We start from the raw sequence: 57,671 nt of genomic DNA on the forward strand, positions 1-57,671 counted from the left end.
GCTGGATTCAGCAGGGCCTGCCCCCGTCCGTCGGGCCCTCGCCAGCTCACATCAAGCAGCGGGTCTCGTGATCCCGGCAGTGTTATGGTCCAGAAACTCGCCTCCGGTGCCGCCTGTTGCAGGTATAGATGGGCCTGTTCAAGCGCAATACTTGAAGGAATCGGCTCGACGATGAAAGGTCGCTCGGGCTGCATCCACAGGGTTAGCTCCTGACGAAAAAAACTCAGTGTCCCGGTCAGGAAAATAACAAACAGCAACCAGCCCAACAGCAAACCGGTCCACCGATGCAGCTGAGCCATACGTTGGCGTACACGTGCTCCCAAAGGCGCAATCACAGACCCACTCCATTGTTCAAGTAAATCAGTATCAGCGCAGGCGGCACCAACCCCAGGCAGGCATTACGCAAACTGGCGGCAACAAACACCCAGATCACCGTCGCGGAAAAAACAGCAAAGCCGAGCAGCATGCCGGTTACAACCGCTTGCTCCGGGGACCAGGCCAGCGCCAGAACCGCTGTACTGAACCAGCGCGTCAAAAGAAATCCGCCCAGCAATGCAACCTGTGTTCTGAGCAAGGGTTCAAGGTAAAAACGAGATATGGCTGGCATGTATCTGTCCTTGTGCGGCTATTGCCTTACATCCATTAAAAAACCGCTTGAGTCTAATAACGGGTTTGAACGGATGCAGCAGCCAGCTAAAGGCTTTGGCAAAGAGAATAGGCGTTACGTCAGATCGGATAACTGGAGTGTCATTTACGCAACTCTCTCCTGTGTTCGAGACAACCAATGGCTATTTTCGGTCAAGCGCCCGGCTACGACTTTCTGATAATATGCCGTGCTGATTGCCTGGCCCTGGGGCCAGCTTGTTTAGCCGATTCACGCCACCCGACAACGCAAAGGACGCTCATCTTGTCTACCCATCACAAAGCCGATTTGCTGTTACTGCTGACAACGCTGCTGGCCGCAGCTGGCTGGATCTTCTCGCGCGAGGCGGTTCAGGGATTCGCCCCGCTGTTATTTATGGCGTTGCGTTTTACCTGTGCGGGACTGATTATTGGTGCCCTAGGCTGGACAGCGCTGCGTGCACTTACACGCCCCGAGTGGAAGAGCGCCTGTCTGGTTGGCAGCTTCTTCGGTGCCGCCCTCACCTTCTGGATACTGGCGTTGGAGATGACAACTCACGTAGGGGTAGGTGCTTTCCTGACCGGGTTGGGGGTCGTACTCGTGCCGCTTATCAGCTTACTCTTTGGTGAACGCTCCGGCCCGTATGTGTTTTATTCCATTCCGGTTGTGATTGCGGGACTTGCCTGCCTGTCATTGGATAGCGAATTCCATATGGGGTTGGCGGAGGTATTCTTTCTCCTCTCAGCGCTATTGTTTTCGCTGACGTTTATTCTGAATAGTCGTGCAGCGGCACGCTTGCCCATACTGCCGCTGACTGCCATTCAGTTGCTGATTACAGGCCTCATAACCGGCGTGATTTCGTTGCTCCTGGAAGAATGGAGCTTCGACCAGACCCCCGAGATTTGGGGCTGGCTTATTGCCAGTGCGTTGATAGCGACCAGCCTGCGTTTCGCGGTACAGACCAAGGGACAAAGTCTTGCACCGGCAAGCCACACAGCCATCATCATGACACTTGAGCCAGTCTGGACCGCACTGCTGGCGGCACTCTGGCTGGGTGAATCCATGAGCTTGCTACAATTCAGTGGCTGCGCATTGATCTTCTTTGCCATGCTGGTGAACCGCTGGCCCGCCGTACGTGCCTGGTTGCGCCCTTCACACAAAGAGCAACCGGCCAACACACATTAATCCACAGGCGCTACGCCGGTCCTCTGTGCTAGTCTGAAAGCATTGGGAGCAAGTGCTCCCTTTCCCTCCGACAGCACGCGAGACAGGGATAATGGATTACGACCAGCTGCTGATCATCTTCATTCTGCTTGCCACTATGGCGATGTTTATCTGGGGTCGCTGGCGCCATGATATGGTCGCTGGTGCAGCCCTCCTGGCCTGTGTAATGACCGGGCTGATTGATGCTTCAGACGCGTTCCTCGGCTTTGCCCACCCCGCCGTGGTAACCGTCGCTTGCGTGCTGGTGCTCAGTCGGGCTCTGCAGGTATCGGGGGCTGTGGATATTCTGGCGCGCCATGTACTGCCCAAACAGGCAGGGACCACGCTCAGCCTGGCCGCCCTGACCGGGCTGGGGGCCTTTCTGTCCGGCTTTATGAACAACGTGGGTGCCATGGCACTGTTGATGCCGGTGGCAGTGCAACTATCTAGCCGGCTGAGCCTCACACCCGGCCAGGTGCTGATGCCACTGTCATTCGGCACCATCCTGGGGGGCATGACCACGTTGATTGGCACGCCCCCCAACCTGATTGTCGCCGGCTTTCGCAGCGAAAGTATCGGCCAGCACTACGGCATGTTCGACTTCACGGCGGTCGGTCTTTCCGTCGCACTCATATGTGTACTGTTTATCGCCCTGCCCGGCTGGCGTCTGGTGCCGGCGCGCAAACAACCCGGCAGTGAAAGCTTTGATACCGGTGCCTATATCACTGAGGTCCGCGTTCCAGAAGACAGCAAAGCCTCGGGCATGCATCTGCGCGAAGTGGAACGGGAACTGGGCGAGGCCGAAGCACTGATCATCGGGCTGATTCGTAACAACGTCCGTATGCACGCCCCTGCTTCCAACCGACGCATCAAAAGCGGCGATATTCTGGTGATCGAAGCTGAAGTTGAAGCACTGACCGCAATGCTTAGCGCGCTCGGACTGGAGCTTGAAGAAGCGGCTTCGGCAGCCGAAATGGAAGAGAAGAGAAGTGCCGATAACGAAGAGGAAACTGACACCCACGATAGCGAGGATGAAGCCGAGGAAGAGACCACCGAAGCAAACAGTAACGGCGACGGCATGGGTCTTATGGAGCTGGTAGTGCGCACAGAATCCTCGCTGCAGGGTCGCTCGGCACGGGATATCCAATTGCGCGAACGGTACGGGCTCAACCTGCTGGCAGTATCCCGTGAAGGCTCTCGTTTCCGGGCACGACTGCAGACATTGAAAATCAAGCCGGGCGACCTCTTGCTGGTACAAGGCCCTGAAGAATCGCTAACGGAGTTTGCCGCAGATACCAGCTGTATCCCGCTGGCCGAACGTGAGTTACGCCTTCCTGAGCCCGGCCAGGCTCTGAAAGCCAGCTTGATCATGGTTGCTTCAGTAGCTGCTGCGGCTTTTGCGCTGTTGCCCACAGCCATCGCCTTTGCAGCCGGTGTTCTTGCCTCCATGGCACTGCGCACTCTGCCCCTGCGTTCCGTTTACACTGCCATCGACTGGCCCGTGATTGTATTGCTGGGAGCACTCATGCCGGTCGCCGCCGTAATGGAAAGCACCGGCACGGCTACACTGATATCAGAATACTTGATGAACTATGTAGCCCAGGGCAATGAGCTGGTTGCACTTGGCCTCATTCTGGTACTGACCATGGTGATTTCCAGCGTGGTCAACAATGCAGCGACGGCTGCGGCCATGTGCCCCATTGCGCTGGGAACAGCCGCAACACTGGGCGTTAGTGCGGATGCATTTCTGATGGCCGTCGCCATCGGCGCTTCCTGCGCCTTTTTAACGCCCATTGGCCACCAGAACAACACGCTGATTCTGGGACCGGGTGGTTTCCGGTTCGGTGACTACTGGCGTATGGGGCTGCCGGTCTCGATTCTGGTGGTGATTGTCAGTCTACCGTTGTTGTTGCTGGTCTGGCCGTTGTAATCTGTGCGCTTCCCCCGAACTCTGTATGAGGTCTGCCATGAAAACACCTATCCGTTTCGCCATTACCGGTCTTGCCTTGTCTTTGGCAATGACCCAGCCGGCCCAGGCAGGCCTGGATGACCTAATCAAGCAGGGCGAAGAGATCCTCAAAGAACAAACCGGAACCGGCAGTAGCGGTACCCCCGTCCCGGCGGGTGTGGACACTGATACATTGGCCAAGGGGCTCAAGGAAGCCCTGCGTGTAGGCGGTGAACGCGCCATCGACGCCCTGGCCGCCAACGGTGGCTACGCTAACCATGCCGATGTTCGTATTCCCATGCCGGGCATGCTGGATACCGTTGCCGGTCTGATGCGTGACTATGGTCTGGGTTCACAGGTGGATGCCTTTGAAGCCAGCATGAACAGTGCTGCAGAAGAAGCCATCAGCGTGGCCACGCCCGTGTTTGTCGATACTCTGGAGCAGATGACGCTGGATGATGCCAAACGTATCTACTCCGGCGGCGACAGTGCGGCCACCGAATACTTTGACGACAAGACCCGTGAAGAACTGACCACCCGCATCAAACCTCTGGTCGAGCAGGCCATGGATAAGGCGGGAGTGACTCAGGCCTATAACCTGCTGGTCAGCGCAGCCGAAGATCAGGTGCCGATGGTGAAAGGTTTCAGCCCCAACCTGGGCGAGCATGTCACTGAATCGGCACTGGATGGACTCTTCCTGCGCCTGGCAGAAGAAGAAAAGAAAATTCGCGAGAACCCGGTCGCCCGTACCACCGACCTGCTGGAGACGGTATTCGGACAGTAATCACAAACCTGACCGAGGCCGGTGTTTAACCGGCTTCGGTCTGTTCAACCGGTAGTGTTTACCACCACCCGGTCACGGCCCTCATCCTTGGCCTGATACACCGCATCATCCACCCGCTGAATAACCTGTTCCAGGCTAGTGTCAGTCTCCAGTAATTCACTCACACCCAGGCTGATGGTCACATTGAGTGCCTGGTCCAACTCGGCGACTACACCCGTGGATATATGTGTGCGAATACGCTCGGCCGTCTGTGCCGCTCGCTCGGCTGTCGTACTGGGCAAGACAATCATAAACTCTTCGCCACCAAAGCGCGCCAACAGGTCATTTTCGCGCAGATCCTGACGGCACAAATCACATAAACAGCGCAGCACGCGGTCACCGGTCAGATGGCCAAAGCGGTCATTGAGCTGCTTGAAATGATCCAGGTCGAACATGATCAATGCCATGGGGTGGCGATAACGGCGATAGGCACCAAAGTGAAACTCCAGCACTTCCATCAGCCGGCGACGGTTGGCCACGTGGGTCAGCAGGTCGGTCTGGCTGGCCTCAAGCAGTTCGTCTTCCAGTTGTTTGCGTCGGGTAATATTGCGCGCCACCCAAATAACTGCTCGCTCACCATCCACCAGACCGGGAAAGGGCTGCACATGCCCTTCAAACCAGAGCGTGCCACCGGGACCAGCACTGTTCTCCAGCCCTTTGACCTGCTGGGATGACAGCGGATATTCCACCTTGAGCAGGCCGTTCCGGTGCAGGGCTTCCTGGATATGCTCCATAATCGATTCAGCCACCTCTGCAGGCATGACATCCCGAACAGAAGCCCCCAAAAGGTCCTTGGCATCATGGTAATACTTGGGATCAGCATGGCCGTAAAGGCCAGCATAGAGGCCGGTTTCCGTCAGCACGAACACCGGATCGGGCAGTGCATTCAGCACCACCAGCATCTGGTCGCGGTCCAGGTACACGTTTGGGTACTCCGCAGGCAATTCCTTTGCCTTGATAATAGCAGGCACTTACTCCGGCAACGTACCACCGTAGACAATAAAATGGGGATTGAGTGTTTCGGAGGTGTCGGCATAGCTGAGCTCCCCACCTTCCGGCGTCAACAGCTGCCCACCGGCCGCGTTGATAATGGCGTGTGAAGCGGCCGTATCCCACAGACAGGTTGGCCCCAACCGCGGATAGAGATCGCCCTTGCCCTCAGCAACCAGACACAGCTTGATCGAACTTCCCATACGGATAAGTTCGTATTCACCCAAGGCTTCCATCCAGGCCAGGGTATGCGGCCCCAGGTGTGAGCGGCTGGCAAAAACTTTCCAGGGTGTGCCCGGTTGGTGAGTACTGACCTGCATATTTTCAGAGCGGCCCTCGGCATCGACACACAACGCGCCCACACCTTCAGCTCCCTTCCACAGGGTTGCCAGTACCGGTGCAAACACGATGCCCAGCACCGGACGCCCCTGTTCTATCAGCGCGATATTCACGGTGAACTCGCCATTGCGCTTGATGAACTCCTTGGTGCCGTCCAGCGGATCCACCAGCCAGTAACGCCCCTGCGCATCCGGTCCTGCAAAATCATCCACTGCTTCTTCAGACAGAACCGGCAACTGAGGCTGCAACTGGCTCAACCCATCAAGAATGACATCGTTCGCCGCCAGATCCGCTCGGGTCAGGGGCGAGTCATCCGCCTTGTGCTCAACGCCGAAATCCTCCTCACCGTAGACCTGCATAATGGCATCACCGGCGCGGCGGGCGATATCGTCAACCTTTTGCAGCAGTTCTTTCAGCGCCAAGGATGTAGTGGGCATTGGGACTCCTTAAGGATGGATGGATCTTCAGTACCAACCTTATCACGAAGTACTCAGGAGCTCAGGCCACTGACGCCTCCTGCGACCGCAACGCCAGCAGGTGTCTGGCCATTTCAACAAACCCAAGGCCACCTTCCGCCTCGGTTTTAAACGTTGGCAGTGTTTTAAGCCAGTGCCGGCTGTGTTCAATATTGGCTACCCCGACACTCAATGGCAGTGCGCGAAACATGGGCTCGTCATTGGCGGAGTCACCGATACAGAGTACCTGCTCACTAATGTGCTCTGCCTGCAGACCCCTGACATCGGTAAAGTAACGCTCGGCAGCACGCCATTTGTTATGATCACCGGCCCAAACGTTGAGGTGGATTGAGCTGGTTGAATAATTCACCTCAAAAGCATCCAGCACTTCACAAAGCTGATCAATCTCTTCGAGACTTAGCTCAACTGCCTGCCCAATATCGATGGCAAAATCGGTCAATCGTAACGGCTGATCAGCAGCCAGCCTGGCACGTGGAACCTGGGTTAATGCCGCCTTCACGGCCGCTTCAAGCTGCAAGCGCCGCTCCTGCCTTTCGGCATCAGGTAGCCAGAACTCTGTGCTGAGCTTCATGCCTTCCAGCTGAAAGCGAAAAGCACCACCTTCACCAATCAGGGTTTGCACAGGCAGCAAGCGAACAAGAGCATCACACCAACCCGCGCAGGCTCCGGTAATAGGCACTACCGTAATGCCGGCATCACGCAAGGCATAGAGAGTATCCAGGGTACCCGGCAACAACTGCCCCTTATAGCTCAGGGTGTCGTCCACATCAGTCAAAATGTAACGCACCCCTATCGCCTGGCGTCGAGATAACTGCTGTATGGCTTTCATCAGTCAATCAGCCTGCCTTGCTCATCAAAGAATGGGTGAGGGCCATCGCAATCCCCCACATGGCTTTGGTGGCTCAAAATCATGCCGCTTTGCGGGTGCAGATAGATCAACCGAATCATGGCGGGCTCCAGCGTAAAGGAGGACGGTGCCTCCGGCGTCAGATCCAGAGTGACTGCATGGTTGTGCGCCGAACCCACGTAGACCGGCCGGCCGCACCAGATGAACTCCACCGGACGATGCAGATGCCCGCACAGAATCAATTCCACCTGCGGATGACGCTGAAGCGCGACCGCCAGTTCATCACTTCCATGCAAACGCTGCACATCCATATGGTCCAGCCCCACCGCGACTGGCGGGTGGTGCATAAACAGTAAAGTGCGTCTCTCCGGTGCCTGACTCAACGCGGTTTCCAGCCAATCCCGGCGCACGCCATTCAGTTCTCCATGAGGCTTGCCCGGTACACTGGTATCCAAACCGACAAGACGCAGCGGCAAGCCCTCGATGACATAACTCAGGTGCGTATCGGCCTGAAAAAGATAGCTGTGATCGGCAAAGCCATCACGCAATGCCTGACGCTCATCATGGTTGCCCGGCACGAGATAGAACGGCATTTGCAGGCGATCCAGCGCCTGCCGCGCCTGTCGGTATTCCTCGGCCCGGCCGAAATCCCCCAGATCACCGGTGATCAAAACCAGGTCCGGTTGCGGGCGCATGGCATTCAGGTGCTCGACAGCCCGTTGCAGCTTGGCAAAGGTGTCCACCTTGCCGGCGTAAGCGGTTTTACCGCCGGCCTTGATATGCAGGTCGGTCAGTTGTGCGATGATCATTCAAATACTCTCCGCCCTACGATCGAGTACGATCATCTGTTCCGGGCGAATCTGTAACCCCACCTCCTGACCGATTTTGAACTCAGAACGACCATCGGTATCGATAACGACCCGTTCGTGGTTGGCACCTTTTACCCAAATTCGATTGCGATCACCGATAAACTGGGTCTGATGTACCTGCCCCCGAAGCCCGGCATTAGCGCTATTGATGACTTCGATATCTTCAGGCCGGCAATAGACTTTTCCTTGCCCGTCCGCCAGCGAAACGCCTGAAAGCACACCGCCAGGCAGACGCATGTCTGAACAGCTGACCTGCCCTTCAAAGGTGTTGATCTGACCGATAAAGTCGGCCACGAAGTCATTCTGGGGTGCAAAGTAGATCTCTTTAGGCGAACCGATCTGGGATACACGGCCATGATCCATCACTACGATACGGTCACCCAGCGCCATTGCCTCATCCTGGTCGTGGGTCACGTAGATTGCGGTAATTCCCAGGCGGCGCAGCAAACTATTGATATCCGCTCGCAAGCGGTCACGCAGGATGGCATCCAGCGCCGTCAAAGGCTCGTCCAGCAGCAGCACACGAGGGCTGGTGATGAGGGCACGTGCCAGTGCCACACGCTGACGCTGTCCACCGGATAACTGATCGACACGGCGATGTGCCAGCGTGCCCAGCTCCATCATCTCCAGCATTTCACTGACGCGTTGTTTGACCTCAGCCGCTTTCACTTTCTGCACTTTCAGGCCGTAACCCACGTTTTCAGCCACGGTCATGTTGGGAAAAAGTGCATAGGACTGGAACACCATGCCGACATTTCGTTTCTCGATAGGCGTGTGGGTAACGTCCTCATCATCAAAGAGAATACGGCCGCCGTCGTCCGGAAACTCCAGCCCGGCAATCAATCGAAGAGTGGTGGTTTTGCCGCAACCGGATGGCCCAAGCAGCACCAGAGTCTCTCCGGCCTGTACCGATAGATCGAGCGGGTGAAGCGCGAGAGTGCCGTCAGCAAAGGTTTTGGTACAGCCTTCCAGACGGATGGAGGCGCCATGTTCATTGATGTTCATGATTGAGTCCTGCAAACGCGTAAATATTTAAAACAAAACGGGTAACCGCATCAGGCGTGGGGCTTGCGTAATCGCGAGCCGCTCCACTGAACACCGATCATCAACGGCAGCAACATGACCAGAAAAATCAGTGTGTAGGCACTGCTGATCTCCAGTCGCATGGACGCATAGGCATCTGCCAAACCCACCGGCAAGGTCTTGGTAAGCGGGGTGTGCAGCATCCAGGTCAGATTGAACTCGCCCACCGACAGGGTCAGGGTCATCAAGGCACCACTGATAATGCCGCCCTTACAGTTGGGTACCACCACATCGATAAAGCGGCGGAAGAACCCGGCGCCCAGACTGGCCGCGCCCTCTTCCAGTGTTCTGAAGTTAATGCTGTGCAACACCGCCAGCACCGCGCGTACCATGAAAGGCAGGGTATAAAGCACATGCCCGATCAGGATGAACAGCCAGCTGGTACGAAGACCATGAACACCGCCATAAGCGATGATCAGCGCCAGCGCGATGGCCAGGCCAGGAATTGCCACGGGCAGCACGATGAGCTCTTCAAACACCCGAGCCCAGCGGCTGTTGGACGACGCCAGATAATACGCCGCAGGTACGCCCACAATCAGGTTGATCAGCAGCGTCGCCAGTGCCAGCTGTAAAGTCAGCCAAATCGTATCGCTGTACAGCGCCAGCACTTCCTCGACCCAACGCAAGGTAAGGCCGCTGGAAAGGCCCTGGAAATAGTTATTGGTCAGCCCGGCAGCGACAGACATCAGCACAGGCACCAGCATGAAAGCACAGATCAGCAGAGTAAAAGCCAGCTGCAGATAAGAGGACAGGGATCGTTTCATAAGGGGCTCCTCAAGCCGCAGGTGTTGTGTTGGCACCGGAAACCGAGCGCGCCAGCAACAGTACCAGCCAGGTAATCAGCCCCAGCAGAATGCTCAATGTTGCTGCCATGGCCACATTGGCGCCCAGAGTGAATTCTGTGTAGATGGTCATGGGCATCACGTTGATACCACTGGCCAATGCGAAGGCGGTGCCGAAAGCCCCCATGGAGGTGGCAAAACAGATGGCACCACTGGCGATAAGCGCCGGTTTCAATGCCGGAATAATAACGTCCAGCAACACTCGCAACCGCGATGCCCCCATGGAGCGCGCCGCCTCTTCCAGCATCACATCCATCTTTTCCACGGCTGACATCACCGTCATCAAAACGCGAGGAATCGAAAAATAAATGTAGCCAACAAAGAGCCCCACTATGGTGTAGGCAAACGTCCAGCGCGAACCGTCCAATATCAGCCCCAATTCAGCACTTAACCCCTGACGACCGCCCAGCATAATCACCAGAAAACCAACCACTACGCCGGGAAAGGCCAGCGGAAAGGTCAGTAGTGACACCAGCGTTGACCGGCCGGGAAAGCGATTTCGCGCCAGGAACATGCCTACCACCAAGGCGATAGCCAGCGTCGTCAGCGTCGTTGCAATCGACAGCATCAGCGTCTGCAGCAGGCTGTTCAGATAACGGCTATCGGTCAGGGCATACCAATAGGTCATGCTTCCCTCTTCACCGCTTATCGAAATAAGGATTAGCCTGCCCATGGGAATCAGGAAGAAGGCACAGGTAATGATGATCACGGGCAGCATCATCAGATACAGAGGTTGGTTCAATCGCGGGGACATGGGTGTTCTCAACAACAGGAATCAAGAGGAGACCGGACACAGCTCCGGCCTCCACAGGTCAATCAGTTCACCTGATCAAGGTAGCGTTTCTGGAAATCCCCCTGTACCTCGGCCATCTTCTTGTAATCGACGGGCTTGGCACGGGCATACTCAGACGCAGGCAGGAACTTGGCTTTCACAGCTTCAGGCATGGCATCAGGACGAACCGGTCGCAAGAAAGCGTTGGCCCAGACTGACTGCCCCTTGTCGGACAGTACGAAGTCCAGAATCTTGCGACCCTTGTCCGGGTTGGGTGAATTTTTCACCAGGCTCATCACATACGGAACGACAACACTGCCCTCTTCAGGGATGACAAACTGGATGTTGGCACCATCCTTGTATTTGGCGCGGTATGCGTTGAAATCGTAATCCAGCATGATCGGAATCTCGCCAGAGAGCACACGTGAGTAGGCTGTCTGCTTGGGCACGATGGGGTTGTTCTGCTTCAGCTTGGCAAAGTAATCAAGGCCAGGCTCAAAGTTATCCAGATCACCACCCAGTGCGCCATTAATTGCCACGGCACCGGCATAGCCGACAAAAGCGCTGGACGGGTCCAGGTAACCGATCATGCCCTTGTAGGTTGGATCAAGCAGGTCCTGCCAGCTCGTTGGTACCGGCTTGCCGTCCAGCGCATCCACATTCACGAACAGGCCAATGGTGCCGGAGTGAATGGTGAACCACTCGCCATCAGGGTCCTTCAGACCTTCCGGAATCTGGTCCCAATTTGCCGGCTTGTAGGCTTCAGTCACACCTTTCTCGGCAGCCGTAATACCAAAAGAGACGCCGTAGTAGGCCACGTCTGCCACCGGGTTATTCTGCTCAGCCAGCAGCTGGGACAACGTCTGGCCCGAGTTTTTGTTGTCGAACGGGATGCTGTAGCCCAGCTCTTCTTTGATCACTTTGAGCTGAGTACCCCAGTCCGCCCACTGCGGCGGACAGTTGTAACAGATGGCATCGGCAGCCTGGGCCGTACCGTTCAGGGTGCCCGCCGTGACGGCCAGGGCGGAGGCCAACTTGAACACGCGTTGTTTAAGCATCGTCTTTACTCTCATCAAGCGATTGAAGGTGTGGATCAGGGATGTTGCCGGAATCGGGGTCAGGCATTTCAGATACAGCAGCCAGCGTACCGCCCTCCATCAAGTGGTAATCTAGCTTGCGGCCGGAATTGGAGGAGGTGTCATGTATCTGGGCCATGAGCAAATCAACAGAAGCGCTGCCGATTTCAAGATTGGGCGTTCGCACACTGGTAAGCATCGGCTGGCGCAAGGCACCCGCCTGGATGCCATCAAAGCCGACAATGGAGACATCACCAGGAACCGAGCGCCCCATGGCTTCCAGTTGGGCGATAGTCGCCAGAGCAAGCAGGTCGTTGGAGCAAAACCAGGCTGTCGGATGGCTTTCCTTCTGGCTGTAAATACGGGACAGGGACTCTTGCAACCCTGTGGCGTTGACTGGGTCCACTTGAACAAGGTGCGCCAGCTCCACTCCCGCGTATTTGAGCCCTGCAAGAAAACCCGCATAACGGTCACGCGCACGGTCTGTACGCATGAAGTCACCTGACACCATGCCTATACGGGTATGACCCAAAGCCTGAATGCGGGTCGCCACTTCAGCAGCTGCACGAAAGTTGTCCACGCCAATAAAGCCGGCGACACGCTGACGTGGCACGTTATGCATCAAACAATAAGGCACGCCAGCCTCATCCAGGCGCTCCAAAGCGGCGCTTGATGTTGCATCGTTAACCGTCAGCAGAACACCATCTACCTGATAGGCCAGCAGGTTTTCAACAGCACTTGATTCAAGCGCATCATCGTAATCAGACGACAGAATCAGCGGTGTGTAACCAAGTAACCGCGCCTGTTGCTGCAGGCCCGCGGCCGTTTCGGCAAATACCGGGTTAGTAAGACTGGGAATGATTACTCCCAGAGTTCTGTTACTGGCCGACTTGAGTGCCCGCGCTGCCATACTTGGGCGATACCCCAGGGCCTGAACAGCCGCCTCAACCCGCTCAACGGTTTCTGCACGTATTGCCCCCTTGTTGTTGATGACACGGGACACAGTCGCAACGGACAAACCGCAGTGCTGAGCAATATCCTTGATTGTGACGGCCTTGGCCATGGGCTACCTCCTTAAGTTCTGAAGGCACTATAGATTCCGTTTTTTACACCCCTGTTAACGTTTAACTACAATATGTAAACGTTTACATCACCATCACAAGACACCTCACCTATAAAGACCTGCCACAGAGGCGCACCTGCCTGTCTCAACAGTGCATGCTTATATCGAATCCGTTTTTGCCGTATAAAAGCTAATGAGATATCCCGGGAGTACCTCCGAGCAGGAACAGCGAAGGGTCGGCCCCACGAACCTAGTCCCTTCAGACCTTGTGGCGTCATACCGGAGGATCGAGTATCTGTTACTTCTAATCCGCTAACTGATGGAGATCCACATGTCCACGACGAACGAAGTTGTTGTACTCAGCGCAGCCCGCTCCGCAATCGGCTCATTCGGGGGCGGCCTGAGCCAGCTGGAGCCGGCCGAACTGGCTGGCCAGGTAATGAAGGCATCCATCGAACGCTCCGGTGTTGATCCTCAGACGATCAACTATGTCGCTTCCGGTCACTGCATCCCCACCGACTCCCGCTTTGCCTATGTCGCCCGCGTTGCTTCCATCCAGGCCGGTTTGCCGATGGACTCTGTCGCCATGGCGGTGAACCGTTTGTGCAGCTCCGGCCTGCAGGCTGTGGTATCTACCGCTCAAACCATCATGCTGGGCGACTATGAATACGGTATTGGCGGCGGTGTGGAAGTGATGTCCCGCTCCGGCTACCTGTCCACCGCCATGCGCAGCGGCGCCCGTATGGGCGATACCAGCATGATCGATATGATGGTCGCGACCCTCAGCGATCCTTTCGGTGCCGGTCACATGGGTATCACGGCGGAAAACCTGGCCGAGAAATGGGGCATCAGCCGTGAAGAGCAGGACGCCTTTGCTGCCGAATCCCATCGCCGTGCCGCAGCGGCCATTGAAGCCGGTCGCTTCAAGGACCAGATCGCTCCTGTCAGCATCAAGACGCGCAAGGGCGAAACCATCATCGACACCGATGAGCACGTAAAACCTGGCACCACGGCTGAATCCCTGTCCGGCATGCGCCCTGCGTTCAAGAAGGATGGCACCGTCACCGCCGGTAACGCCTCCGGCATCAACGATGGTGCTGCCTACCTGGTACTGGCATCAGCCGATGCTGCCAAACGTGATGGCCACAAGCCAATCGCGCGCATGGTGTCTTATGCACTGGCCGGCGTTTCCAACGAAATCATGGGGGAAGGCCCAATCCCGGCCTCGCGTCTGGCACTGCAGAAAGCAGGCCTGAGCCTGGCACAAATGGATGTAATCGAATCCAACGAAGCCTTTGCCGCTCAGGCACTGGCCGTGGCCAAAGGTCTGGAGCTGGATCTCGACAAAACCAACCCCAACGGCGGCGCCATCGCATTGGGTCACCCTGTAGGCTGCTCGGGTGCCTACATCGCAACCAAAGCCCTGTTCGAGCTGCAACGCATTGAAGGCCGCTACGCGCTTGTCACCATGTGTATTGGTGGTGGTCAGGGTATCGCGGTTGTGTTTGAGCGGATGTAAGCTGAAGCGAAAAGAGGACTCCCGACACCGGGAGCCCTCTTTATAACGAGCCTTAAGCCATTAACTTGCCAGCTGCGCCCTCAATACATGCTTCTGCAGCTTACCCGTCGATGTTTTAGGCAACGCGGGTGTAAAGATCACCTTCTTCGGAATCTTGAACCCTGCCAGATGCTCACGGCAATGTGCCAGCACATCATCTTCTGACAACTCATCAGCCCCCTGCTTGACCGTAATGAAGGCACAGGGAATTTCACCCCAGTGTTCATCCGGTGCAGCTACCACGGCGGCTTCCAGCACCGAAGGATGGTTGTAGAGGGCGCTTTCGACCTCCAGGGTCGAAATATTTTCACCTCCGGAAATGATGATGTCCTTGGAGCGGTCCTTGATCTCGATATAGCCATCAGCATGCCAGACGCCCAGATCGCCAGTGTGGAACCAGCCGCCGGAAAACGCTTTTCGGGTTTCATCGGGGTTGTTCAAATAGCCCTTCATTACCGAATTGCCACGCAAGAAAACCTCACCGATGGTCTGGCCATCCTGTCGCACCGGCTGCAGCGTGTTCGGATCGGCGACCATCATGTCCGACATGGTCAACGACGGAATGCCCTGACGGGACATCTTCTGTGCCTTTTCCTTCGGGTTCAGCTGGTGCCACTCATCCTGGAAATCGCAGACCACACTGGGACCATAGGTCTCGGTCAGACCATAAAGATGAACAACCTTGATGCCCATTTCTTCCATCGCTTCGATGGTCGCCGCTGGTGGCGCGGCACCACCCGTAGCGGCGGTCACCTGCTGCTCAAACGGTAGCTTCTGCTCTTCGGGGGCATTGATCAGCATGTTCAGCACGATGGGCGCGGCACAGAAGTGGGTCACGCCATGCCGGGCCAAGGCTTCGAAGATCGGTTTTGGATGCGGCTGACGCAGGCACACATGGGTACCTGCCACCGCCGTGACCGCCCAGGGATAGCACCAGCCATTGCAGTGGAACATCGGCAGCGTCCACAGGTAGACAGCGCCATCCGGAAGGCCGAAGCCGACCACGTTGCTCAACGCACTGAGGAAAGCACCACGGTGGTGATAGACCACGCCCTTGGGATTGCCGGTGGTACCGGAGGTATAGTTCAGCGCGATTGACTGCCATTCCTGCCCTGGTAACTCCCACTCGAAGTCGTCATCCCCGGTTGCCAACAGCGCATCGAAAGCCATGTCACCGATCAGCTCGCCCCCCTCAAATTGGGGGTCGTCCACATCGATCACCCTGGGCTTAGCATCACAGCCCGCCAGCGCCTCCCTGGCACGGTCGCTGTATTCACGGTCAGTGAAGAAGACTTTGGCCTTGCCGTGGTTGAGCATGAAGGTCATCGTCTTGGCATCGAGGCGGGTGTTCTGAGCATTGAGCACCGCACCCAACATGGGTACGGCGAAGTGCAGCTCCAGCATCTCGGGGATGTTGGGTAGCAGCGCCGCGACCGTATCGCCCTTCTTCACGCCCAGCTTGCGCAGCGCCGAAGCCAATTTCAGACAGCGCTGATAGGTCTCCTGCCAGGTGCGCTTGATATCCCCGTGGATCACAGCGGTCCGATTGGGATGCGCCAGCGCAGCCCGCTTAACGAATGTGGTTGGGGTCAGTGCCGAGAAGTTCGCCTCGACAGGGTCAAGGTCCTGCTCAAACATGTTTTCCATTTTCTTATCCTTATTATCAAGAGCACGGTGTTTGCTAATGTGGTGACGCGCCGGGTATCAGAGGGCGAAGCCTCCCAGCTTGGTTTCCAGATACTCCTCAATGCCCTCTTGCGCACCTTCACGCCCCAGCCCACTGTTCTTCATGCCGCCAAAGGGCGCCGCTGCGCTGGTGGGGTTGATATCGTTAATACCGATGATGCCGAACTCCAAGGCTTCGAATGCCTTGAACGCATTGGACAGGTCGTTGCTGTAGACATAGGCCGCCAGCCCGTATTCGGTGTCATTGGCCATGGCCAACACATCGTCGTCATCCTTGTAGATAATCACCGGGGCCACCGGGCCGAAGGTTTCCTCGCGGTAGATTTTCATCTCCGGCGTCACGCCCGCCAGCACTGTGGGTGCGTAGAAGGAGCCGTCAGCCAGGCCAGCGTCCGTCAGCCGCTGGCCACCGGTGTACAGGGTCGCGCCCTTGGCAATGGCGTCCTGCACCTGGCTATCTACCTTGTGCAGCGCCGCTTCGTTGATCAGCGGCCCGATGCTGTTGCCTGCCTCAAAGCCACTGCCGGCTTTCAGTCGAGCGGCCCTTGCCGTCAGTTCGGCGAGAAACGCCTCGGCATGTTTCTCATGAACGAAGATGCGGTTCGGGCTGATACAGGCCTGCCCGGTATTGAGGAACTTGACCAGTGACAGCCCCTTGGCCGCATGCACGGGGTCCGCATCGGGGAAGACGATGGCCGGCGCATGACCGCCCAGCTCCATCGATACCCGCTTCATGTTGGCCGCCGCTTGGGCATTGAGCTTTTTGCCCACCGCGGTGGAGCCGGTGAAGGTCAGCTTTTTAATGCGCGAGTCGGTACAGAAAGCATCGCCTACCGGTGCCGGGTCGCGGCAGGTGATCACATTGATCACGCCCGCCGGGAAACCGGCTTCCTCGAACACCTCCGCCATTGCCTTGGCACAGAGCGGCGTATGCTCCGCCGGCTTGAGCACCAGTGTGCAACCGGCCGCCAGTGCCGGCGCCAGCTTGCGGGTGATCATCGAGATCGGGTAGTTCCAGGGGGTGATCGCGCCGACTACACCAACCGGTACCTTCTGGGTGATGAAACGCTGGTTAGCGCGAGCAGACGGAATGGCCTGGCCGTTGATGCGCTTGGCCTCTTCAGCGAACCAGAGCAGGAAATCGGCGCCGTACTGCACCTCGTTCAGTGACGCCTTGAGCGACTTGCCCTGCTCCCGCGTCATCAGCTCGGCCAGCTCCTGCTTGCGGCTGAGCATGATCTCCCAGGCACGGTACAGCAGGCCTGAGCGTTCATAGGCGGTGGTCTGTTTCCAGCTTTTCAGCGCTTCGCTGGCGGCCGCGATGGCCGCATCGATATCTTCCGGCGTGCAATCGGGCACTTCGCCGATCACTTCACCGTTGGCGGGGTTGGTGACCGGGAAATGGCTTCGTTCAGTCAGCCAGTGTCCATTAATGTACATACTCTCTCCGTTAACTGCTGGACCCTGTTAGAGCGCCGTTTCCGGCAGGGCCATGATGGAGTCTTCACCCGCCTTTACCGAAGCCAGGTAACCGGCACAACGCGACAAAATGTGGTCGATAAAATACTGGGCGGTGACCTGCCTGGTCTGCAGAAATTCACCGCCCTCTTCACTGGAGGCCAGCAGGGCCGACTTCACCATCAGCCAACCGGCAGTGACGGTGGAGGTGAGCATCAGGAAGTCGAACGCTACCGAGCCGACAAAATGCTCATTGGCACTGCTGTCCAACACCAATTGCAGTGCCTCTTCCAGTTGCTGGATTGACTGTTCAAAGGCTTGCACCCGCTGCTCATCCAGTGCGGAGACAGTGCTGGTGGCTTCCGCCGTCGCTCGCATGTCTGCCAGAAGTTCCTGCATGGCCAGACCACGATCACGAATGGTTTTACGACCGATCAGGTCCAGCGCCTGAATACCGTTGGTTCCTTCGTAGATCGGCAGAATGCGGGCATCGCGGTATAACTGGGCCACACCGGTCTCTTCGATAAAGCCCATGCCGCCATGACACTGCACGGCCAGCGAAGTGACCTCCTGGGCAATCTCCGTGCACCAGCCCTTCACCAGCGGTGTCAGCAGATCGGCACGGCGCTGATAATAGCTACGCTGCTCGGCATCAAGCTCAGCATGCTTGGCATAATCGACCGCCACGCAGCCGGAATAGGCCAGGCCACGGCCCGCCTCGGTCAAGGCTTTCATGGTCATCATCATCCGGCGCACATCGGGATGACGCACAATCGGTGAAGGCTCAAGATCGCCCGGCGCCGTGCCCTGAATACGCTCGGCAACATAGCTGCGTGCCATTTGCAGCGCACGCTCGGAGACTGCGACTCCCTGCAAGCCAACGGTCAGGCGGGCGTTGTTCATCATGGTGAACATGCAGGCCAGCCCCTGGTTCTCCTGGCCCACCAGATAACCGAGCGCACCGCCGTTCTCGCCATAGCTCATGACGCAGGTCGGGCTGGCGTGAATGCCCATCTTGTGTTCCAGCGACAGAGCGTAACAGTCGTTGCGCTCGCCCGGATTACCATCGGCATCGGGAATAAACTTGGGCACGGCGAACAGGGAAATGCCTTTCACCCCCGCCGGCGCGTAAGGCAGCCGAGCCAGTACGAGATGGACGATATTCTCGGCCATATCGTGCTCACCCCAGGTAATGAAGATCTTCTGGCCCGTGATGCGATAATGGTCGCCTTCGGGACGTGCCTGAGTACGAATCGTCGCCAGATCCGACCCCGACTGGGGCTCGGTCAAATTCATGGTGCCGGTCCACTCGCCGCTGATCAGCTTCGGCAGCAATAGCTGTTTCAGTGGTTCGTCGGCATTTTCACTGAGCGCCTCGGTGGCGCCCTGAGACAGCAGCGGACAGAGCCCCCAGGCCATATTGGCCGCGTGGATCATCTCCTGTACCGGGATGGCCAGCGAGAATGGTAACGCCTGACCACCCTGCTCGGCATCAAACTGCAGGCCGGCCCAGCCCCCTTCAATGTACTGCTGGTAGGCCTCTTTGAAGCCGTCCGGGGTCTGGACGCAGCGACCTTCGTCCAGCTGTACACCGGTTTCGTCACCGCTGCGGTTCAACGGTGCGATGGCGTTACCGGCGAATTTGGCCGCTTCTTCCAGAATCGCCGCCACCACATCGGGCGAGGCATCCTCGTAATTGCAGGCCTTGGCCATCTCGTCGAACCCGGCCAGACTTCTCAGTGCGAACTCCATGTCGCGGGTGGGTGCTCTGTACTCGCTCATGCTGCCTGCTCCCTTAGTCCATGTACTGGCCGCCGTTCACGGACAGATTGGTCCCGGTGATAAAGCCGGCGTCTTCAGCTGTCAGGAAGGTAACGGCCCGAGAGATTTCGTCCGGCTGCCCAAGGCGGCCCACGGGAATGCCGGCAACAATGCTTTCCAGCACCTTTTCCGGCACCTGGCGTACCATCTTGGTATCGATGTAGCCCGGAGATACCGCATTAACGGTTACGCCCTTACGTGCGCCTTCCAGAGCGATGGATTTGGTGAAACCGTAAATGCCGGCCTTGGTCGCGGCATAGTTGCACTGGCCAAACTGGCCCTTTTCACCGTTCAGTGAGGATATGTTGACGATACGGCCAAAACCACGCTCGCACATGCCTTCGAATACCTGGCGGCTCATGTTGAACATGGAGTTCAGGTTAACGTCGATCACCTTGCTCCACTGCTCAACGCCCATTTTCTTCAGCGGGGCATCGCTGGTGATACCGGCGTTGTTAACCAGAATATCGATGGCGCCGTGCTCGGCCTCAACCTTCTGTACGAACGCCTGGCAGCCTTCATAATCCGCCACATCCAGCGGATACAGTTCGACCGCATAGCCCTGACTTTTCATGGTTTGTTGCCAATCCTGTGCCTGAGCGGTGGCCTGCTCATTCGGCAGATGGGTACCGATGACCTTGCGCCCCTGATCAACCAGCGCCTGACACATGGATGTTCCCAAGCCACCGGTCGCGCCGGTTACCACTGCGATACGATTCGTCATGATTTTTTCCTTCTTATTGTGAATGGCTTACTTCAAAAGTTTCTTGATTGCGGAAGACTGGGAAACCGTCCCGTCCGATGTGTACTGTTCGCTGCGCTGTTCGATCTTTGGCAGCTCGTAGAGGTAATTCACCATCAGGCCAGCGGACTGCTTCAAACCTTTCTGAGACACATCGCCCATCCAGTTCAGCCGTGCCACCTTGGCGCCATTGCTGAGATGGAAATGGGCGACGGGGTCCTGTGCGCGCGTGCCCTTTTTGCATTGGCAAAGGTAGGCCGCGGCCAGTTTAGTCAGCGCCTCCTGGCGGATTTCCATGGATTCATTGGCTTCGATAACCGAGACCACCCGCGGTGATGGCAAACTCAGCCACTGCTCTCCGCCAGGCAATTCACACAGCTGTGCAGCCGGACAGTTTTCCAGCCAGCGAGCAAACCCCGGAATGGGCGACAAGGTGGCGAACTGCTTCAGGTGCGGGAATTCACGGCTGAGCTTCTTCACCACCTCCTTGATCAGGAAGTTGCCAAAACTGATCCCGGCAAGCCCCGGCTGGGCATTGGAGATGGAGTAAAAAATCGCGGTATCGGCACTGTCGATATCCTGGGTCGGCGCGTCCTCATCGAGCAGCTTCTGGACACTGCCGGCCAAACCACTGACCAGGGCAACCTCGACAAAAATCAGCGGCTCATCCGGCATATTGGGGTGGATGAAGGCGAAACAGCGGCGGTCGGAGTCCAGCCTGTTTTTCAGGTCGCTCCAGCTCTGGATCTCGTGCACGGCCTCATAGGCGATCAGCTTCTCCAGCAGTGCCGCACTGGAGTTCCAGCTGATCTCCTCCATCTGCAGAAGCCCCACATCGAACCAGGTCGCCAGCAGTTCTTTCAGGTCCGCTTCCAGTGACTCCAGCTCGCTGTGTTCCTGCTTGAGTCCCAGCAGCTCTTCGCGCATATCCACCAGGAATTTCACCCCTGAGGGAACCCCCGTGAACTGCTTAAGCAGGCGGTTATGGGCCGGCTCCAGAGCCTTGCGCAGCTGATGAGCTTTACGTGCACGCTCGCCATTAAGCGCGCTCTGCCAGCCGCTGATTGCCTGCTCAACGCCTGCATCATCAATACCGTATTCCTCGGCCAGCATGCCGAGAAAGCGGACCTTGCCGACCTGCGAAAGATTCAGGTACATCCGCCCCAGCATCGCCGCCCGATTGCGCGCCTCTACCTGCCCGGCATGGGCATCCAGGCAATTATCGACCCACTCACGCACACGCCCCAGGTCCGTTTCAGGCAGGTCCGGATCCAGTCCCATGATGTCTGGCACGGCTCTGCGACCGGCAACCGCTTCAAGCCCATAGGGAACAAGCTTTTTGAATGCCCTTTCAAACAGGTTTGCTGGCTGAGTCTGCATAACGGAACCCCCTCCTGGAGAGTGCTTGTTGTCATTGTTTGAATCGAGGCTAGCAGAGCCATTTTCAAAAACCAAGTAAAAACCCTTGGTTAATTAAACGAATACCACTAACCTAAAGATCCAAAGTATCGATTCATGGGATAACAACAATGAGCAATAACATGCAGGACTCTATGCAAGCGCTGCACGGCTACTACCTGGAAGATCTGGAAGTCGGCATGCAGGCGAGCTACGCCAAGACCATCACCGATGCAGACGTCATCCTCTTTGCCGGCATCAGCGGCGACGATAATCCGGTGCACATCAACGCCGAATACGCCAAGACCACCATGTTCGAACAGCGCATCGTGCACGGCATGTTCAGCGCCGCCCTGATCTCTGCCGTACTGGGCACGCGCCTGCCTGGGCCGGGCGCCATCTACGTGGACCAGCAGCTCAAGTTCAAAGCCCCGGTACATATCGGTGATACAGTGGTCGCCACGGCTACAGTGGTGGAAATCAACGAAGAACGCCGTCGCGTGAAGCTCGAAACCATCTGCCGTGTGGGCGATAAGGTTGTCGCCGAAGGCGTGGCCACCAACATGGTTGACCGCCGCCCGGCCTGATCCCAAACAAGCGCAAGGAGTGATTGAAAATGCTGTTGGATAAGAATAAGTCCGTACTGGTCGTGATCGATGTGCAGGCCAAGCTGCTGCCGGGCGTACACGAACAGCAGCGGCTCGTGGACAACTGCAAGTGGCTGACCCGGCTGGCCCAGCTGATGGAAGTGCCGGTGATTGGCTCTGAACAATACCCTCAGGGGCTGGGCCACACCGAAGAGAGCCTGCGTGAACTCGTTGGTGCCGAGCAGCTCTTCGGTAAAGCCCATTTCGCCTGTATCGATGACCCTGAATTCGGCAGCGCCTTCGGTGAGCTGGACCGCAAGCAGGCGATCCTATGCGGCATGGAGTCCCAGGCCTGCGTAATGCAGTCCGCCCTGCGCCTGCTCGAAGAAGGCTACGAGGTGTTCGTGGTCGCCGATTCCATCTCTGCGCGCAACCCGTTCGATACCGAGATCGCCCTGCGTCGCATGGAGAAGGAAGGGGTTAAGTTGATCACCCGAGAAATGGTCGGCTTTGAGTGGATGCGCCGCTCCGACGTAACCCAATTCAAGGCGTTCAGCATGGAGTTTCTGCGCTGATTGATGATGCCAACTGCCCCGGCACTCGTCTGCCGGGGCCAGACCCTCTCCCCATGCCGCTTGCCTGTGTTGTATCCTGCCCAGCACACCCAGAGCAGGGAATGCAGATGAAACCCTTAACGCCTGAACAAGGCCGCTCCGCCCTGAGCGACGACGCCGAGCGCAACCGACTGCTTGCCGAGATGGCAGAACAGTCCACCGACATGATTTCTCGCCATACGCCCGGCGACTGGCGCTTCATCTATGCCTCCCCCGCCGTAACGCACCTGCTGGGTTTTACCGTGGAAGAGATTGTCGGCATGTCCGCCTACGACCTTTACCACCCTGACGACGTGAAGGACTTTCAGGACCGTGCGCCCAGCGTCACCTACGACCGTGGCCTGTACACCCATACCTATCGGTTCCGCTGCAAGGACGGCCACTACACCTGGCTGGAAAGTACCAGTCGTACCCTGCGCGATCCCGAGACCCACGAGATCAAGGAGATCCTCGTGGTGTCGCGTGATGCCTCACACCGTATCAAGGCCGACAAGGCCAACCGGCGACTGGCACGGGTGCTGGAGAGTACTCAGGATCTGGTGATCTTCTCCGATCTGGACCTGCAGATCACCCACCTCAACGAGGCAGCTCGACGCTGTCTTGCACTGGAACATACCGACTACACCCGGCTGTCTTTACAGGAGCTAATGGCACAAAAAGGCTTCCACACCCTGCTGGCCGATGGCCTGCCCACCGCCAAGGAACAGGGCAGCTGGCGTGGCGAACTGAACCTGCAGAGCCGCGAGGGCAACCCTATTCCGGTGATGCTGGAGCTGCTGGTGCACCGCTCATTGCACGGCGATATTGAATACCTGTCACTGGTGGCCCGTGATCTGAGCGAAAAGAAAGCCGCCGAAGCACAGATGAAGCATTATCAGGCCGAGATCGACCACGCCAGCCGCCTGATCACCATGGGTGAGCTGGCCTCCAGCCTGGCCCACGAACTCAACCAGCCGCTGCTGGCGATGGTCAGCTTTCTGCGCGGTATCGAGCGCCGCTTCGCCAGCGCCGAATCGCTGCGCTGGCAGGATATCGAAACGCCCATCACCCGCAGCATCAGCACCGCCCTGCGTGCCGGCGAAATTGTTCACCGGATGATGGACTTCACCCGCAAACAGGAACCCCAGGTTACCGAGCTGGATATTGCGCGCCTGGTCAATGGCATTTGCGAGTTCTGTGAATCCACCGCCGAACGCCATAACGTGCGCATCCTCTGTCAGCTGGACGACAGCCTGCCCGCCGTGCGCGGGGACCAGATCCAGCTGGAACAGGTGCTGCTGAACCTGCTGGTCAACGCGCTTGAAGCCAGCGACACCGAGGCCGAACATGAACTCAAGACCGTCAGCGTCGGCGTCCGCCCCGAAGGCGACCAGCTGCTGATCACAGTGGACGATGAAGGCCCCGGCATTCCCGAACAGGATCTGCCGCAGATCTTCGAGCGCTTCTATTCAACCAAGCGCATGGGGCTCGGCATGGGACTGGCCATCAGTCGCTCTTTGGTAGAAAATCTGGGCGGCGAGTTATGGGCGGAAAACCTGCCACAATCCGGCAGCCGCTTCTCATTCACCGTGAACACAGTTAACTGAGTACGCATGACCTCTGAACAAGACGCTCAAAAGGTATTCGTCATCGACGATGACGCCGATGTCCGTGACTCCCTGAAATGGCTGCTGGAGTCTGTAGGGCTGAGCGTAGACACCTTCGAGAATGCGCTTGAGTTCATCGAGCACAACCCGGGCAACACCAGCGGCTGCATCGTAATGGATGTCCGCATGCCTGGCCTCAGCGGCATCAATGCTCAGAAGAAATTTGCCGATTTGGCAATAGACCTGCCGATCATCATGATCTCGGCGCATGGCAACGTCGACATGGCCGTCACAGCCCTGACTCAGGGCGCACTCACCTTCATCGAAAAGCCATTCGACGACCAGATACTGATCGACCACGTGCATAATGCGCTGGAAAAAGACCGCATCCGCATGGCCCGCCAGAGTGCTCAGTCCCGCATGCAAGAACGCTATGACAGCCTGACGCGAAGGGAAAAGCAGGTGATGGGGTTGATCGTCAAAGGGCTGTCCAACCAGGAAGCCGCCGACGAACTGGGTATAAACCGCAAAACAGTGGAAGGCCACCGCGCCCATATGATGGCCAAGATGAAGGTCGACTCTCTAGCCGAACTGGTCCAGATCGCAATTGCACTGGGGCTGGTGGAGACGGTGGAAGATCAGGGCTGATGTCGGGAAAGCGATTCAGATCCTTGAACAGGTAAGCTGAGCGGAGGCTTATACCTCTGCTCTCTCTGCCAGCAGCTGCTCAAAGTAGCCGTTGCCCTGGCGGGTATCGCCATACAACACAACCCCCACCAGCTTTTCGTCCCTTAGCCACAGCTTGCGATAATCCCCCGCTTCCGGGTCGTGGTACTCCACCACTTTGGCATCCTCTGCATCGATCTCGCCACAGGAAAACAGCGAGATCCCGCTGACCTTGAGCTGGGTCGCTACCGGCTGTTCGGCATACAGATCCCTTTCTCCGCTCAGCACTTGCGCAAGTACCCTGGCCTGCCGCCATATAGGTGCGACCAGACCGTAGGTGTTGTCTTCGAACTGGCAGCATTCACCGATGGCGAAGATATCCACAGCGCTGGTGCGCAGTTCGGCATCTACCCTGATGGCCCGGTCGCAGTCGAGCTCGGCAGCTCGGGCCAGAGAGGTTTCGGGGGTGACACCGGCTGCAACCACCGCTAAATCAGCAGGCAAAGCGGTACCATCCTTCAGAATAACTTGCGTAACCTGCCCGGCTTCGTTGCCCTGCAAGCACTCGACACCGGCGTTGGTAATGATTTCCAGCCCACGTCCTTCCAGAGTTTGCTGCAGCATACCCGCTGCATGGCGGTCGAGCTGGCGGTTGAGCAGGTAATCGCTGCGCTGGAGCACGCGCGTGCACATGCCCAGTTTGCGCAGGCCTTCGGCCGCTTCCAGCCCGAGCAGGCCGCCGCCGATTACCACGGCGTTGCCACCTTTAGCGGCGGCTTCACGCATGATTTCCACATCCTGCCAGGTACGAAATCCCATTACACCGTGAAGGTCGATACCCGGCAGCGGCGGCAGGCTGGAGTTGGAACCTGTGGCCAGTACCAACTGGTCGTAGTAGATGCATTTGCCACTGCCGGTATAGAGACGGTGACGTTCGGGCTCCAGCGCCATGACCGTGTCATCACACAGCAGTTCTATGCCCTTTTCCGCGTACCAGTCGGTGCTGTGCAATTCCAGCGCCTGGTCTTCGATTTCGCTGGCCAGCAGAGGCGACAGCAGCACTCGATTGTAGGCCGGCCGGGGCTCACGACCGATCATCAGGATACGGCCCTCGAAACCGCCACCCTGCTTGAGTTCCTGCACCAGCCGCGCCGCTGCCATGCCGTTACCGACGATTACCAGTTCTGCATCCATTTGCTAGCCTCCGGCTACTCGGCTCAGGCCTGTTTGCGGGATTTCGATTCACTGGCAGCCGAGCCCTTGGGGCGGCGACTCTCCAGCGGTTCCACCTTGCGCTGCTTCTCGTACAGGAAGCGCAGCACCTGATGGCGGTAGTGGTTGTACTCGGCATCATCAGCCAGGGCGATACGGTCACGCGGACGCGCCAAGTCTACCTTGAGGATCTCACCCACCGTTGCAGCCGGGCCGTTCGTCATCATCACGATGCGGTCGGACAGCAGCACCGCTTCATCCACGTCGTGGGTGATCATGATCACGGTGTTATTGAGCTTATTCTGGATCTCCATCAGCGAGTCCTGCAGATGGGCGCGGGTCAGTGCGTCCAGCGCACCAAAGGGCTCATCCATCAGCAGCACGGTGGGCTCCATTGCCAACGCTCGGGCGATACCCACACGCTGCTTCATGCCACCGGAGATCTCATCCGGGCGCTTGTGGATTGCGTGGGTCATGTGCACCAGTTCCAGGTTGTGCTCAATCCACTCCTTCATTTCCGCTTTGCTCTTTTTGCCCTTGAACACCTGGCGCACGGCCAGTTCCACGTTCTCGTAGGCTGTCAGCCAGGGCAGCAGCGAGTGGTTCTGGAACACCACGGCACGCTCAGGGCCGGGTTCGTTCACTTCACGACCGTCCAGTACCACACCACCAGTGGTGGCCTGATGCAGGCCCGCAACGATGTTCAGCACGGTGGACTTGCCGCAGCCGGAGTGGCCGATCAGGGAAACAAACTCGCCCCGCTGGATTTTCAGGTTGACCCCGTCCAGCGCCTTGAAGGCCCCTTTCGGTGTCGGGAACTCGATGGAAACGTCGGTTAATTCAAGATGTGCAGCCATGGTGGAGTCTCCTTATCGAGTAATGGCAGTTTTATCCCAGGACACGGCGCGCTGAATCAGCAGCATGATGCGGTCCAGCAGGAAGCCGATCAGGCCGATCACCAGTACGGCGACCATGATGCGACCGAGGGAGTCGGAGCTGCCGTTCTGGAATTCGTCCCAGACGAACTTGCCCAGCCCCGGGTTCTGCGCCAGCATTTCGGCGGCGATCAGCACCATCCAGGCGATGCCCAGTGACAGGCGCAGGCCGGTGAAGATCATCGGCACCGACGATGGCAGTACGATGCGTACCACGTGTGTCAGCCAATTCAGGCGCAGCACTTTGCTCACGTTCTGCAGGTCCGGGCTGATGGCTGACACACCCACAGCGGTGTTGATCAGCGTCGGCCAGAGGCAGCACAGGGATACGGTAAACAGCGAGGTCAGAAATGACTTGGCGAACAGCGGGTCATCACTGACATAGGCGGCACTGACCACCATGGTTACCAGCGGCAGCCAGGCCAGCGGCGACACCGGCTTGAACAGCTGGATGATCGGGTTCAATGCGCTATACAGGGCTGAATTCAGACCGATGCAAATGCCCAGCGGAATGGCGATCAACGCTGCGATGGCAAAGCCGGCCAACACCGTCACCAGGCTGGTACCGATCTGATCAAAGAAGGTCGGTTTACCGGTGTAATCACGGATTTTAGGTACGTAATCCGGGTCTTTGGCGACACGGTCGGCGTTACGCTTTTCCTGTCGTTCGTAGAAAGCGGCTTCACGATCACGCTCACGGTTGTGCTCAGAAACCAGTGCTCCCGCCTGTTCGTAGACCTGGGTCGGCCCCGGGAACTGGCCCAGCGAGGTGTCGATCTGCTTGGCGCCCACCTGCCAGATAAACAGGAAGACCAGCAGGCCGATCAATGGCAGGCCGAGGGTCTGGGTGGTGCGTTTCAACCAGCTGGCGAAGGTGTCGTTGGCTTTAACTCCGGCGATGCCGGACATGCCTGATAGTGTCATACGAATGCTGCTCATGGTGTGCTCTCCTTCGGCGGGGCTCCGATCAGCGCCGGAGCCCGCAGCCATCAGATTTGGTCAGCGCCTTTCAGGCCGATATCGAACTTCTGCAGATACTCGTTCGGCTTGGTACCGTCATAGGTCACACCGTCGATAAACTGGGTCTGCGGTGCCTTGAAACCGTCTTCGCTGGCAAAGTCCGGGAAGTCGCTGGCAGCCATCTTGCCTTCTGCAATCAACTCCTCGGCGGCAATACGGTACACATCCGGGCGGTATACTTTCTTGGCCACATCCATGTACCAGCTGTCAGGCTTCTGCTCGGAAATCTGGCCCCAGCGGCGCATTTGGGTCAGATACCAGATGGCATCGGAGTAGTAGGGGTAAGTGGCGTGATGACGGAAGAAGACGTTGAAGTCAGGCACTTCGCGCTTGTCGCCCTTCTCGTACTCAAAGGTACCGGTCATGGAGTTGGCGATAACCTCGGCATCGGCCCCCACATATTCAGGACGCGACAGGATATCCACCGCTTCCGGACGGTTGGCGTTATTGTTTTCATCCAGCCATTTGGCGGCACGGATCATCGCCTTGACCACACGAATATGCGTGTTGGGGTACTGATCCGCCCAGGCTTTGGACACACCGAACACCTTTTCCGGGTTGTCCTTCCAGATCTCGTAGTCGGTGATTACCGGCACGCCGATGCCCTTGAACACTGCCTGCTGGTTCCAGGGTTCACCCACGCAGTAGCCATAGATGGTGCCCGCTTCCAGTGTGGCCGGCATCTGCGGCGGCGGGGTTACTGACAGTAGCGCATCTGCCTGCTGCTGACCGCTGGTGTCGCCCTTGTGCGGCGCATAATAGCCCGGGTGGATGCCACCGGCGGCAAGCCAGTAACGCAGTTCATAGTTGTGGGTGGAAACCGGGAACACCATGCCCATGTTGAACGGTTTGCCTTCGGCACGGTACTTGTCCACCACTGGCTTGAGATAGTCGGCCTTGATCGGGTGTACCGGCTTGCCGTCTTCACCGACAGGAATGTGTTCCTTCATCTGCTCCCAGATATCGTTGGAAACGGTGATGCCGTTACCGTTCAAGTCCATGCTAAACGCGGTGACGATATGCGCTTCAGTACCGTAACCAATGGTGGCACCCAGTGGCTGACCGGCCAGCATGTGTGCACCGTCCAACTGGCCGTCAATCACGCGGTCCAGAAGCACTTTCCAGTTGGCCTGGGCTTCCAGCTGTACGTACAGGCCTTCATCCTCGAAGTACTGCTTCTCGTAGGCGATCGCCAGCGGCGCCATGTCGGTGAGCTTGATGAAGCCGAATTTCAGCTCCTCCTTTTCCGGATAGCCCACTTCAGCCTGTACAGCTGTCTGGGCAGTCAGTGTGGTGACGGCGATGGATGCCGCCAGCAGCAGTCGCTTGAATGATCCCGGTTGTTTCAACATGGTCTCGCTCTCCAAATACAAAAAGCCAAATGCAAAAAGGGCGCCGCCCCACCACTCGAAGATCAAATCTCCGTTGATGGAACGGCGCCCTTGCCGTCAGTGTCAAAACTGATATGTGATGGCACCGCCTGAGCAGTACCGATTTGCCAGTGATAAAGCAGATGACGTGCCAACATCTGAAAAACCAGAAAAATCAGCATGTTTTGCCGCTTTTCCCTTTTCAGCCCCTGCTCATGCCGGTAGATACCGCACTGCAAAAATGCAGAGCGCCCCAAAATCGAGCACACGTCCTCTTCACGCTTCTGGCTCGCTGCTGCAAACCAATGACTTAGCCCTGTAAACACACCCCCTGCTGCTGGCACCGCTTTTGCAGTACAAATACCAATGACAAAAAACAACATCGGCAACGACGCCCGGTACTCCCTCTTTATACAAAGATGGGGAGACCGGGCGTTTTTGTTTGTGCGTTTGAACTGGAGTGCTCCATGGCGACCCTGAAGAACCAGACCACCTGCCCCTACTGTGGCGTCGGTTGCGGCGTAAACACCACTCATGATGGCCAGCGCATCATCGCGGTCAGCGGCGATGAAGATCATCCAGCCAATCAGGGCAGGCTATGCGTAAAAGGCAGCGCACTTCATGAAACCACCGCGATGGAAGGCCGATTACTCAAGCCGCGCGTGGATGGCCGTGAGCACAGCTGGAATACGACGCTGGAGACCCTGGCCACACGTCTGGGAGGAATCATCGCGGCGCACGGCCCCGAGTCGGTGGCCATGTACCTGTCCGGCCAGTTATTGACCGAAGACTATTATGTCGCCAACAAGCTGATGAAGGGCTTTATCGGCTCGGCACACGTGGATACCAATTCACGGCTGTGCATGTCGTCCACCGTCGTGGGCTACAAGCGCGCTTTCGGTGGTGACCTCCAGCCCTGCAGCTATGAGGACATCGACCACGCCGAGCTAATGGTGCTGGTCGGCTCCAACGCCGCCTGGAACCACCCCATCCTGTATCAGCGTATGGTCGCCGCCAAAAACACCAATCCTGATATCAAGGTCGTGCTGATCGATCCACGCCGAACAGCCACGGCCGATCTGGCTGACCTGCATCTGGCATTGAAGCCCGGCACTGATGCACTGATCTTTAACGCCATTCTGGCCGCACTGGCAGAGCGCAATGCCCTGGATGCTGACCACATTGATGCCCATACGGAAGGCTTTGATGCTGCCTTGAGTGCCGCCCAGACGAGCGCTGGCGACCTGGCTGAGGTTGCACGCGAGGCGGATGTGCCTCTGGCCGACCTGGAGCAGCTGGTGGACTGGTTCTGCACCACTGAGCGAACACTTACTTTCTTCTCTCAGGGCATCAACCAGTCCAGCAGCGGCACCGACAAGGTTAACAGCATCATCAACTGCCATCTGGCCACGGGCCGACTGGGGCGCCCCGGCATGGGGCCCTTCTCGCTGACCGGCCAACCCAACGCCATGGGAGGCCGAGAGGTGGGCGGACTGGCTAACCAGCTGGCAGCACACATGGATTTCAGCCAATCCGCATTTGTCGAGCGAGTGGGTCGGTTCTGGCAGGCACCGAATATGGCCACCCGTGAAGGCTACAAGGCGGTGGATCTGTTCGAGGCTATCGAGCGTGGCGAGATCAAGGCTGTCTGGATCATGGCCACCAACCCGCTGGTCAGCCTGCCCGATGCCAACCGCGTTCGTCGCGCAGTGGAGAAGTGCGAACTGGTCATCGTATCCGAATGCATGGCGAACACCGATACGCTGGAACTGGCCGATATCGTCTTGCCTGCCAGCGGCTGGAGCGAGAAGAACGGCACCGTTACCAATTCCGAGCGCCGTATTTCGCGCCAGCGTGGCCTGGTGCCTCCGCCAGGAGATGCGAAGCACGACTGGTGGATTATTTGCGAGCTGGCCAAACGAATGGGCTATCGGGAGGCCTTTGATTACCCCTCCCCCGCCGCGATATTCCGAGAACATGCGCGCCTGTCCGGCTTCGAGAACAACCGTACCCGTGGTTTCGATATCAGCGGCATGGCAGAACTCAGTGACCTTGCCTATGACAGTCTCAAGCCGATCCAGTGGCCCGTAAACGAGCAGGCCCCCGAAGGTACGCCTCGGCTGTTTGCCGACGGCCACTTTTTCACCCCAAACAACAGGGCACGACTGTTACCTGTCACCCCTCAGGCGCCCAAACAGCAGCCCAGCAGTGAGTACCCACTGATCGTCAACTCCGGCCGTATCCGGGACCAGTGGCACACCATGACCCGAACCGGTCGTGCCGCCCGCCTGTTGCAGCACCACGCAGAACCCTTTATTGAAATTCACCCGGACGATGCGCGTCGGTTCCAGGTAGAACACCTGCAACTGGCCGAGCTGCAAAATGAGCTGGGCCGTTACCGGGGCCGTATCCGCATCACCGACCAGCAGCGCCCGGGCGAAGTATTTATCCCCATGCACTGGACCCGTCAGTTCACTCAAACCGGTATCAGCGGCAGCCTGTTCGCTCCAGAGGTCGACCCCTTTTCCGGCCAGCCCGAATCCAAGCAGGGACGCGCAACCCTTAAGCCTCTTCACATGCGCTGGGAAGCCCGACTGCTGGTCCGTGAGGAGCGCAGCATTGAGGATCACTGGTGGACACGGGTTCCCCTCAACCACTGCACCAGCTATCGACTGGCCGACACCGAAGCGGTGGAGAACTGGCGGGACTGGTGTGAATCCCACCTGGGTGCCCCCAGTCTTTGGCTGGACGACCAGCCCCATAAGCGCTTTCGTGCCGCCGGAATTCAAAACAATCGTCTAGACTGGATATTACTGGTTGAACCCAATGCCGAGCTGCCTGACTTGGCGTGGCTGGATAGCTGCTTCGATGTGGAAGTCGATCTGGATACCCGGCGCCAGCTGCTGGATGCCAAAGCCCCCGGCGAGCAAGCCTCGGGGGCGGTAATCTGCAGCTGTTATCAGGTACGCGAACCGGACATCATTGCCGCCATTATAGAGGGTGCAGATTCGGCTCAGGCGCTGGGTGAGCAGCTCAAGTGCGGAACCAACTGCGGCTCCTGTGTGCCGGAGTTGAAAGAACTGGTCAAAGTGCATCACGTGGAGAAGAGTGCATGATTACAGGTCTGGTCCTCTCGGGAGGTCGCGGCGAACGTGTGGATGGTGCCGACAAGGGGTTGATGCTCTATGAGGGGCTTCCGCGCGTGCAATATTCCATCGAAGCCCTGCGGCCTCACTGTGACCAGCTCTATCTGAACTGCAATCGTAACCACGACCAATACGAGCGGTTCGGACTGCCGCTGCTCAGCGAACCCGAACCGGACTTTCCAGGTGCCCTGGTGGCCCTGTCTCAGCTGCTTCCGGAGCTGCCGGGCGATCAGTTTCTGATACTGCCATGTGATACGCCGGGCATTCGCGCAGATCATATCAACCTGCTGCTTGAAGCCGCTGAGCAATACCCTGAGCACTGGATCTACTTCATCTCGGCAGGACGTGAGCACCCACTTCACGCCCTGATTCCGGAGCCGCTCGTGCCACAGCTTGTGCGCCGTGTGGCTGCCGGCGAACGCCAGATGATTCGTGTGCTGCAGCAGGTGAAGTCGGTCGGTATCAAGTTACGCCAGGATGTTCTGCTTAACCTGAACACCTGAGCCGACGCTTCCCTCTTGTCGATATAACACCTGTCTCTTGTCCTCAATTCCGGTCTCTCGGAATGCTGCTGACATCATGACCAGCCCATAACTTGACGTCGTCAAGTTGATGCTATACCTTGAACCCAACTTGACACTGTTAAGATTATTCCAACAATAAACGAATAACGGCTTACTTTGCCCTGAGAGGTTCTTCCATGACCGCACATCGCTACCCGAATCTTTTGGCACCCCTGGACCTGGGATTTACCACGCTGAAAAACCGCGTCCTGATGGGGTCCATGCATACTAATCTTGAAGAGATTCCTCAGGGCTTTGAAAAGCTGGCCAGCTTCTATGCCGCCCGTGCAGCCGGCGGTGTAGGCCTGATCGTAACCGGTGGTATTTCCCCCAACGCTGCGGGTGTTGTATTCCATGGCGCAGCGCAAATGGATGATGCCAAGGAAGTGCCACATCACCGCATCATCACGGAGGCCGTGCATGCTGCAGGTGGCAAGATCTGTATGCAGCTGCTGCACGCCGGTCGCTACGCGATGACACCCGCGTCAGTCGCGCCTTCCGCTATCCAGTCACCCATCACACGCTTCTGTCCGAAAGAGCTGACCGATGCCGAAGTCGAGCAGCAGATCGAAGATTACGTAACCGCTGCAGCGCTGGCGAAAGAAGCCGGCTACGACGGCGTTGAAGTCATGGGGTCAGAGGGGTACCTGATTAACCAGTTCCTGGTCCAGCGCACCAACAAGCGTACCGACCGCTGGGGCGGCAGCTACGAAAACCGTATGCGTTTCCCCACCGAAATCGTGCGCCGCGTGCGTGAGCGAGTGGGCGAAGAGTTCATCATCATCTACCGCCTGTCGATGCTCGACCTGGTCGAAGACGGCAGCACCTGGGATGAAGTACTCACTCTGGCCAAGGCGATTGAGCAGGCCGGCGTCACCATCATCAACACTGGTATCGGCTGGCACGAGGCACGTGTCCCAACCATCGCCTCCAGCGTACCCCGTGCCGCTTTTGCCGGCGTCACCGCCAAGATCCGCACTGAACTCAAGGTGCCGGTGATCACCTGTAACCGTATCAACACCCCGGAAGTGGGCGAACAGATTGTTGCCTCTGGCCAGGCCGACATGATCTCCATGGCACGCCCCTTCCTGGCCGACCCGGACTTTGTGAATAAATCCGCCGAGGGACGTGGTGATGAAATCAACACCTGTATCGGCTGTAACCAGGGCTGTCTGGACCATGTATTCGAAGGCAAGCTGACCACCTGTCTGGTCAACCCGGTTGCCTGCCGAGAATCTGAGCCGGGCGTGGAGCCGGCAAGCAGCGGCCGCCGTATTGCCGTCGTAGGCGCAGGCCCCGCTGGCATGATGGTCGCGGCAGTAGCTGCGGAACGTGGTCATCAGGTCACCCTGTTTGAATCCCGCACTACGCTGGGTGGCGAGTTCGAACTGGCCGCCCGCATCCCGGGCAAGGAAGAGTTCTACGAAACCCTGCGTTACTACGAGAAACGTTTCGAGAATGCCGGCGTAGAAGTCCGTCTGGGGCAGACTGTTAATAAGGACCAGCTGCTGGAAGCCGGTTTTGACGATGTGGTTGTGGCGACCGGTGTGCGCCCCTGGACGCCGCCGATTCCGGGCATCGAAAATGCCCAGTACCTGGATTACCTGGACGTTCTTGAGCACGGCAAACCGGTTGGCAAACGCGTTGCCATTATCGGTGCCGGCCCCATCGGCTTTGATGTTGCGGAATTCCTCACCGAATCTGATGAACATGTGCATCAGGGCAAGGATGGCTTCATGGCCGAATGGGGTGTGGATCAGAACTTTGAAGTACGCGGCGGCCTGGTGGCTCCCCAGCCCATGCCATCCGTTGATCGCGAAATCCACCTGCTGGAAGTCCGTGATATCAAAGTAGGCGCCGAGCTGAGCAAAACCACTGGCTGGATTCACCGTGAAGTGCTGAAGAAGCGCAACGTTAAAATGCTGGGTGGCGTGACCTTCAATCAGGTCGAGAGCAACCGCATCAGCCTTGAACACCGTGACGAACAGCATGTACTCGATGTGGATACCGTGATTGTCTGTGCCGGCCAGCGCCCGCGAGCCGACCTGGCTGAAGAGCTGGAAGGTGCTGGCATCAACGTCCACCGTGTGGGTGCGGCTCGTGAAGCCCGCGGCATGGATGCCAAAATCGCCTTTGCCGAGGCGCTGGAACTGGCCAAAGCTCTGTAAACCGCATCAACCACGAATACCCAAGGGGAGCCTGTCAGAGGCTCCCCTTTTTGGTTACACGGGTCTTATTACTCAGAACCAGGCTCTTTCAGGCCACACTATTTCTCATTCACACCCGCTGCTTTTGCCGTTGTGCGTAACTTTCGTTTTCTCGCCCCGAATTTATCTGCATGCGTCCTATCGGCCACCCAAACGACCGCCTGATTTGTCAGATCCAGCAGCTTCGTGTATCAGTCTTCGCAGCATCGTTTTTCTTCAATGATGCAGCACCAATGTCTGGATAACACCGGACAGCAAGACACGCACAAGCCCAACAAGGAGTGGATGGATATATGGCACGTGAGATTCTGGTTCTGGGCGCTGGCATGGTCGGCGTTTCTGTGGCCTGGCACCTGCAGCAAAGAGGTCATCAGGTTACGCTGGTCGACCGTCGCGCGCCGGGACGCGAAACATCTTTTGGCAATGCAGGCCTGATTCAGCGTGAAGCCGTCTATCCCTACGCCTTCCCACGTGATCTGAAAACACTGTTGCGCGTGCTGCCCAACCGGGAAACGGACATCCGCTATCGACTGGGCGGCCTTATGCACACGGCCGGCCCTCTGCTCCAGTACTGGCGTAACTCAGCGCCTGGACGTTATCCCGGCGTAGTGCCCAGTTACGCTGCTCTGGTGGAACAGTCGCTGGACACCCATGCTGAAATGATCCAGGCCGCTGGAGCCGAACATCTGATCCGCGAAACGGGATACATCGACGTATTTCGTACCGCCAGCACCTTTGAGCGAGAGTGTGAACAGGCAGAGAAAGCCGCTAGCGAATTCGGTATTGAAACCCGAATGCTTGATAGCAAGGCACTGGCACGTGAACAGCCCGGCATTCATATCAACACCCCGGGCGCCATTCACTGGACCCAGCCCTGGGGCGCAGTATCACCGGGCGATCTGGTTGCGGCCTATGCCCGTGCGTTCCAGGCCAGTGGCGGGCGGCTGGTAGAAGCTGAACTGCAATCACTCAGCCCGCAGGGTTCGGGCTGGCGAGCACTGGTACAAGGCGAAACGTTGGAGGCTGAACAGGCTGTCATGGCCATGGGGCCCTGGTCTGCGGACTGGCTAACCAACCTGGGGATTTCCATTCCCTTGATCATCAAGCGTGGTTATCACATGCACTTCGCCGGAGCGGAAGGGGCAAGCCAAAACGGGACCGGGCTCAAACACTGGATCATCGATTCAGAGAACGGCTACCTGCTTGCGCCCATGCAGGCGGGTATCCGGCTCACCTCCGGTGCCGAGTTGACCCGACACCAGGCTCCGCCACGCTATGAACAGCTGAATGACGCCGAAGCCAAGGCAAGAACCTTTTTCTCACTGGGCGAGCGTATCGACGCCCAACCCTGGATGGGCAGCCGCCCCTGCTTGCCGGATATGAAACCCATCATTGGCCCCTCCCGCAAACACCCCGGGCTCTGGTTGGCCTGCGGCCATGGCCATCAGGGCTTCACGCTGGGCCCTGTGACCGGAAAGCTGATCAGTCAGATAATGGATGGGGAAACACCCGAAATCGATATGACCCCTTATCGGGTTGAGCGCTTCTAACCCCCTTCCCCGAACACTCTGGACTTATTCTCTCGGCCTTGAAACGCACTGTTTTAGGTCGAGAGATCAAACAGCCTTCGCTTATTGCACCCTTTTGTATCCCTTGCCGAAACCTTCTCCTCAAGCCCCGTGCATTTGCAGGGTATTGCCCACGCATTAAAGCGGCTAGTCTGAGATAAAGGTCACGCCCCCACAGAAGAAAAACATAATCGAGGCCAGCCCAATGCCAACCCACACCCGTATCGACGATGCCGAGTTGTTGAGTCAGTTCAGCCATACATTGCTGGAGATTTACCGCCTGGCCCGCGAGGAACCGCTGGAGCGTTTTCTGCAAACAATGCTGGAATGTATCCAGTCCCTTATCCCTTTCCAATCGGCCTGGTGGGGGCGCGGCACACCCTCTTCTGACGAACCCGAGCTTCTGCAAAGCTTCTTTTTGCTGGGGTTACCGCCAGACTACTTTGAAGACTGGAAAAGCATTCGCAAACAGGACGACACGGTAGAACGGGTATTCAAGGAACCCGGCAAACCTGTTGTGCTGACCATGGACCAGCCTGATATCTCGGAAGGCCTCAAGTGGCTGGCACACAAATACGCATTTTCAGAACTGATGTGCACCATTTCCCGCGACGACATTACCGGCTTCATCAATCACCTGAGTCTCTATCGTGGCAGTGATGACCCGGCCTTTTCTGCGATGGAACTGACCTTGATGCAATCACTGATGCCGCACTTGTTATCAGCGGCATCTATTAATCAGATCCGAAACGTCCATGCAGTCATGGAATCCAAAACCGAAAACCCCATGTCGCTGGCCGTATCGGACGCAAACGGAGTACTGCAAAGTTCGGAACCTGGACTGGTCGATCTATTGCTGACCGAGTGGCCTGACTGGCGCGGCCCCCAACTCCCGTTTGCGCCAACCCTTGATGGTTACCACGGCCAGGCACTGGCCATTGATTGCCAGGCACGTGGCCAGAACTTCCTGTTGATAGCACGCCCGCTATACCCGATTGAACAGCTGTCAGCTCGGGAACAGGATGTCGCCGTTCGTTTTGGCCAGGGCCGCACCTACAAGGAAATTGCCCGCGAAATCGGCATCTCCCCCAATACCGTTCGCTACTATCTGCGCTCCATCTATATGAAGCTGGGCATCAACAGCAAAGCCGACATTAGCCGCCTGTTACACGACCTGCCCAACAGCAAACCCATATAAACCACTAACCCAACCCGCAACACCCCACCCTGTTTTTTAACTATCAGAGCTGATCTGAGGCCCCCACTCGCCCTGATAACAACCTGGGAAAACAACAATGAAAACAAAACGAGACTTGCTGAAAAACAGCCTGATCGGTGCCACTCTGGCGGCAACCCTGCCTTTGAGCACGTGCGTACAGGCCGCCGATACCAACGCCAAGGATTTTTACAGTGCGCCATCAGGCACTCAACTGGGCGTCCTGTACCTGCCCAACACCCAAGCCAGCCAGTACGACTCCGAAACGGGAACCTTCAAGGATGCCGAACTGAATGTGCAGGCGGTGGCCTATCGTCACATCTGGTTTACCGACATCTGCGGCACCCTGTGTACACCTCAGGTCATACTGTCCGGAGCTCGCGTCAAGGCGAAGCTTCCCGGCGCAACCCAAAGCATGAGTGATTCCGGCCTGGGCGATGCCCAGATCGGCGGCACCCTGTTCCTGCTCAATAACCCCGAGCAGCGTGAGTACAGCGGTTTGTTGTCACTGCTGACGGTGCCCATCGGTGACTACGACGGTCATGCAGCAGATGTGTCAGCCGGCGCCAACCGTTGGGGCGCCACCTTCCTGCTCAACTACACCCGCGGTGTCAGCGACAAATGGACTCTGGAAGGCTCTCTGGAAGCCCAGCTGTACGGCAACAACGACGATTACTACGGGCAAACCCTGTCACAGGACCCGCTTTATCGCCTCCAGGCCTTTGCGTCCTACGACTTCACCCCCTCCACCTATGGCGCTTTGCGTCTTTATCACGCCCAGGGCGGTGAGCTGGAGATCGGTGGCACCAGAATCTACAACTCACGCCAGGAATATACCCAGGTGGGATTTGAAGTCGGTCACTGGCTCGATGGCCGCAATCAGGTGATGTTCACCTATGCGGACAACGTCGACTCTGAAAACACCTTCGACAGCAGCCAGTTCATGCTGCGCTTCGCCCACGTCTACTAGGAGGCTATGAGATGACAAGCGTTCATACCTCCACCGACAACCGCAAGACCATTCTGGCGCTGACCCTGATAGCAGCAGTCGCGCCGGCACTGCTGATGATGGCTCCCGTAGTGGCTGGACAGCTGGGTGCCGAATTACAGCTGGGTCCGGCTGCCATCGGCTCGCTGTTCACAGCTGAATTAGGTGCCATGAGCCTGGCCAGCTTACCCGCCTGTTATTGGCTTTCCCGCGTTAACTGGCGTCTGGCCGGCACGCTGGCTGCATCGGTTTTTATTGTGGCGAATCTTGGCTCAATGCTGGCCGACTCGGCCTCCACGTTGATTCCGCTGCGTATCCTAAGTGGCCTGGGTGGCGGCTCCCTGATGATTCTGTGTATGGGCACCGCATCCATGCTGCCCAAACCTGACCGAATCTATGGTCTATGGGTGATGGGGCAGCTGGTACTCGGAGCCCTTGGCCTGACCCTGCTGCCCAGCCTGTTTGCCCACTATGGACTTGCTGTCTTCTTTGCCGTGCTGGCGGTACTGATGCTGCTGTGCCTGCCGCTGATCCGCTATCTGCCTGCCAACAAGCAGCAGAGTACTGACACGGCAAAAGCGAACACAACAGCGCGCCTGTCCCTGCCTGCGCTTGTGGGTCTGCTTGCAGTCCTGCTGTTCTATATCAGCCTGAATGGCGTCTGGACATTCCTTGGGGCCTTGGCAGAAAGCATCAATATCGACGCACAAGTGAGTGGCAATGTGCTGGCAATGGCCTCACTGCTGGGCATAGCTGGCGCCCTCAGCGCCACGCTTCTGGGTGGTCGCAAGCGCTTTCGTTTACTGCTGGTTGGCGGTTATGCCGTGATGATCGCCGGCATTCTGCTGCTGACCGGCTCGCCGGACGAAACGCGCTTCACTCTGGCGGCACTGGGCTTCAAATATGCCTGGACCTTCGCCCTGCCCTTCATTTTGGCCAGCCTCGCCAGCATCGACCGCAATGGACAGCTGATGAGCCTCGTCAATCTGGTGATTGGCGGCGGCCTGGCTCTGGGCCCTCTCATCGCCGGCCGCATGATTGAAGAATTTCACGGATTTCAGGCCGTGTTACTGGGTTCGGCCCTGCTGGCCTTCCTGTCCCTTGTACTGATTCTGCTGTTGCAAAGTAAAACCGAACAAACCCTTGGAGAACCTGAACATGTCTAACACAGCCTTTCTGTTTGATGAGCACTGCTTCTGGCACTCAGCCGGCAGCCATGTGGAAATTCTGCCCGTCGGTGGCTGGATTCAGCCGCCTTCTGCAGCGGGTCATGCCGAATCACCGGAAACCAAGCGGCGCCTGAAAAACCTGCTGGATGTGTCCGGCCTGAGCCAGTCGCTGCAGGTCTCCAGTGCGCCCGCAGCTACTCAGGAGGATCTGCTGCGCGTCCATCCCCAGACTTACCTGGAACGATTCAAGGCACTGAGCGACAACGGCGGCGGCCCTTTTGGTGACAACGCCCCTGTTGGCCCCGGCACCTTCGAAATCGCCCTCAAGTCCGCGGGACTGGTCTGTGCTGCCGTCGAAAAAGTGATGCGAGGCGAAGCCGATAACGCTTATGCCCTGTCCCGCCCGCCGGGCCATCACTGCCTGCCGGATCAGGCCATGGGCTTCTGCTTTCTGGCCAATATCCCGGTGGCCATTGAGCGCGCCAAGGCGATGTTCAACCTGGAGCGTGTTGCTGTCATCGACTGGGATGTCCACCACGGCAACGGCACTCAGGCGGTCTACTATGATCGCCCGGATGTGCTGAGTATCTCCATCCACCAGGAAGGTTGTTTCCCACCAGGCTATTCGGGTGCCGAAGACCGCGGTGAAGGGGCTGGCGAAGGCTGTAACCTGAACATTCCTTTGCTGCCGGGTAGCGGACATGCAGCGTACATGCATGCCTTTGACGAACTGGTCGCACCGGCCTTGCGCCAGTACAAACCTCAGCTGATCATAGTGGCCTGTGGCTACGACGCCAACGGTATTGACCCACTTGCACGTATGCTGGCCCACAGCGACACCTTCCGCCAGATGACTGAAAAGACCAAAGCCCTGGCCGAGGAGTTGTGTGATGGACGCCTGGTGCTGGCCCACGAAGGCGGCTACTCCGAAGGCTATGTTCCCTTCTGTGGCCTGGCGGCCATTGAAGCCCTCTCCGGGGTTCATACAGAAGTGGAAGACCCGCTGCTGGACTTCATCAAGCTGCAGCAGCCCAAGGGTGCTCAACCCGAGTTGCAATTCAGCTTGCTGGAGGAACAGGCACAATCCTTAGGCTTTAAAGACTGAAGATAACGCACCTCCCACCGGTTTCTTTCCCCGGCCGGGTGGGAGGTGCAGCCACAGTGACACTGATCGTTTTCAGTACCACTGACGTCCTGAATCAAGCGACCAAAGAGGTCTTTAAGCGGAGTCTGCTCTATTGGCTGTTTGGGGTGCATGGGGGCCACTCCTGTTTTAAAGGTCTTAAACTTCAGCTCAAACCCACCTCGACACGCTCGCCATTGAAGCGCACCGGCCAGGTGGGCAAGACAACCTCCGGCTGTTCAAGGCACACGCCATCACGGAGACGGAAGTGCTGCTTGTATAAAGGCGCGGCCACCGACCATTCACCTGAGGCCTCACACAACAGCCCCCAGGCCAGAACTTCGGCCTGTGAGAAGGGGTCTTTGTGTGCCATCGCAAACAGCTGCGGGGACTCAGGGTCCGGCCAATACAGGGCGGCTGCCGTATTTGCCAGTTTCACCGCCACACCGGAGCCCGGTACCAGGTCCTCACGCGCGCAGATATCCTGCCATTTGATAGTGCTCATGATGCTTCCTCCACAGCCAGTTCACGGGCCGGTATCAGCTGACCTCTTTCCACCACCTGCACGATGCGGGCGCGGCCCGGTTCATCGGAATTCACAAAGCTGCGGAAGCGCTTGCGCTTATTGGGGTCTTCCACCGCTTCTTTCCATTCACAGCGGTAGCTATCGACCACGTGCTGCATGCGTGCTTCCAGCTCCGCGGCCAACCCCAGGCTGTCGTCGATCACCACCTTGCGCAGGTAATCCAGACCACCGTCCAGATTTTCCATCCACACCGAGGTGCGCTGCAGACGATCAGCCGTGTAGACGTAGAACATCAGGATACGGTCGATGTAACGCACCAGGGTTTCGTCATCCAGATCGGTAGCGAAGAGATCGGCGTGACGGGGCTTCATACCGCCGTTACCACAGACATAGAGGTTCCAGCCATTTTCGGTTGCGATAACACCGATATCCTTGCTTTGTGCTTCGGCGCATTCACGGGTACAGCCGGATACGGCCATTTTGACCTTGTGCGGCGTACGCAAGCCCTTGTAACGGTTCTCGATATCGATGGCAGTACCGACGCTGTCCTTCACCCCGAAACGGCACCAGGTACTGCCGACACAGGACTTCACCGTGCGCAGTGATTTGCCGTAGGCATGACCGGTCTCGAAACCGGCAGCGATCAATTCTTCCCAAATCAGCGGCAGTTCATCCAGAGTGGCACCGAAAAGATCGATCCGCTGGCCACCGGTCACTTTGGTGTAAAGCTTGTACTTATCGCCGACCTCACCCAGCGTAATCAGCATTTTGGGTGTGATCTCACCGCCGGGGATACGCGGCACCACGGAGTAGGTGCCATCCTTCTGCATATTGGCCATGAAGGTATCGTTGGTGTCCTGCAGAGGCACCAGCTCAGGGGTGTGTACATGTTCGTTCCAGCAGCTGGCCAGCATGGACGCTACCGCCGGTTTACAAATTTCACAGCCACCGCCGTTGCCATGTTTATGCAGCAGCTCGGTGAAGCTTTTGATTTGCTCGACCCGGATCAGGTGAAACAGCTCCTGGCGGGTGTGGCTGAAGTGAGCACAGAGAGAATGGTCGACCTGGACGCCGCGCTTTTCCAGCTCTGCATCCAGTACCGTTTTCAGCATGGCGGCACAGCCACCACAACCGGTCGCTGCCTTGGTGCTGGCCTTGAGGTCGGCGACAGAGACGGCACCATCGTTCATGGATTCACAGATATCGCCCTTGCTCACGTTGTGACAGGAGCAAATGGTGGCCGTCATCGGCAACTCAGCACTGCCGGCCGCAGGCAGGCCTCCTTCGGAGGCTGGCAGGATCAACCCTTCCGGCTGCTCCGGCAGCGGCATATCATTGAGTGCCAACTGCAGTAGCGGGTCGTAATACTGATTATCGCCGATCAGAATAGCGCCCAGCAGGCGCTTACCGTCTCCAGATACCACCAGGCGGCGATACACACCGGTGCGTTCATCGGTATAACGGTAACTCTGACAGCCTGGTGTATGGCCGTGCGCATCACCAATTGAGCCTACATCCACGCCCAAAAGCTTAAGTTTGGTGGACATGTCGGCGCCCTGGAAATGCACCCTGCCATCACCTGACAGGTGCGATACGGCGGCACGGGCCATGGTGTAACCAGGCGCGACCAGGCCGAAGTGGCGTCCGTTCCAGACAGCGCACTCACCAATGGCATAGATATCCGGGTTGCTGGTTCGGCAGTACTGATCCACATCGATGCCGCCCCGTTCACCCAATGTCAGACCGGCCCCCCGCCCCAGCGCATCCTGAGGGCGAATACCGGCGGAAAATACAATCAGGTCGGTTTCCAGCTCGGTCTCATTGGCGAAGCACATTTTCATGCGTGCCGCATCGCCGGCGATAATCTGCTGAGTTGCGGTGTCCGTGTGAACGCTGACACCCAGGGATTCGATCTTGCTGCGCAGCATGGCGCCCGCTTCGTCATCCAGCTGTACCGGCATCAAGCGTGGTGCAAACTCGACCACGTGTACATCCAGCCCCAGGCTCTTGAGTGCGTTCGCCGCTTCCAGACCCAGCAGGCCACCGCCAATAACAACGCCGGTCTTCATATCCTTGGCGCTGGCCTGAATCGCATCCAGATCATCCAGTGTGCGGTACACCAGGCAATGGGCCTGGTCACCACCGGGGATGGGCGGAATAAAGGGATAGGAGCCGGTGGCCAAGACCAGTTTGTCATAGGCGTACTCACCCTGATCGGTGGTCACCGTGCGTGCATCGGGGTCAATTGAGGTAACCGCTTCATCCAGATGCAGATCGATAGCCGACTGCTGATAAAAATCCGCATCGCCCAGGCGCAGGTGCTCGGCGTCCTTCTCGAAGTATTCCGACAGATGAACCCGGTCGTAGGCGGAGTGGCGTTCAGCCCCGAACACGGTCAGTTGATAGTCAGCAGAAGCTTCATTCGCCAGCCACTGTTCCACAAAATGATGGCCGACCATACCGTTGCCAATCACGATCAAGCGCTGTTTCATTGTTTGCCTCCCGGGAAGCTTGAAGCAAAAAAAAAGCGCCCACTTTCTCAATCGCTACGGGCGGTGCGATTGGAAAGTGGACGCCATTGTCCAATAAAGAGCAGATACCCGAGGGCACCTGGTTATTTTTCTTGTGATGTACTTAGCAGGTGTTGTGCCAACTTTTCATGTCGCGCATTCTCTGCGCTGTATCCGAGTTTATCCTCAGATCGCGCACCACTGAGGTGCAAAAAACCGAACATTGCCACTTTTCAGGTCAGCCTTTCAGCTTTTCAGCCGCCGCTACCACACGGGCAGCCACATCAATCAGGCGACAATTTCCCTCCATGGCAGCACGACGCAAACTGGCAAAGGCTTCCTCCTCAGTCATCTTCTGATACTGCATCATCAGCCCCTTGGCTCGCTCAACAAGCTTGCGCTCGGTGAGTGCCGAACGCGCTTCTTCCAGCTGATCGCTCACCTGCTGCAGGTGGTCTGCCTGCTCCTGCAGCAAGTCATACAAAGCACGCACCGAGCCGGCAGCCGGTACCTGCTCACTGTCGGAAGATGCATCCAGCAGTAGGGAAAATGCCGATACGGGTTCAGCCGGTGGTTCGGCTTCCAGGCGACTGCGGTTGTCCTGTAACGCCTTGCGTGCTTTTTCCAACCGCTCGCCGGCCATGGCCTGCAGGTCTGCCGACAGCTGCTCCTCCAGCTCTCGCATGCCGTCAATACGTGCCGTCGCCACCGCAAACCAGGTCTCACTGACCCCATGCGGCACTGCTGTCCCCTCTCCCAAGGCGTCTATCACCTTGCGCATCCGCACCAGCTCGGCTTTGGCCGGTGCCTGTTCCAGCTGCTCCCAGAACCAGACTTCTTCAGGCTCGGCAAAGCGAACAAATACGTCCAGGCAGCGCTGCTGCGACTCCCGCAGATGCTGCAGTCGCGCCAGTATTTCGGTATCAAAGGCTTCAGCAGCAAAACCGACACAGCCCCAGGCCCGCTCCTGCCCGGTATGTTCTTTGGCCTGCAGGAAGTGAAACAGGGCCACCAATGCCCGGGAGATCTCGGCATCCGCGGCAATATCAGCAATTTCGAACAGGACCGACAGCAACTCGGCAATAAGACCCGACCAGGCTTCTGTGGCCTGTGCCGTCGTCAGGTTTCCCTGCTCAATGCTGTTGCGCAGCTCCGCCAGATCCTTGAGCTGCAGCAGCACATGGGCGATACGGTGATAGAGCCGGGCACTACTCCAGAGTTGATCCTGCCCCGACTGCACCCGTTGCAGATAGTCACAGAAATGATCACTGGCAGTATTCGTGCGGCCGTTCTGCTGTTTAAGCTCCTCGGCAAATTCCTGTCCTGCCGAAGCCAGAAAGACATTGGAGATCCCGCGCTCGCGCTGGAGTTCATGTACCAGCTCACACACCGCCGCCACCAGATGACAGCTGTGCACCAGCTGCCCCAGCGCACGTGCTTCACTGCCTCGGGCGGCCAGCAGGAAGTGTTCGGTTAACTGTTCAGGCGTCGACATGGCTACTCCGGTATCAAACATTTTCAGCAGTTTTAGCCGGATCAATGCAAGGCCTGTTCCAGCCAGAACGAAAAACCGGCATTAATCTTGCTTTGTTTCTAGTGACGGCTTTCATGGTCTGAAGGTTGTCTGCATAGCTCTTAAAATGAGGCATTGGCGCCTGCACTTCCATCGCTCAGCGGTACGGAGGCAGGCGCTTTTTTTATGGGGAATCGCAACCATGATGACACTGACACTCAGCTTTCTGCGCACGGCGCTGCCTGCTTTCAACTTCAATCCAAGCCGATGGAAACCCAGAGGCGAAAACACAGCGCGGCTTCCGGAGAAACAGGGACAGGTTAATCTGGTGGGTGCAGGGCCCGGGGACCCGGACCTGATCACACGCAAAGGCTGGAAAGCACTGCTGCAGGCGGATGTCGTCGTATACGACGCTCTGGTCAGCGATGCACTCATGGCAGAGATTCCGGCTCAGGTTCAGCGCCTTTATGTCGGCAAACGCAAGGGCGCACATTCAGCCAGTCAGGCCGAGATCTGCCAACTGCTGGTTGAACTGGCGCAGCAGGGCAAACGGGTTGTGCGCCTGAAAGGCGGTGATCCACTGGTATTCGGCCGCCTCACCGAAGAGATGGATGCACTTAGACAGCACTGCATTCCCTTCACGCTTGTCCCTGGTATAACGGCTGCCGCCGGTTGCGCTGCCAGCTGCAAAATGCCGCTGACCGAACGAGAGAAGGCTCCACGCCTGCGCCTGATCACCGCACACAGCTGCGATGACCGCCCCATCGACTGGGCTGACCTTGCACGCACGGATGAAACACTGGTGTTTTACATGGGCCTGAGTATGGCGAGCACCATCTCAACCGAGCTCCAATGCCACGGATTACCCGCAGACTGGCCGGTGCTCCTTGTGGAGCGCGGCACCCATGAAGACCAGCGGACTTTGCGCACGGAGCTGGGCTCCATGACCCGCATGATTCAGGACAACAATCTGCAGACGCCAACCCTCATACTGGTGGGGCGTGTCGTCGAGCACTATGACGCTAATCTGGGGGCAGAACAGCTGCTGGAAAGCCTGATGGAAGAGCAGCGCTGATGGCGAAACTAAAGCTTGTTATAGAGTGCCGCACGGGACAGCCCCAAACGTTTGGCCGCCTCGGTACGGTTGCCATCACAGAGCTGCAGCGTCTCCTGAATAATACGCGCCTCCTCGATTTTCAAACGCTGCTTGAGCGTCAGGCCCGTTTCTGGCGGTTCAGCGTCCTGAGATTGAGCTGAATGGGTATCCGTTGCGCCTGTTTTGGGCTGCGTCTGAATCATCGGCAGCAGCTGGGCCGCATCGATATGGCTGAGGGTTTCATTGAGAATGCAGGCACGCTCCAGCACGTTGTAGAGCTCGCGTACATTGCCTGGCCAGCGATAGGTCTTGAGCAGGCGAACGGCCTCATCGGTCAGGGATTTGGGCAGGATACCCAAGCGACTGCAACAGTCATCCAGAATACGTTCGCCCAGAGCATCCACATCATCCAGACGCTCACGCAGAGCCGGCAAGCGGATCGGCATCGCATTGAGGCGGTAATAAAGGTCAGGCCTGAAACTGCCATCCGCAACCATCTGCTCCAGATTGCGACTGGTTGCCGCCACGATGCGGACCTGGGTGGTTTGCACCTGATTGGAGCCCACCCGCTCGAACTCCCGCTCCTGCAACACACGCAACAGTTTGGACTGCAGGGCCAGCGGCATATCGCCCACCTCATCCAGAAACAGAGTGCCATCGCCCGCCACTTCAATCTTGCCGGGACGCCCCTCTTTTTTGGCACCGGTAAACGCGCCCGAGGCAACACCAAAAAACTCGGACTCCATCAGGGTTTCAGGAATGGCCGCCACATTGACCGATACAAAGGGTTTATCGGCACGGTCCGACAGACCATGCAAGGAATGGGCAAACAGCTCCTTGCCGGTACCGGTTTCACCGGTCAGCAATACGGTGATATCGAAACGGGCTGCCTGACGGATCTGCTGTTTAACCAGTCGTATGGCTTCACTCTGACCAGCGATCTGTGACAGCTTGTAGCGTGCACTGCGCCCCTCACGGTAGCGCAAGGCTTCACGCACCTCGCGCTGCATCTGGTTGTAGCGCTCCAGCAAGGGTTTCATGCCGGAGGTCGGGCTGTCCGTAGCGACAAAGCCGAAAGCCCCTTCCACGCCTCCCTGTTCGTTATGCACAGGTACCACGCTCACCAGCGCCCACTGGTTACGTAGCTGCAACAGATCCAGCAGCACCGGCTTTCCAGTAGCCAGCACCTGCGGCAGGTAACTGCCCGGAATCAGATCGGTGATATGGCGCCCCAAGGGTGATTCGGTACAGCCCAGAAAGCGGCTGTAACTGTCGCTGATCCAGTTGATGATGCCGTGACGGTCAACGGCAATGCTGTGTTCATAGAAGGTTTCAAAGGAGCGATTCAACGAAGCAAGTACGCGGTCGCGCACCTGTTCTGAGGCAAACCCGGAGAGGCTCATGTGCTTGTCACTTGTCTTTATTATTTGACAGCTACCGTCCATTTTATTGGACAGGTTGTCAATATTATTTGACGCGAAGAATCACAGCCAAATGCACAAAAAACAATAAAAACTATACTTATCAATTAGTTAAAAAAACTGGCAAGGGATCTGCTCTAGGGGAGGCATCCAAGATTCAATAATAAATACAAAGAGACTCACATGGATCAACCTCTCTGGACACCGAGTCCGGCACGCATCCGTTCGACCCGCCTCTGGGATTTCATGCAGGTGCTGAACCACCGTCATGATACCCATCTGAATGACTACGAATCACTTTGGCACTGGAGCAACCAACACAGCGAAAGCTTCTGGAGCGATCTCTGGGATTACGCCGATATCACGGCAAACACCAAGGGTGACAGGATACTTGTTGATGGCAATCGCATGCCCGGCGCCCGCTGGTTTCCCGATGCCCGCCTGAACTTTGCGCAAAACCTGCTGCGCTACCGTGATGATCGCCCGGCCATCGTGTTTAACGGTGAAGACAGCCGTCGTGTTGAACTCAGCTACGCCGAACTCTATACCGAGGTGGCGCGTGTCAGCGCAGGCCTGAAGGCCCTGGGAATCCAGCCCGGTGATGTGGTTGCCGGCTATATGCCCAATATCGCAGAAACCATCATCGCCATGCTGGCCACTACAGCGCTGGGTGGCATCTGGACCTCCTGCTCACCGGACTTTGGCATCAATGGCGTGATCGACCGTTTCGGTCAGGTGAAGCCCAAAGTCCTGTTCACCACCGACGGCTATCTCTACAACGGCAAGACTCTGGATTCTCTGGAAAAGGTTGCCAGTATCACCGCGGCGATTGAATCCATCGAGCAGACGGTTGTGGTGCCTTTCGTGAATACAGCACCCGACCTGAGCCAGCTGACCAATGCCTCTGTGATAAGCGATTTCGGTGACGCCCAGGCGCAGGAGGTCGAGTTTGTTGCCCTGCCATTCGATCATCCGCTGTATGTGATGTATTCCTCCGGCACCACCGGGGTACCCAAGTGCATTGTCCACAGCGCCGGTGGCACCCTGATTCAGCACCTGAAAGAGCTGATGCTGCACACCGATATTGGCCGTGACGACCGCTTCTTCTACTACACCACCTGCGGCTGGATGATGTGGAACTGGATGGTCTCCGGCCTGGCCACCGGCTGCACGCTGGTGCTCTTTGATGGCTCACCTTTCGCTCCCCGTCCTGAAGTGCTCTGGGATATGGCCGAGCGTGAAAAAATCACCGTGTTCGGCACCAGTGCCAAGTATCTAGCCGCACTGGAAAAAGCGGGTGTAAAACCGGGCAAGAGCCACGACCTGAGTCCGCTGAAGGCCGTGCTTTCCACCGGCTCACCGCTATCTCATGAAAGCTTTGATTACGTCTACCGCGACATCAAGGCTGATCTGCAGCTGTCCTCCATCTCAGGCGGTACCGACATCATTTCCTGCTTCGCGCTGGGCAGCCCGATCCTGCCGGTTTGGCGTGGCGAGTTGCAATGCCCGGGCTTGGGCATGGCGGTGGATATCTTTGACGACAACGGCCAATCCCTGCGTCAGACCAAGGGTGAGCTTGTTTGCACCCAGCCTTTCCCGAGCATGCCGATCGGTTTCTGGAACGACCCGGATGGTCAACGTTTCCATGATGCCTATTTCGACAGCTTCGACAACATCTGGGCCCATGGCGATTACGGCGAAATCACCGCCCATGGCGGCGTGATCATTCATGGTCGCTCCGATGCCGTACTGAACCCGGGCGGCGTACGCATAGGTACCGCTGAAATCTACCGCCAGGTGGAAAAAGTGGATGCTGTGGTAGAGAGCCTCTGTATCGGCCAGCCCTGGCAGGACGACGTGCGCGTAGTGCTCTTTGTTCGCCTGCGCGAAGGGCTGTTGCTGGATGATGAATTGCGCCAGCAGATCCGCACCACCATTCGCGCCAACACCACACCCCGCCATGTACCGGCCGTCATCACTCAGGTCGCGGATATTCCTCGCACGATCAGCGGAAAAATTGTCGAGCTGGCAGTGCGCAAGGTGGTGCTTGGCGAAACGGTGAAGAACAAGGACGCCCTGGCCAATCCCGAGGCGCTGGAGCTTTACCGCGACCTGCCCGAATTACAGGCCTGACCCTGAACAACATTGAAGAGGACTACGCGATGAGCATTCGCAAACTGGCACTGGTGACAGGCTCAACCAGCGGTATCGGCCTTGAGGTCGCCCGCGTACTGGCGGCCAATGGACTGGACCTGGTCCTGCACGGTCTGGAAGACACGGCAGCCGGCGAGAAACTGGCTGAGGAATTCGAACAGGCCTATGGACGTCGTCCGCTCTACTGCCAGACAGACCTGAGCCAGCCGGAACAGATCGACCAGCTGATGCAGGCCATTGAAGACAAGGCCGGCAGCCCGACCATTCTGGTCAACAACGCCGGCATCCAGCACACCTCTCCCACCGAGAGCTTCCCGGCAAACATGTGGGACAAGGTGATCGCCATCAACCTGAGCGCTGCTTTCCACACCAGCCGCCTGGCCCTGCCGGGCATGCAGGCACAGGGCTGGGGTCGCATCATCAATATCTCGTCCGTGCATGGCCTGGTGGCCTCGGTGAACAAGAGCGCCTACTGCGCGGCCAAGCATGGCCTGGTCGGCTTTACCAAGGTCATGGCGCTGGAAAACGCAGCCCGGGGCATCACCGCCAACTGCATCTGTCCCGGCTGGGTCGACACCCCGCTGCTGGTAGAGCAGTTCAAGGCCTATGCACAAGACAACAGCACCAGCTTTGAAGAAGCCAAGCAGGGCCTGATCAGCGCCAAGACGCCCTACCCGGACTTCGTCGCTCCCAGCGAAATCGGCGAGATGGCCCTGTTCCTTTGCTCCGATGCAGCCCGTGCCATCAATGGCACAGCGCTGCCGATCGATGGCGGCTGGACCGCCCAATAAACCGACTCAATTCAGCCTTAAACAAAGCAAACCCGATACACCTGCTCCATAACGATGCGAAAACCGTGATAACAATAAAAGGACACGACATCATGAAAAAACTGCTCAAAGCCGCAACCCTGGGTCTGACCCTGACCGCTTCCACCGTCGCACTGGCCGACTTCGATAAGGTGCGCTGGCAGGTCCCCATGGGCTTTCCGTCCTCCCTGACCGCGCTGGGTGACACCATGCCGGAAGTGGCCAAGATGGTCAGTGACATGTCGGGCGGCAAGGTGGTTCTGAAAACCTTCGAACCGGGAAAACTCATCCCCTCGCTGGGCGTTTTCGAGAACGTCAGTAACGGCAACATCCCGGCCGGTTATTCATGGATGGGCTATGAATGGGGCCAGATCCCGGCTTCTGCGCTCTTCGGTGCAACACCTTTTGGTCTGGAATCTCAGGAGTTCCTGGCCTGGATGTACCACCACGGCGGTGACGAAATGCTGAAGGAGCTGTTTGCACCGCATAACGTCTACCCGATCCTCTGCGGCACCATCAGCCCGGAAGCTGCCGGCTGGTTCCGTGAAGAGATGGACAGCCTGGACAAGTTCAAGGGCCTGAAATTCCGTGCGGCCGGTGTCGGTGGCGAGATCATGTCCGAGTTCGGCATGTCCGTGACCCTGCTGCCCGGTGGTGAGCTCTACCAGGCGCTGGAAACCGGCGTGCTGGATGCCACCGAGTTCTCCATGCCGATCGTTGATGAGCAGCTGGGCTTCTATCAGGTGGCCAAGCACTACTACCTGCCGGGCTGGCACCAGCCGTCTACCAACCAGTATCTGTACGTCAACCTGGACAAGTGGAATGGCCTCAACAGCCAGACCCAGGCACTGATCGAAAACAGCTGTAAAGCCGCCAACACCGTTGCGCTGGCCAAGGCTGAAGCGCTTCAGGGTGCGGTGCTGAAATCCTTCGAGGAAAAAGGCGTACAGCTGCACAAGTACAAGCCTGAAATCCTCAATGCGTTCAAGGAAGCCACCGACCGTGTGATGGCGCGCCGTTCCGAGTCTGACCCCATGTTCGACAAGGTATACAGCTCTATGAAGGCGTTCCAGGACGAGCACCGTCCGTGGAAAAACTTCGGTTACCTGCCGCGTGACTTTGGCGTGGAAGACGCCGAATAAGCCGTTTCACCTTCGGACCAGGGATATCTCTTATGTCTGACTACGACCTGAATCTGGATCAGGTCGAGGAGGCGGTCGCCCACAAGGCGACCGTCGACTATCCTCGCACCCGCATCTCGGACTGGCTGGAACGCATCGTTGAAGTGTTCGGCAAATACACCTCGTTCATCTGGGTCGTGCTGATCCTGCTGATCGTGGGCAATGTGATCATGCGCTATGCCCTGGGCACCAACTTTGTAGCGCTGGAAGAACTGCAGTGGCATCTGTACGCCATCGGCTTCATGTGTGCTCTGTCCTACTGCATCACTCACGACGGCCATGTGCGTGTGGATGTAGTGGCCGAGCGCCTGTCACCCAAGGCGCGCGCCTGGATTGAAATGCTGGGCATCGCCCTGTTCATCCTGCCGTTTTGCGTGCTGATACTGATCTACGCCAGGCCTTTTGTGGAGCATTCCATCCGCATCGGCGAGGTTTCAGCGGCGCCCGGCGGCTTGCCCATGCGCTGGCTGATCAAGTCCGTCATTCTGCTGGCCTTTGTGCTGATGGCACTGGCCGCAACCGCTCGCTTTTTCCGTGCACTGGCGTTCCTGTCCGGCTGGCCCCGCCCGCTCGACACCCCCAAACAGAATAACAACAACTCGCCGGAGTGAGGTGTACACGTGTTTGCTACCAATGAATTGATCGTGATCGCGATGCTGTGCAGTTTCATACTGCTCATTTTCACCGGTTTCCCGGTGGCCTGGCTGCTGGCCGGCATCTCGGTGGTCTTCAGCGTCGGCTCGATCATCGCCTTCCAGTATTTCGACGTTGATACCTACTTCCTCACCGACTGGAGCATTTTCGGGGTCATGGTGCAACGCATCTACGCCCAGATGACCAACTGGGTACTGGTGGCCCTGCCCATGTTCATATTCATGGGGTTGATGCTGGAGCGTTCCGGTGTAGCCGAGCGCCTGATGCGCAACTTTGTCAGCCTCTTCGGCCGCTTCCATGGCGGTTTGGGCGTGGCCGTTATTACCATCGGTATCCTCCTGGCCGCCTCAACCGGTATTGTCGGTGCCTCTGTGGTTCTGCTGGCCATGCTGTCTTTGCCGGTGATGCTGGAACAGAAGTACTCCCCCGCCTTTGCCAGCGGCATTGTCTGCTCTGCCGGTACTCTGGGCATTCTGATTCCGCCCAGCATCATGCTGATCATCATGGCCGACCAGCTGTCACTGGCTGTCGGCGACCTGTTCATGGGCGCGTTGATTCCCGGTGTCATGCTGGGCCTGATGTATATCGTTTACGTGATGGTGATCTCCTGGCTGAAGCCCTCCATGAGCACGCCGCCGGACGACTTGCCACCGATCACCGCCAAGCTGCTGTGGGATACCCTGAGCGCCATCCTGCCAACACTGGGCCTGATTCTGGCAGTATTGGGGTCAATTTTCTTTGGCATCGCGACGCCCACCGAAGCTGCCGGTGTCGGTGCTCTGGGCGCCAGCGTGCTGGCCGCGCTCAATGGTCGCCTGAATGCCGAGGTGGTCAAGGATGTGTGTATCAAGACCACGCTCACCACGGCGTTCGTGTTCGGTATTTTCCTGGGGGCAACCGCCTTCGCAGTGGTCATGCGCTCTCTGGGTGGCGATGAGTTTATCGGCTCACTGCTGCAAGGCATTCCGCTGTCACCCGAAGGTATCGTGGTGGTGATTCTGCTGATCGCCTTTGTCGCCGGCTTCTTCCTCGACTGGCTGGAGATCAGCCTGATCCTGCTGCCACTGGTGGGACCGGTCGTGTCCAATCTGGGCTTTGATCTGACCTGGTTCGTGGTGCTGTTCGCCCTGGCGCTGCAGACTTCTTTCCTGACTCCGCCGGTGGGCTTCTCGCTGTTCTATTTGAAAGGCGTAGCGCCACCGGAGATCAAAACCTCGGATATCTACAAAGGCGTGATTCCCTTCATTCTGATTCAGCTGACGGCTGTGGCACTGGTGTTCTTCTGGAAGGATCTCGTGCTCTGGCTGCCGTCGGTGCGTTACGGCGCCGGCTAACCCGGCGCACTCACTCTGTTGCTTGATCTGCCCTTTGCGAGCAGCGGCCTGGTTCAGATTCAGGTCGACTGCTCGTTTTTTGTTGCGCCACTGAACGGGGACGCATCAGCAGTAATACCAGGATCGCGGCCATGAATGCGATTGCCGCTGCTGTATCAAACAGGCGGCTGAAACCTGCCTGGTATGCCTGCAGAGCCTGCACGGGACTGGGCAAACTGCCGGCCGGGCCCTGCGCTGACAGTGCCCCTGTCGCAACAGCGGTCACCAGATCAGCATCCAGCCAACAGCCTGGCTCTATACAAAGGCTCCCCTGCAAGTCGGTCCGCACACCACTGAGCATCACCGACGACAAGCCGGCATATCCCATCAGCATGGCCAGAAAGCGTGCGGTAGTACTCACGCCCGACGCCATGCCGACATGCTCGGCCGACACCGTGCCCACAATGGCCTTCTGCGTTTCACCGTTAATCAGTCCGCCACCGGCTCCCAGACAGGCCATACTGATATAAAAACGCATAGAGTCCGCTGACTGCACCGCATCCGCCAGCCCCAGATTGCCCAAAGCAATAACGACCAGCCCAAGCCCCAACAGTTGCCAGGAATCCACCCACGCCAACAGGCGACGGCTCACCAAAGGAAACACCAGCATGCCCAAAGCAAAGGGCAGCAGGGCTACGCCCGTCCACAACAGGGTTATCCCCAGCCCCTGCTGCAGATAGAGCGGCAAGAAAGCGGCCATCACCTGCGCGGCACTGGCATAACCGAGCATGGCGGCGACACCGCCGATAAATGCAGGCGAGGCAAAGAGTCGCAGCTCCAGCATGGGACCGGATGTACTCAGTTCCCGAAGAATGAAAGCGACGAACAACAGTAGCCCCCAGAGCAGGGGCCAGAGCACCCAAGGATGCTGCCACCCAAGTTCCGGGCCGCGAATCAGGCTCCAGCTGCCGGCCAGCATGCACAGGGCAAACAGCAGCGCCCCCCGCCAGTCGAAAGGATGATCACGCGGGGCACTGGATTCCTGGATCAGGCGCATCACTTGCACAATCAACAGGGCACAGATCAGTGCCACCATCCCCAGTGCCCAGCGCCAGCCCAGCCAACCGCCCACCAGACTACTAAGGATGGGCGCCAACACCATGGTCAGGCCCATGATGCTGCCCCAGGTTGCCCAGGCCCTGATGGCTTGATCCGGCTGGCGAAACCGCTGACCAATGATCGCCAGTGCCGGTGCCAGCAACAAGGCCGCGCCGACGCCTTGAAAAATACGCGCCAGAATCAGCCATTCAATAATGGACGCCATCCCGGAAGCCAATGCCCCGGCGCCATATACGCTCAACCCGAGCAGCAACACCCGTTTGCGTCCAAAGTGATCGGACAACGCTCCGGCCACCAGTAGCAAAGATGCGAAGCTGAGCAAAAAACCACTCAAGACCCAGGCCATGGGAGCAAACCCCACCTGCATATCGGCCACCAGCATGGGGGTAATTACACCCAGCAGGTTGGTATCGAATATGGTCAGGGCGCAGGCGGCGGAAGCAGTCAGCAGTAACGCACGCGGATTGTCCTCGGCCTTCATCAACGGCGTTCGCGCCTCCGGAACAGCGGTTCCGGGCTGGCAACCGAGCGTGCATAAATCTGATCAAAGCCGGACAGCCCCTTGATCGCTTCAGCAGCAGGTTTATCGGCACGCACGCAAAATGAGGAAAAGCCACAATGGCGCATCAGTACCAGCTGGTCACGCAGCACATCACCCAGTGCCCGCAGATCGCCTTCATAACCAAGGCGAGTGCGCAGCAGGCTGGCCTGGCTATAGGCCCGGCCATCCATAAATCCCGGAAACTGGAGCGCAATCAGCGGTAACTGGCCAACCCAGGGTGTCAGTACCTCGGGGTCTTCATCCGGGTCCAACATCACTCCAGCATGCCGAGGCGATAGTTCTCCATTTTCTACCAGCGCCTGCCAACGTGCCCAGGGTAGTATTGGCCAGGGCTCGCTATCGACCGCAGCCTCCGGAGGCAGCACCTCCCAGCGATCATCCGACAGCAGAACTGCCCGCTCCTGCCCTTCTCCATGCCAAAGCCCGATGGTGTTGTTCATGCCGACACCTCCGCCGCCCTGGATTCGGCATAGACGCCTTCCTTGAAGGGCGCGAGCCCCAGTCGGCCAACCGTCTGTACGAAGGTCTCGTCCAACTCGCGAAACTTCAGGTAGACCGATAACAGCCGTTCAATCGCATCAGGCACTTCGTCTGCCTTGAATGCCCGGCCAATGACCCGCCCCAGAGCACTGTTCTTGCCCTGGTCTCCGCCAATGGTGACCTGGAAATATTCCTCGCCGTTTTTGTCCAGACCCAGAATCCCGATGTTGCCAATATGGTGATGGCCGCAGGCATTCACACAGCCGGAGATATTGAGGCTGAGCGGCCCCAGGTCATGCAGAAAGTCCAGATCATCAAAACGTGCCTGAATCGCAGCGGCCACCGGCAGCGAGCGCGTGGTAGCCAAGTTGCAGTAGTCGCCGCCGGGGCAGGCGATCAGATCGGTCAGCAGACCAATATTGGGTGTGGCCAGCCCCACATCCTGCAGTGAGCGCCACAGGGTATAGAGATCACTTTTGCGAATATCCGGCAGAACCAGATTCTGCTCATGGGTCACACGGATTTCACCATAGCCATAAAGATCGGCCAGGTCGGCCAGGGAATGCATCTGCTGTGCGGTCAGATCGCCCGGAGGCGTGGCTGCACCCGGTTTGGTCGATATCGTTACCGCAGCATAACCCGACACTTTGTGGGCCTGGGTGTTGGTTTGTACCCAGCTGGCAAAGGCTTCATCACGGGCCAGCCAGGCACCATATTCAGGATCAATAGCGCTCAGCAGCTGATATT

At 57.8% G+C, this 57,671-nt stretch carries 50 protein-coding genes (2 of these 50 cut by a window edge); 22 read left to right on the top strand and 28 right to left on the bottom strand.

Annotation, left to right across the window (positions count from 1 at the left end):
* Positions 1-299, bottom strand: partial view of a PepSY-associated TM helix domain-containing protein gene (locus tag O3C79_RS15970; RefSeq protein WP_494385803.1) — the 5' end (the start) only. Its footprint begins 1,186 nt before the window's first position; only the first 299 of its 1,485 coding nucleotides appear in the window; the start codon lies at positions 297-299; the stop codon falls past the left edge of the window.
* A 32-nt stretch (positions 300-331) separates the two neighbouring features.
* Positions 332-607 carry a hypothetical protein gene (locus tag O3C79_RS15975; RefSeq protein ID WP_494383900.1) on the bottom strand — a complete coding sequence of 92 codons (276 nt, stop codon included), beginning with the start codon at positions 605-607 and terminating at the stop codon, positions 332-334.
* Between the two features lie 300 nt (positions 608-907).
* Between O3C79_RS15975 and O3C79_RS15980 the strand changes: the two genes are divergently transcribed.
* From O3C79_RS15980 to O3C79_RS15990, 3 genes are all read left to right on the top strand, one after another.
* Positions 908-1,807, top strand: coding sequence for a DMT family transporter (locus O3C79_RS15980; protein ID WP_494383901.1), 900 nt, complete (start codon positions 908-910; stop codon positions 1,805-1,807).
* Positions 1,808-1,898: 91 nt separating this feature from the next.
* Entirely contained in the window at positions 1,899-3,755 is a 1,857-nt protein-coding gene (locus O3C79_RS15985; protein ID WP_494383902.1) for an SLC13 family permease, read from the top strand.
* A gap of 37 nt (positions 3,756-3,792) precedes the next feature.
* On the top strand, positions 3,793-4,557 hold the full coding sequence (locus tag O3C79_RS15990) for a DUF4197 domain-containing protein (protein WP_494383903.1): 765 nt from the start codon (positions 3,793-3,795) through the stop codon (positions 4,555-4,557).
* Between the two features lie 44 nt (positions 4,558-4,601).
* Here the strand turns inward: O3C79_RS15990 and O3C79_RS15995 are convergent, their stop codons facing one another.
* The 9 genes from O3C79_RS15995 to O3C79_RS16035 form a co-directional block, all read right to left on the bottom strand.
* Entirely contained in the window at positions 4,602-5,519 is a 918-nt protein-coding gene (locus tag O3C79_RS15995; RefSeq protein WP_494383904.1) for a GGDEF domain-containing protein, read from the bottom strand.
* Between the two features lie 48 nt (positions 5,520-5,567).
* Positions 5,568-6,362, bottom strand: coding sequence for a 3'(2'),5'-bisphosphate nucleotidase CysQ (gene cysQ / locus O3C79_RS16000; RefSeq protein WP_494383905.1), 795 nt, complete (start codon positions 6,360-6,362; stop codon positions 5,568-5,570).
* Positions 6,363-6,423: 61 nt separating this feature from the next.
* Positions 6,424-7,230, bottom strand: coding sequence for an HAD-IIB family hydrolase (locus tag O3C79_RS16005; protein WP_494383906.1), 807 nt, complete (start codon positions 7,228-7,230; stop codon positions 6,424-6,426).
* Positions 7,230-8,057 (bottom strand): phosphodiesterase, encoded by an 828-nt coding sequence (locus tag O3C79_RS16010; protein ID WP_494383907.1) that lies wholly within the window; start codon positions 8,055-8,057, stop codon positions 7,230-7,232. The genes O3C79_RS16005 and O3C79_RS16010 overlap by 1 nt, the downstream gene beginning before the upstream one ends.
* Entirely contained in the window at positions 8,058-9,122 is a 1,065-nt protein-coding gene (locus O3C79_RS16015) for an ABC transporter ATP-binding protein (protein WP_494383908.1), read from the bottom strand.
* A 50-nt stretch (positions 9,123-9,172) separates the two neighbouring features.
* A complete protein-coding gene (locus O3C79_RS16020) occupies positions 9,173-9,964 on the bottom strand; it encodes an ABC transporter permease (protein ID WP_076460471.1) in 792 nt (263 codons plus the stop codon).
* Between the two features lie 10 nt (positions 9,965-9,974).
* A complete protein-coding gene (locus O3C79_RS16025; RefSeq protein ID WP_494383909.1) occupies positions 9,975-10,796 on the bottom strand; it encodes an ABC transporter permease in 822 nt (273 codons plus the stop codon).
* A 62-nt stretch (positions 10,797-10,858) separates the two neighbouring features.
* The gene (locus O3C79_RS16030; RefSeq protein WP_494383910.1) at positions 10,859-11,872 is read right to left on the bottom strand and encodes an ABC transporter substrate-binding protein; all 1,014 of its coding nucleotides are present in this window, start codon (positions 11,870-11,872) and stop codon (positions 10,859-10,861) included.
* A complete protein-coding gene (locus O3C79_RS16035) occupies positions 11,865-12,953 on the bottom strand; it encodes a LacI family DNA-binding transcriptional regulator (RefSeq protein WP_494383911.1) in 1,089 nt (362 codons plus the stop codon). Before O3C79_RS16035 ends, O3C79_RS16030 begins: the two co-directional genes overlap by 8 nt.
* 331 nt (positions 12,954-13,284) lie before the next feature.
* On the opposite strand from O3C79_RS16035, the gene O3C79_RS16040 reads away from it, so the two are divergent.
* On the top strand, positions 13,285-14,472 hold the full coding sequence (locus O3C79_RS16040) for an acetyl-CoA C-acyltransferase family protein (protein ID WP_494383912.1): 1,188 nt from the start codon (positions 13,285-13,287) through the stop codon (positions 14,470-14,472).
* 60 nt (positions 14,473-14,532) lie between these two features.
* Here O3C79_RS16040 and O3C79_RS16045 read toward each other — a convergent pair whose 3' ends face one another.
* Genes O3C79_RS16045 through O3C79_RS16065 form a run of 5 tightly spaced genes read right to left on the bottom strand, consistent with a single transcriptional unit; the run spans position 14,533 to position 21,598 of the window.
* Positions 14,533-16,158, bottom strand: a complete 1,626-nt coding sequence (locus O3C79_RS16045; RefSeq protein WP_494383913.1) for an acyl-CoA synthetase — start codon at positions 16,156-16,158, stop codon at positions 14,533-14,535.
* Positions 16,159-16,215: 57 nt separating this feature from the next.
* On the bottom strand, positions 16,216-17,637 hold the full coding sequence (locus tag O3C79_RS16050) for an NAD-dependent succinate-semialdehyde dehydrogenase (RefSeq protein WP_494383914.1): 1,422 nt from the start codon (positions 17,635-17,637) through the stop codon (positions 16,216-16,218).
* Between the two features lie 27 nt (positions 17,638-17,664).
* Entirely contained in the window at positions 17,665-19,437 is a 1,773-nt protein-coding gene (locus tag O3C79_RS16055) for an acyl-CoA dehydrogenase (RefSeq protein ID WP_494383915.1), read from the bottom strand.
* Positions 19,438-19,450: 13 nt separating this feature from the next.
* Positions 19,451-20,200, bottom strand: a complete 750-nt coding sequence (gene phbB, locus O3C79_RS16060; protein ID WP_494383916.1) for an acetoacetyl-CoA reductase — start codon at positions 20,198-20,200, stop codon at positions 19,451-19,453.
* Between the two features lie 27 nt (positions 20,201-20,227).
* Complete coding sequence (locus O3C79_RS16065; RefSeq protein ID WP_494383917.1) at positions 20,228-21,598, bottom strand: malonyl-CoA decarboxylase; 1,371 nt, start codon at positions 21,596-21,598, stop codon at positions 20,228-20,230.
* Positions 21,599-21,771: 173 nt separating this feature from the next.
* Here O3C79_RS16065 and O3C79_RS16070 point away from each other — a divergent pair, with 173 nt between their 5' ends.
* The 4 genes from O3C79_RS16070 (at position 21,772) to O3C79_RS16085 (ending at position 25,051) form a co-directional block, all read left to right on the top strand.
* On the top strand, positions 21,772-22,203 hold the full coding sequence (locus O3C79_RS16070; protein WP_029511219.1) for a MaoC family dehydratase: 432 nt from the start codon (positions 21,772-21,774) through the stop codon (positions 22,201-22,203).
* 29 nt (positions 22,204-22,232) lie between these two features.
* Entirely contained in the window at positions 22,233-22,778 is a 546-nt protein-coding gene (locus O3C79_RS16075; protein WP_494383918.1) for a hydrolase, read from the top strand.
* 101 nt (positions 22,779-22,879) lie between these two features.
* Entirely contained in the window at positions 22,880-24,403 is a 1,524-nt protein-coding gene (locus O3C79_RS16080) for a PAS domain-containing sensor histidine kinase (RefSeq protein WP_494383919.1), read from the top strand.
* Positions 24,404-24,409: 6 nt separating this feature from the next.
* Positions 24,410-25,051, top strand: coding sequence for a response regulator transcription factor (locus O3C79_RS16085; protein WP_076460502.1), 642 nt, complete (start codon positions 24,410-24,412; stop codon positions 25,049-25,051).
* Positions 25,052-25,099: 48 nt separating this feature from the next.
* Here the strand turns inward: O3C79_RS16085 and O3C79_RS16090 are convergent, their stop codons facing one another.
* From O3C79_RS16090 to O3C79_RS16110, 5 genes are all read right to left on the bottom strand, one after another.
* A complete protein-coding gene (locus tag O3C79_RS16090) occupies positions 25,100-26,263 on the bottom strand; it encodes an NAD(P)/FAD-dependent oxidoreductase (RefSeq protein ID WP_494383920.1) in 1,164 nt (387 codons plus the stop codon).
* 23 nt (positions 26,264-26,286) lie between these two features.
* Positions 26,287-27,138: an ABC transporter ATP-binding protein gene (locus O3C79_RS16095; protein ID WP_494383921.1), complete on the bottom strand. Its 852-nt coding sequence runs from the start codon at positions 27,136-27,138 to the stop codon at positions 26,287-26,289.
* A gap of 12 nt (positions 27,139-27,150) precedes the next feature.
* Positions 27,151-28,155 carry an ABC transporter permease gene (locus O3C79_RS16100; protein ID WP_417534400.1) on the bottom strand — a complete coding sequence of 335 codons (1,005 nt, stop codon included), beginning with the start codon at positions 28,153-28,155 and terminating at the stop codon, positions 27,151-27,153.
* 50 nt (positions 28,156-28,205) lie between these two features.
* Positions 28,206-29,588, bottom strand: a complete 1,383-nt coding sequence (locus tag O3C79_RS16105) for a CmpA/NrtA family ABC transporter substrate-binding protein (RefSeq protein ID WP_076461286.1) — start codon at positions 29,586-29,588, stop codon at positions 28,206-28,208.
* A 62-nt stretch (positions 29,589-29,650) separates the two neighbouring features.
* Positions 29,651-29,989 (bottom strand): hypothetical protein, encoded by a 339-nt coding sequence (locus O3C79_RS16110; protein ID WP_494383922.1) that lies wholly within the window; start codon positions 29,987-29,989, stop codon positions 29,651-29,653.
* 84 nt (positions 29,990-30,073) lie between these two features.
* Here O3C79_RS16110 and O3C79_RS16115 point away from each other — a divergent pair, with 84 nt between their 5' ends.
* The 8 genes from O3C79_RS16115 (at position 30,074) to O3C79_RS16150 (ending at position 41,568) form a co-directional block, all read left to right on the top strand.
* Positions 30,074-32,722 (top strand): nitrate reductase, encoded by a 2,649-nt coding sequence (locus tag O3C79_RS16115; protein WP_494383923.1) that lies wholly within the window; start codon positions 30,074-30,076, stop codon positions 32,720-32,722.
* A complete protein-coding gene (locus tag O3C79_RS16120) occupies positions 32,719-33,255 on the top strand; it encodes an NTP transferase domain-containing protein (protein ID WP_494383924.1) in 537 nt (178 codons plus the stop codon). The genes O3C79_RS16115 and O3C79_RS16120 overlap by 4 nt, the downstream gene beginning before the upstream one ends.
* 197 nt (positions 33,256-33,452) lie before the next feature.
* Positions 33,453-35,483 (top strand): oxidoreductase, encoded by a 2,031-nt coding sequence (locus O3C79_RS16125; RefSeq protein WP_076460528.1) that lies wholly within the window; start codon positions 33,453-33,455, stop codon positions 35,481-35,483.
* A 332-nt stretch (positions 35,484-35,815) separates the two neighbouring features.
* Positions 35,816-37,072: an NAD(P)/FAD-dependent oxidoreductase gene (locus tag O3C79_RS16130; protein ID WP_494383925.1), complete on the top strand. Its 1,257-nt coding sequence runs from the start codon at positions 35,816-35,818 to the stop codon at positions 37,070-37,072.
* Between the two features lie 223 nt (positions 37,073-37,295).
* Complete coding sequence (locus tag O3C79_RS16135) at positions 37,296-38,288, top strand: helix-turn-helix transcriptional regulator (RefSeq protein ID WP_010324140.1); 993 nt, start codon at positions 37,296-37,298, stop codon at positions 38,286-38,288.
* Between the two features lie 97 nt (positions 38,289-38,385).
* Complete coding sequence (locus O3C79_RS16140; protein ID WP_494383926.1) at positions 38,386-39,276, top strand: transporter; 891 nt, start codon at positions 38,386-38,388, stop codon at positions 39,274-39,276.
* Between the two features lie 11 nt (positions 39,277-39,287).
* Positions 39,288-40,460, top strand: a complete 1,173-nt coding sequence (locus O3C79_RS16145) for an MFS transporter (RefSeq protein WP_494383927.1) — start codon at positions 39,288-39,290, stop codon at positions 40,458-40,460.
* Entirely contained in the window at positions 40,453-41,568 is a 1,116-nt protein-coding gene (locus O3C79_RS16150) for a class II histone deacetylase (RefSeq protein WP_494383928.1), read from the top strand. The genes O3C79_RS16145 and O3C79_RS16150 overlap by 8 nt, the downstream gene beginning before the upstream one ends.
* A 184-nt stretch (positions 41,569-41,752) precedes the next feature.
* On the opposite strand, the gene nirD is transcribed toward O3C79_RS16150, so the two are convergent.
* The 3 genes from nirD to O3C79_RS16165 form a co-directional block, all read right to left on the bottom strand.
* Positions 41,753-42,091, bottom strand: a complete 339-nt coding sequence (gene nirD, locus O3C79_RS16155; RefSeq protein ID WP_494383929.1) for a nitrite reductase small subunit NirD — start codon at positions 42,089-42,091, stop codon at positions 41,753-41,755.
* Positions 42,088-44,604: a nitrite reductase large subunit NirB gene (gene nirB / locus O3C79_RS16160; protein ID WP_494383930.1), complete on the bottom strand. Its 2,517-nt coding sequence runs from the start codon at positions 44,602-44,604 to the stop codon at positions 42,088-42,090. Before nirB ends, nirD begins: the two co-directional genes overlap by 4 nt.
* A 256-nt stretch (positions 44,605-44,860) precedes the next feature.
* Positions 44,861-46,117, bottom strand: coding sequence for a nitrate- and nitrite sensing domain-containing protein (locus O3C79_RS16165; protein WP_494383931.1), 1,257 nt, complete (start codon positions 46,115-46,117; stop codon positions 44,861-44,863).
* A 220-nt stretch (positions 46,118-46,337) separates the two neighbouring features.
* Between O3C79_RS16165 and cobA the strand changes: the two genes are divergently transcribed.
* A complete protein-coding gene (cobA, locus tag O3C79_RS16170; RefSeq protein ID WP_494383932.1) occupies positions 46,338-47,210 on the top strand; it encodes a uroporphyrinogen-III C-methyltransferase in 873 nt (290 codons plus the stop codon).
* An 8-nt stretch (positions 47,211-47,218) separates the two neighbouring features.
* Here the strand turns inward: cobA and O3C79_RS16175 are convergent, their stop codons facing one another.
* Positions 47,219-48,634, bottom strand: coding sequence for a sigma-54 interaction domain-containing protein (locus tag O3C79_RS16175; RefSeq protein WP_494383933.1), 1,416 nt, complete (start codon positions 48,632-48,634; stop codon positions 47,219-47,221).
* A 201-nt stretch (positions 48,635-48,835) separates the two neighbouring features.
* Here O3C79_RS16175 and O3C79_RS16180 point away from each other — a divergent pair, with 201 nt between their 5' ends.
* From O3C79_RS16180 to O3C79_RS16200, 5 genes are all read left to right on the top strand, one after another.
* Positions 48,836-50,785, top strand: coding sequence for an acetoacetate--CoA ligase (locus tag O3C79_RS16180; protein ID WP_494383934.1), 1,950 nt, complete (start codon positions 48,836-48,838; stop codon positions 50,783-50,785).
* Positions 50,786-50,814: 29 nt separating this feature from the next.
* The gene (locus tag O3C79_RS16185) at positions 50,815-51,597 is read left to right on the top strand and encodes a 3-hydroxybutyrate dehydrogenase (RefSeq protein WP_494383935.1); all 783 of its coding nucleotides are present in this window, start codon (positions 50,815-50,817) and stop codon (positions 51,595-51,597) included.
* 92 nt (positions 51,598-51,689) lie between these two features.
* On the top strand, positions 51,690-52,757 hold the full coding sequence (locus tag O3C79_RS16190; RefSeq protein ID WP_494383936.1) for a TRAP transporter substrate-binding protein: 1,068 nt from the start codon (positions 51,690-51,692) through the stop codon (positions 52,755-52,757).
* 32 nt (positions 52,758-52,789) lie between these two features.
* Positions 52,790-53,407 carry a TRAP transporter small permease subunit gene (locus O3C79_RS16195; RefSeq protein WP_494383937.1) on the top strand — a complete coding sequence of 206 codons (618 nt, stop codon included), beginning with the start codon at positions 52,790-52,792 and terminating at the stop codon, positions 53,405-53,407.
* 9 nt (positions 53,408-53,416) lie between these two features.
* The gene (locus O3C79_RS16200) at positions 53,417-54,784 is read left to right on the top strand and encodes a TRAP transporter large permease (protein ID WP_494383938.1); all 1,368 of its coding nucleotides are present in this window, start codon (positions 53,417-53,419) and stop codon (positions 54,782-54,784) included.
* A gap of 10 nt (positions 54,785-54,794) precedes the next feature.
* On the opposite strand, the gene O3C79_RS16205 is transcribed toward O3C79_RS16200, so the two are convergent.
* The 3 genes in view from O3C79_RS16205 to O3C79_RS16215 are tightly spaced (each overlapping or abutting the next) and all read right to left on the bottom strand, a layout consistent with a single transcriptional unit that may run on beyond the window.
* Positions 54,795-56,363 carry an MFS transporter gene (locus tag O3C79_RS16205; protein ID WP_494383939.1) on the bottom strand — a complete coding sequence of 523 codons (1,569 nt, stop codon included), beginning with the start codon at positions 56,361-56,363 and terminating at the stop codon, positions 54,795-54,797.
* The gene (locus O3C79_RS16210) at positions 56,363-56,884 is read right to left on the bottom strand and encodes a DUF934 domain-containing protein (RefSeq protein WP_076460558.1); all 522 of its coding nucleotides are present in this window, start codon (positions 56,882-56,884) and stop codon (positions 56,363-56,365) included. Before O3C79_RS16210 ends, O3C79_RS16205 begins: the two co-directional genes overlap by 1 nt.
* A protein-coding gene (locus tag O3C79_RS16215) for a nitrite/sulfite reductase (protein ID WP_494383940.1) crosses the window boundary here: on the bottom strand, positions 56,881-57,671 show its 3' end. Its footprint extends 889 nt past the window's final position; 791 of the gene's 1,680 nt are visible here — the last part of the coding sequence; its start codon lies beyond the right edge, outside the window; its stop codon occupies positions 56,881-56,883. The genes O3C79_RS16210 and O3C79_RS16215 overlap by 4 nt, the downstream gene beginning before the upstream one ends.

Source organism: Marinobacterium sp. NO-S09 (assembly GCF_059179545.1).

Coding starts and splice junctions, on each gene's coding strand:
- O3C79_RS16065 (WP_494383917.1), bottom strand. CDS start 21,598: ATGCAGACTCAGCCAGCAAACCTGTTTGAAAGGGCATTCAAAAAGCTT.
- O3C79_RS16115 (WP_494383923.1), top strand. CDS start 30,074: ATGGCGACCCTGAAGAACCAGACCACCTGCCCCTACTGTGGCGTCGGT.
- O3C79_RS16035 (WP_494383911.1), bottom strand. CDS start 12,953: ATGGCCAAGGCCGTCACAATCAAGGATATTGCTCAGCACTGCGGTTTG.
- O3C79_RS16090 (WP_494383920.1), bottom strand. CDS start 26,263: ATGGATGCAGAACTGGTAATCGTCGGTAACGGCATGGCAGCGGCGCGG.
- O3C79_RS16125 (WP_076460528.1), top strand. CDS start 33,453: ATGACCGCACATCGCTACCCGAATCTTTTGGCACCCCTGGACCTGGGA.
- O3C79_RS16030 (WP_494383910.1), bottom strand. CDS start 11,872: ATGCTTAAACAACGCGTGTTCAAGTTGGCCTCCGCCCTGGCCGTCACG.
- nirD (WP_494383929.1), bottom strand. CDS start 42,091: ATGAGCACTATCAAATGGCAGGATATCTGCGCGCGTGAGGACCTGGTA.
- O3C79_RS16165 (WP_494383931.1), bottom strand. CDS start 46,117: ATGTCGACGCCTGAACAGTTAACCGAACACTTCCTGCTGGCCGCCCGA.
- O3C79_RS16150 (WP_494383928.1), top strand. CDS start 40,453: ATGTCTAACACAGCCTTTCTGTTTGATGAGCACTGCTTCTGGCACTCA.
- O3C79_RS16095 (WP_494383921.1), bottom strand. CDS start 27,138: ATGGCTGCACATCTTGAATTAACCGACGTTTCCATCGAGTTCCCGACA.
- O3C79_RS16180 (WP_494383934.1), top strand. CDS start 48,836: ATGGATCAACCTCTCTGGACACCGAGTCCGGCACGCATCCGTTCGACC.
- O3C79_RS16085 (WP_076460502.1), top strand. CDS start 24,410: ATGACCTCTGAACAAGACGCTCAAAAGGTATTCGTCATCGACGATGAC.
- phbB (WP_494383916.1), bottom strand. CDS start 20,200: ATGACGAATCGTATCGCAGTGGTAACCGGCGCGACCGGTGGCTTGGGA.
- O3C79_RS16100 (WP_417534400.1), bottom strand. CDS start 28,155: ATGAGCAGCATTCGTATGACACTATCAGGCATGTCCGGCATCGCCGGA.
- O3C79_RS16110 (WP_494383922.1), bottom strand. CDS start 29,989: ATGTTGTTTTTTGTCATTGGTATTTGTACTGCAAAAGCGGTGCCAGCA.
- O3C79_RS16020 (WP_076460471.1), bottom strand. CDS start 9,964: ATGAAACGATCCCTGTCCTCTTATCTGCAGCTGGCTTTTACTCTGCTG.
- cobA (WP_494383932.1), top strand. CDS start 46,338: ATGATGACACTGACACTCAGCTTTCTGCGCACGGCGCTGCCTGCTTTC.
- O3C79_RS16025 (WP_494383909.1), bottom strand. CDS start 10,796: ATGTCCCCGCGATTGAACCAACCTCTGTATCTGATGATGCTGCCCGTG.
- O3C79_RS16135 (WP_010324140.1), top strand. CDS start 37,296: ATGCCAACCCACACCCGTATCGACGATGCCGAGTTGTTGAGTCAGTTC.
- O3C79_RS16010 (WP_494383907.1), bottom strand. CDS start 8,057: ATGATCATCGCACAACTGACCGACCTGCATATCAAGGCCGGCGGTAAA.
- O3C79_RS16195 (WP_494383937.1), top strand. CDS start 52,790: ATGTCTGACTACGACCTGAATCTGGATCAGGTCGAGGAGGCGGTCGCC.
- O3C79_RS16205 (WP_494383939.1), bottom strand. CDS start 56,363: ATGAAGGCCGAGGACAATCCGCGTGCGTTACTGCTGACTGCTTCCGCC.
- cysQ (WP_494383905.1), bottom strand. CDS start 6,362: ATGCCCACTACATCCTTGGCGCTGAAAGAACTGCTGCAAAAGGTTGAC.
- O3C79_RS16210 (WP_076460558.1), bottom strand. CDS start 56,884: ATGAACAACACCATCGGGCTTTGGCATGGAGAAGGGCAGGAGCGGGCA.
- O3C79_RS16120 (WP_494383924.1), top strand. CDS start 32,719: ATGATTACAGGTCTGGTCCTCTCGGGAGGTCGCGGCGAACGTGTGGAT.
- O3C79_RS15975 (WP_494383900.1), bottom strand. CDS start 607: ATGCCAGCCATATCTCGTTTTTACCTTGAACCCTTGCTCAGAACACAG.
- O3C79_RS16185 (WP_494383935.1), top strand. CDS start 50,815: ATGAGCATTCGCAAACTGGCACTGGTGACAGGCTCAACCAGCGGTATC.
- O3C79_RS16070 (WP_029511219.1), top strand. CDS start 21,772: ATGCAAGCGCTGCACGGCTACTACCTGGAAGATCTGGAAGTCGGCATG.
- O3C79_RS16145 (WP_494383927.1), top strand. CDS start 39,288: ATGACAAGCGTTCATACCTCCACCGACAACCGCAAGACCATTCTGGCG.
- O3C79_RS16050 (WP_494383914.1), bottom strand. CDS start 17,637: ATGTACATTAATGGACACTGGCTGACTGAACGAAGCCATTTCCCGGTC.
- nirB (WP_494383930.1), bottom strand. CDS start 44,604: ATGAAACAGCGCTTGATCGTGATTGGCAACGGTATGGTCGGCCATCAT.
- O3C79_RS16175 (WP_494383933.1), bottom strand. CDS start 48,634: ATGAGCCTCTCCGGGTTTGCCTCAGAACAGGTGCGCGACCGCGTACTT.
- O3C79_RS16055 (WP_494383915.1), bottom strand. CDS start 19,437: ATGAGCGAGTACAGAGCACCCACCCGCGACATGGAGTTCGCACTGAGA.
- O3C79_RS16015 (WP_494383908.1), bottom strand. CDS start 9,122: ATGAACATCAATGAACATGGCGCCTCCATCCGTCTGGAAGGCTGTACC.
- O3C79_RS15990 (WP_494383903.1), top strand. CDS start 3,793: ATGAAAACACCTATCCGTTTCGCCATTACCGGTCTTGCCTTGTCTTTG.
- O3C79_RS16045 (WP_494383913.1), bottom strand. CDS start 16,158: ATGGAAAACATGTTTGAGCAGGACCTTGACCCTGTCGAGGCGAACTTC.
- O3C79_RS16075 (WP_494383918.1), top strand. CDS start 22,233: ATGCTGTTGGATAAGAATAAGTCCGTACTGGTCGTGATCGATGTGCAG.
- O3C79_RS16130 (WP_494383925.1), top strand. CDS start 35,816: ATGGCACGTGAGATTCTGGTTCTGGGCGCTGGCATGGTCGGCGTTTCT.
- O3C79_RS16080 (WP_494383919.1), top strand. CDS start 22,880: ATGCAGATGAAACCCTTAACGCCTGAACAAGGCCGCTCCGCCCTGAGC.
- O3C79_RS16105 (WP_076461286.1), bottom strand. CDS start 29,588: ATGTTGAAACAACCGGGATCATTCAAGCGACTGCTGCTGGCGGCATCC.
- O3C79_RS16005 (WP_494383906.1), bottom strand. CDS start 7,230: ATGAAAGCCATACAGCAGTTATCTCGACGCCAGGCGATAGGGGTGCGT.
- O3C79_RS16190 (WP_494383936.1), top strand. CDS start 51,690: ATGAAAAAACTGCTCAAAGCCGCAACCCTGGGTCTGACCCTGACCGCT.
- O3C79_RS16140 (WP_494383926.1), top strand. CDS start 38,386: ATGAAAACAAAACGAGACTTGCTGAAAAACAGCCTGATCGGTGCCACT.
- O3C79_RS16040 (WP_494383912.1), top strand. CDS start 13,285: ATGTCCACGACGAACGAAGTTGTTGTACTCAGCGCAGCCCGCTCCGCA.
- O3C79_RS15985 (WP_494383902.1), top strand. CDS start 1,899: ATGGATTACGACCAGCTGCTGATCATCTTCATTCTGCTTGCCACTATG.